Origin of the sequence: Mesorhizobium sp. M0028, from assembly GCF_040323855.1 — a bacterium.
Taxonomy (GTDB): Bacteria; Pseudomonadota; Alphaproteobacteria; order Rhizobiales; family Rhizobiaceae; genus Mesorhizobium.
On record NZ_JAMYVG010000021.1, the window covers coordinates 1 to 55,959 of the forward strand.

At 62.7% G+C, this 55,959-nt stretch carries 55 protein-coding genes, 1 tRNA gene and 2 pseudogenes (1 of these 58 only partly in view); 30 read left to right on the forward strand and 28 right to left on the reverse strand.

Translation table 11 applies throughout. From position 1 onward, the window contains the following. Positions 1-115 precede the first annotated feature (115 nt). From rho to hemE, 3 genes are all read right to left on the reverse strand, one after another. On the reverse strand, positions 116-1,381 hold the full coding sequence (rho, locus tag NKJ93_RS26990; protein ID WP_023718755.1) for a transcription termination factor Rho: 1,266 nt from the start codon (positions 1,379-1,381) through the stop codon (positions 116-118). Between the two features lie 161 nt (positions 1,382-1,542). Continuing rightward, positions 1,543-2,085 (reverse strand): protoporphyrinogen oxidase HemJ, encoded by a 543-nt coding sequence (hemJ, locus tag NKJ93_RS26995; protein ID WP_084642637.1) that lies wholly within the window; start codon positions 2,083-2,085, stop codon positions 1,543-1,545. Positions 2,086-2,090: 5 nt separating this feature from the next. Then, positions 2,091-3,119 (reverse strand): uroporphyrinogen decarboxylase, encoded by a 1,029-nt coding sequence (gene hemE, locus NKJ93_RS27000; RefSeq protein ID WP_352481328.1) that lies wholly within the window; start codon positions 3,117-3,119, stop codon positions 2,091-2,093. 401 nt (positions 3,120-3,520) lie between these two features. On the opposite strand from hemE, the gene NKJ93_RS27005 reads away from it, so the two are divergent. From NKJ93_RS27005 to dnaQ, 5 genes are all read left to right on the forward strand, one after another. Beyond that, positions 3,521-4,339: a pyruvate, water dikinase regulatory protein gene (locus NKJ93_RS27005; protein ID WP_023718758.1), complete on the forward strand. Its 819-nt coding sequence runs from the start codon at positions 3,521-3,523 to the stop codon at positions 4,337-4,339. A 169-nt stretch (positions 4,340-4,508) separates the two neighbouring features. Next, entirely contained in the window at positions 4,509-5,108 is a 600-nt protein-coding gene (locus NKJ93_RS27010) for a Maf-like protein (protein ID WP_352592214.1), read from the forward strand. After that, positions 5,101-5,943 carry a shikimate dehydrogenase gene (locus NKJ93_RS27015; RefSeq protein WP_352481330.1) on the forward strand — a complete coding sequence of 281 codons (843 nt, stop codon included), beginning with the start codon at positions 5,101-5,103 and terminating at the stop codon, positions 5,941-5,943. The genes NKJ93_RS27010 and NKJ93_RS27015 overlap by 8 nt, the downstream gene beginning before the upstream one ends. Further along, positions 5,940-6,542, forward strand: a complete 603-nt coding sequence (coaE, locus tag NKJ93_RS27020; protein ID WP_352592217.1) for a dephospho-CoA kinase — start codon at positions 5,940-5,942, stop codon at positions 6,540-6,542. The genes NKJ93_RS27015 and coaE overlap by 4 nt, the downstream gene beginning before the upstream one ends. A gap of 84 nt (positions 6,543-6,626) precedes the next feature. Beyond that, on the forward strand, positions 6,627-7,346 hold the full coding sequence (gene dnaQ / locus NKJ93_RS27025) for a DNA polymerase III subunit epsilon (RefSeq protein ID WP_023718762.1): 720 nt from the start codon (positions 6,627-6,629) through the stop codon (positions 7,344-7,346). Between the two features lie 271 nt (positions 7,347-7,617). Here the strand turns inward: dnaQ and secB are convergent, their stop codons facing one another. After that, positions 7,618-8,118 (reverse strand): protein-export chaperone SecB, encoded by a 501-nt coding sequence (secB, locus tag NKJ93_RS27030; RefSeq protein ID WP_023718763.1) that lies wholly within the window; start codon positions 8,116-8,118, stop codon positions 7,618-7,620. A 113-nt stretch (positions 8,119-8,231) separates the two neighbouring features. Next, entirely contained in the window at positions 8,232-8,723 is a 492-nt protein-coding gene (locus tag NKJ93_RS27035; RefSeq protein ID WP_023718764.1) for an FxsA family protein, read from the reverse strand. Positions 8,724-8,921: 198 nt separating this feature from the next. Between NKJ93_RS27035 and NKJ93_RS27040 the strand changes: the two genes are divergently transcribed. The 4 genes from NKJ93_RS27040 to NKJ93_RS27055 are packed head-to-tail and all read left to right on the forward strand — an operon-like array spanning position 8,922 to position 11,699. Next, a complete protein-coding gene (locus NKJ93_RS27040) occupies positions 8,922-9,629 on the forward strand; it encodes a Tim44/TimA family putative adaptor protein (RefSeq protein WP_023718765.1) in 708 nt (235 codons plus the stop codon). Positions 9,630-9,652: 23 nt separating this feature from the next. Then, positions 9,653-10,759 (forward strand): murein transglycosylase A, encoded by a 1,107-nt coding sequence (gene mltA / locus NKJ93_RS27045; protein WP_352481332.1) that lies wholly within the window; start codon positions 9,653-9,655, stop codon positions 10,757-10,759. Then, positions 10,756-11,292: a Smr/MutS family protein gene (locus NKJ93_RS27050; RefSeq protein WP_352481333.1), complete on the forward strand. Its 537-nt coding sequence runs from the start codon at positions 10,756-10,758 to the stop codon at positions 11,290-11,292. The genes mltA and NKJ93_RS27050 overlap by 4 nt, the downstream gene beginning before the upstream one ends. Positions 11,293-11,330: 38 nt before the next feature. Continuing rightward, a complete protein-coding gene (locus NKJ93_RS27055; RefSeq protein WP_352481334.1) occupies positions 11,331-11,699 on the forward strand; it encodes a helix-turn-helix domain-containing protein in 369 nt (122 codons plus the stop codon). A 9-nt stretch (positions 11,700-11,708) separates the two neighbouring features. Here the strand turns inward: NKJ93_RS27055 and NKJ93_RS27060 are convergent, their stop codons facing one another. From NKJ93_RS27060 to NKJ93_RS27070, 3 genes are all read right to left on the reverse strand, one after another. Continuing rightward, positions 11,709-12,326, reverse strand: a complete 618-nt coding sequence (locus NKJ93_RS27060; protein ID WP_023718769.1) for a transglutaminase-like cysteine peptidase — start codon at positions 12,324-12,326, stop codon at positions 11,709-11,711. Positions 12,327-12,538: 212 nt separating this feature from the next. Then, complete coding sequence (locus NKJ93_RS27065) at positions 12,539-13,816, reverse strand: polyhydroxyalkanoate depolymerase (protein WP_352481335.1); 1,278 nt, start codon at positions 13,814-13,816, stop codon at positions 12,539-12,541. Positions 13,817-14,069: 253 nt separating this feature from the next. Continuing rightward, positions 14,070-14,429: a septal ring lytic transglycosylase RlpA family protein gene (locus tag NKJ93_RS27070; RefSeq protein WP_352481336.1), complete on the reverse strand. Its 360-nt coding sequence runs from the start codon at positions 14,427-14,429 to the stop codon at positions 14,070-14,072. Positions 14,430-14,733: 304 nt separating this feature from the next. Here NKJ93_RS27070 and NKJ93_RS27075 point away from each other — a divergent pair, with 304 nt between their 5' ends. Next, complete coding sequence (locus tag NKJ93_RS27075; RefSeq protein ID WP_023718772.1) at positions 14,734-14,919, forward strand: hypothetical protein; 186 nt, start codon at positions 14,734-14,736, stop codon at positions 14,917-14,919. Between the two features lie 59 nt (positions 14,920-14,978). Here the strand turns inward: NKJ93_RS27075 and NKJ93_RS27080 are convergent, their stop codons facing one another. From NKJ93_RS27080 to tauA, 4 genes are all read right to left on the reverse strand, one after another. After that, a complete protein-coding gene (locus NKJ93_RS27080) occupies positions 14,979-15,167 on the reverse strand; it encodes a hypothetical protein (protein WP_023718773.1) in 189 nt (62 codons plus the stop codon). 19 nt (positions 15,168-15,186) lie between these two features. Then, positions 15,187-16,053, reverse strand: coding sequence for an ABC transporter permease subunit (locus tag NKJ93_RS27085; protein ID WP_352481337.1), 867 nt, complete (start codon positions 16,051-16,053; stop codon positions 15,187-15,189). Next, on the reverse strand, positions 16,050-16,823 hold the full coding sequence (locus tag NKJ93_RS27090) for a taurine ABC transporter ATP-binding protein (protein ID WP_352481338.1): 774 nt from the start codon (positions 16,821-16,823) through the stop codon (positions 16,050-16,052). Before NKJ93_RS27090 ends, NKJ93_RS27085 begins: the two co-directional genes overlap by 4 nt. A gap of 75 nt (positions 16,824-16,898) precedes the next feature. Further along, positions 16,899-17,912 carry a taurine ABC transporter substrate-binding protein gene (gene tauA, locus NKJ93_RS27095; RefSeq protein WP_352495419.1) on the reverse strand — a complete coding sequence of 338 codons (1,014 nt, stop codon included), beginning with the start codon at positions 17,910-17,912 and terminating at the stop codon, positions 16,899-16,901. Between the two features lie 843 nt (positions 17,913-18,755). Between tauA and NKJ93_RS27100 the strand changes: the two genes are divergently transcribed. The 3 genes from NKJ93_RS27100 (at position 18,756) to NKJ93_RS27110 (ending at position 21,200) form a co-directional block, all read left to right on the forward strand. Next, positions 18,756-19,208: an RrF2 family transcriptional regulator gene (locus NKJ93_RS27100; RefSeq protein WP_352592220.1), complete on the forward strand. Its 453-nt coding sequence runs from the start codon at positions 18,756-18,758 to the stop codon at positions 19,206-19,208. 61 nt (positions 19,209-19,269) lie between these two features. Continuing rightward, the gene (locus NKJ93_RS27105) at positions 19,270-20,619 is read left to right on the forward strand and encodes an FAD/NAD(P)-binding protein (RefSeq protein ID WP_352592223.1); all 1,350 of its coding nucleotides are present in this window, start codon (positions 19,270-19,272) and stop codon (positions 20,617-20,619) included. A 227-nt stretch (positions 20,620-20,846) separates the two neighbouring features. Beyond that, entirely contained in the window at positions 20,847-21,200 is a 354-nt protein-coding gene (locus NKJ93_RS27110) for a winged helix-turn-helix transcriptional regulator (protein WP_352592226.1), read from the forward strand. A gap of 116 nt (positions 21,201-21,316) precedes the next feature. Here NKJ93_RS27110 and NKJ93_RS27115 read toward each other — a convergent pair whose 3' ends face one another. Further along, complete coding sequence (locus tag NKJ93_RS27115; protein WP_352592228.1) at positions 21,317-21,964, reverse strand: cysteine hydrolase family protein; 648 nt, start codon at positions 21,962-21,964, stop codon at positions 21,317-21,319. After that, positions 21,961-22,290 carry a hypothetical protein gene (locus NKJ93_RS27120; protein ID WP_023718782.1) on the reverse strand — a complete coding sequence of 110 codons (330 nt, stop codon included), beginning with the start codon at positions 22,288-22,290 and terminating at the stop codon, positions 21,961-21,963. Before NKJ93_RS27120 ends, NKJ93_RS27115 begins: the two co-directional genes overlap by 4 nt. Positions 22,291-22,462: 172 nt before the next feature. Here NKJ93_RS27120 and NKJ93_RS27125 point away from each other — a divergent pair, with 172 nt between their 5' ends. The 8 genes from NKJ93_RS27125 to NKJ93_RS27160 all read left to right on the forward strand — a co-directional run bounded on the left by NKJ93_RS27125 (position 22,463) and on the right by NKJ93_RS27160 (position 32,051). Continuing rightward, entirely contained in the window at positions 22,463-22,630 is a 168-nt protein-coding gene (locus tag NKJ93_RS27125; RefSeq protein ID WP_352592231.1) for a hypothetical protein, read from the forward strand. Between the two features lie 416 nt (positions 22,631-23,046). Further along, entirely contained in the window at positions 23,047-24,471 is a 1,425-nt protein-coding gene (locus tag NKJ93_RS27130) for a pyridoxal-phosphate dependent enzyme (protein WP_352592234.1), read from the forward strand. Beyond that, entirely contained in the window at positions 24,468-25,649 is a 1,182-nt protein-coding gene (locus NKJ93_RS27135; RefSeq protein ID WP_352481346.1) for a cystathionine gamma-synthase, read from the forward strand. The genes NKJ93_RS27130 and NKJ93_RS27135 overlap by 4 nt, the downstream gene beginning before the upstream one ends. 315 nt (positions 25,650-25,964) lie before the next feature. Next, positions 25,965-26,942, forward strand: coding sequence for a GlxA family transcriptional regulator (locus tag NKJ93_RS27140; RefSeq protein ID WP_352592237.1), 978 nt, complete (start codon positions 25,965-25,967; stop codon positions 26,940-26,942). A 293-nt stretch (positions 26,943-27,235) separates the two neighbouring features. Continuing rightward, entirely contained in the window at positions 27,236-28,540 is a 1,305-nt protein-coding gene (locus NKJ93_RS27145; RefSeq protein WP_023718786.1) for a M24 family metallopeptidase, read from the forward strand. A gap of 20 nt (positions 28,541-28,560) precedes the next feature. Then, positions 28,561-29,238: an isochorismatase family protein gene (locus NKJ93_RS27150; protein ID WP_352481348.1), complete on the forward strand. Its 678-nt coding sequence runs from the start codon at positions 28,561-28,563 to the stop codon at positions 29,236-29,238. A 16-nt stretch (positions 29,239-29,254) separates the two neighbouring features. Continuing rightward, positions 29,255-30,262: an alpha/beta hydrolase gene (locus NKJ93_RS27155; RefSeq protein WP_352592240.1), complete on the forward strand. Its 1,008-nt coding sequence runs from the start codon at positions 29,255-29,257 to the stop codon at positions 30,260-30,262. A gap of 148 nt (positions 30,263-30,410) precedes the next feature. Then, positions 30,411-32,051, forward strand: a complete 1,641-nt coding sequence (locus NKJ93_RS27160; protein WP_352592243.1) for an ABC transporter substrate-binding protein — start codon at positions 30,411-30,413, stop codon at positions 32,049-32,051. Between the two features lie 27 nt (positions 32,052-32,078). Here NKJ93_RS27160 and NKJ93_RS27165 read toward each other — a convergent pair whose 3' ends face one another. Then, positions 32,079-33,566 carry a pyridoxal phosphate-dependent decarboxylase family protein gene (locus NKJ93_RS27165; protein WP_352481350.1) on the reverse strand — a complete coding sequence of 496 codons (1,488 nt, stop codon included), beginning with the start codon at positions 33,564-33,566 and terminating at the stop codon, positions 32,079-32,081. A 25-nt stretch (positions 33,567-33,591) separates the two neighbouring features. Then, positions 33,592-34,677 carry a PLP-dependent cysteine synthase family protein gene (locus NKJ93_RS27170; RefSeq protein WP_352592246.1) on the reverse strand — a complete coding sequence of 362 codons (1,086 nt, stop codon included), beginning with the start codon at positions 34,675-34,677 and terminating at the stop codon, positions 33,592-33,594. 222 nt (positions 34,678-34,899) lie between these two features. Between NKJ93_RS27170 and NKJ93_RS27175 the strand changes: the two genes are divergently transcribed. Continuing rightward, positions 34,900-36,933 carry a transcriptional regulator gene (locus NKJ93_RS27175; protein WP_352592249.1) on the forward strand — a complete coding sequence of 678 codons (2,034 nt, stop codon included), beginning with the start codon at positions 34,900-34,902 and terminating at the stop codon, positions 36,931-36,933. Positions 36,934-37,057: 124 nt separating this feature from the next. On the opposite strand, the gene NKJ93_RS27180 is transcribed toward NKJ93_RS27175, so the two are convergent. The 3 genes and pseudogenes from NKJ93_RS27180 to NKJ93_RS27190 form a co-directional block, all read right to left on the reverse strand. Continuing rightward, positions 37,058-37,276, reverse strand: a complete 219-nt coding sequence (locus NKJ93_RS27180) for a hypothetical protein (protein ID WP_352592252.1) — start codon at positions 37,274-37,276, stop codon at positions 37,058-37,060. A 134-nt stretch (positions 37,277-37,410) separates the two neighbouring features. Continuing rightward, positions 37,411-38,086 (reverse strand): annotated as a pseudogene (locus NKJ93_RS27185) (L,D-transpeptidase). Positions 38,087-38,097: 11 nt separating this feature from the next. Continuing rightward, positions 38,098-39,069: pseudogene (locus tag NKJ93_RS27190) on the reverse strand (ABC transporter substrate-binding protein). Between the two features lie 907 nt (positions 39,070-39,976). Here NKJ93_RS27190 and NKJ93_RS27195 point away from each other — a divergent pair. The 8 genes from NKJ93_RS27195 (at position 39,977) to NKJ93_RS27230 (ending at position 47,669) form a co-directional block, all read left to right on the forward strand. Then, positions 39,977-40,366: a hypothetical protein gene (locus NKJ93_RS27195; RefSeq protein ID WP_031193957.1), complete on the forward strand. Its 390-nt coding sequence runs from the start codon at positions 39,977-39,979 to the stop codon at positions 40,364-40,366. Positions 40,367-40,400: 34 nt separating this feature from the next. Continuing rightward, the gene (locus tag NKJ93_RS27200) at positions 40,401-40,835 is read left to right on the forward strand and encodes a hypothetical protein (protein WP_352481353.1); all 435 of its coding nucleotides are present in this window, start codon (positions 40,401-40,403) and stop codon (positions 40,833-40,835) included. A 117-nt stretch (positions 40,836-40,952) separates the two neighbouring features. Further along, the gene (locus tag NKJ93_RS27205) at positions 40,953-41,933 is read left to right on the forward strand and encodes a PDZ domain-containing protein (protein ID WP_352592255.1); all 981 of its coding nucleotides are present in this window, start codon (positions 40,953-40,955) and stop codon (positions 41,931-41,933) included. Between the two features lie 39 nt (positions 41,934-41,972). Beyond that, a complete protein-coding gene (locus NKJ93_RS27210) occupies positions 41,973-44,297 on the forward strand; it encodes a lysozyme inhibitor LprI family protein (protein ID WP_352592258.1) in 2,325 nt (774 codons plus the stop codon). A gap of 43 nt (positions 44,298-44,340) precedes the next feature. Beyond that, entirely contained in the window at positions 44,341-44,730 is a 390-nt protein-coding gene (locus NKJ93_RS27215) for a lysozyme inhibitor LprI family protein (protein ID WP_352481356.1), read from the forward strand. Positions 44,731-44,745: 15 nt separating this feature from the next. After that, a complete protein-coding gene (locus NKJ93_RS27220) occupies positions 44,746-46,623 on the forward strand; it encodes a M60 family metallopeptidase (RefSeq protein ID WP_352592261.1) in 1,878 nt (625 codons plus the stop codon). A gap of 85 nt (positions 46,624-46,708) precedes the next feature. After that, positions 46,709-47,209, forward strand: coding sequence for a hypothetical protein (locus tag NKJ93_RS27225; RefSeq protein WP_352495428.1), 501 nt, complete (start codon positions 46,709-46,711; stop codon positions 47,207-47,209). Positions 47,210-47,297: 88 nt separating this feature from the next. Beyond that, on the forward strand, positions 47,298-47,669 hold the full coding sequence (locus tag NKJ93_RS27230) for a DUF4087 domain-containing protein (protein ID WP_352592264.1): 372 nt from the start codon (positions 47,298-47,300) through the stop codon (positions 47,667-47,669). A 121-nt stretch (positions 47,670-47,790) separates the two neighbouring features. On the opposite strand, the gene NKJ93_RS27235 is transcribed toward NKJ93_RS27230, so the two are convergent. From NKJ93_RS27235 to NKJ93_RS27275, 9 genes are all read right to left on the reverse strand, one after another. Further along, positions 47,791-47,875 (reverse strand) — tRNA-Leu (locus tag NKJ93_RS27235). A 73-nt stretch (positions 47,876-47,948) separates the two neighbouring features. Beyond that, positions 47,949-48,569 carry a 2,3-bisphosphoglycerate-dependent phosphoglycerate mutase gene (locus NKJ93_RS27240; RefSeq protein ID WP_352495430.1) on the reverse strand — a complete coding sequence of 207 codons (621 nt, stop codon included), beginning with the start codon at positions 48,567-48,569 and terminating at the stop codon, positions 47,949-47,951. 25 nt (positions 48,570-48,594) lie between these two features. Then, positions 48,595-49,419 carry a 4-hydroxy-tetrahydrodipicolinate reductase gene (gene dapB, locus NKJ93_RS27245; RefSeq protein ID WP_036244690.1) on the reverse strand — a complete coding sequence of 275 codons (825 nt, stop codon included), beginning with the start codon at positions 49,417-49,419 and terminating at the stop codon, positions 48,595-48,597. A gap of 5 nt (positions 49,420-49,424) precedes the next feature. Beyond that, positions 49,425-51,284 carry an ABC transporter ATP-binding protein gene (locus NKJ93_RS27250; RefSeq protein WP_352495431.1) on the reverse strand — a complete coding sequence of 620 codons (1,860 nt, stop codon included), beginning with the start codon at positions 51,282-51,284 and terminating at the stop codon, positions 49,425-49,427. 118 nt (positions 51,285-51,402) lie between these two features. After that, positions 51,403-52,428, reverse strand: coding sequence for a glucokinase (locus NKJ93_RS27255; RefSeq protein ID WP_352592267.1), 1,026 nt, complete (start codon positions 52,426-52,428; stop codon positions 51,403-51,405). A 121-nt stretch (positions 52,429-52,549) separates the two neighbouring features. Continuing rightward, complete coding sequence (gene mepA, locus NKJ93_RS27260) at positions 52,550-53,641, reverse strand: penicillin-insensitive murein endopeptidase (RefSeq protein WP_352592269.1); 1,092 nt, start codon at positions 53,639-53,641, stop codon at positions 52,550-52,552. 56 nt (positions 53,642-53,697) lie between these two features. Further along, complete coding sequence (locus NKJ93_RS27265; RefSeq protein ID WP_352495433.1) at positions 53,698-54,606, reverse strand: SDR family oxidoreductase; 909 nt, start codon at positions 54,604-54,606, stop codon at positions 53,698-53,700. Then, a complete protein-coding gene (queG, locus tag NKJ93_RS27270; protein ID WP_352592272.1) occupies positions 54,603-55,763 on the reverse strand; it encodes a tRNA epoxyqueuosine(34) reductase QueG in 1,161 nt (386 codons plus the stop codon). Before queG ends, NKJ93_RS27265 begins: the two co-directional genes overlap by 4 nt. Then, positions 55,744-55,959 carry the 3' end of a glutathione S-transferase family protein gene (locus tag NKJ93_RS27275; protein ID WP_023678968.1) on the reverse strand. It continues 477 nt past the right edge of the window, so only the last 216 of its 693 coding nucleotides appear in the window; the start codon falls outside the window, past its right edge — the gene reads right to left on this strand; it ends in the stop codon at positions 55,744-55,746. The genes queG and NKJ93_RS27275 overlap by 20 nt, the downstream gene beginning before the upstream one ends.

Consider the following 55,959-nt stretch of genomic DNA (forward strand, 5'->3'; position numbering starts at 1 on the left):
AAGACGTCAAATCCCCCGCAAACAAGCGAACAACCGCCGCAACCCCGCCGCCGCAAGCTTTTGCTCATGACTGCGCAACAGGTCCCTCTGTGGGAGAAGGGAAGGGCCCCCAACCCTACGTATTCATCGAATCGAAGAAGTCCGCATTCGTCTTGGTCTGCTTGAGCTTGTCGATCAGGAACTCGATGGCATCGGTAGTTCCCATCGGCGCCAGGATGCGGCGCAGCACGAAGATCTTCTGCAGATCCTGCTTGGAAACCAGCAGGTCTTCCTTGCGGGTGCCGGACTTCAATATGTCCATGGCCGGATAGATGCGCTTGTCGGCCACCTTGCGATCGAGCTGGATTTCGCAGTTGCCGGTGCCCTTGAACTCTTCGAAGATGACTTCGTCCATGCGGCTGCCGGTGTCGATCAGCGCGGTGGCGATGATGGTCAGCGAGCCGCCTTCCTCGATGTTGCGGGCGGCGCCGAAGAAGCGCTTCGGCCGCTGCAGCGCGTTCGCGTCGACACCGCCGGTCAGCACCTTGCCGGATGACGGCACGACGGTGTTGTAGGCGCGACCGAGACGCGTGATCGAATCCAGCAGGATCACCACGTCGCGACCGTGCTCGACCAGGCGCTTGGCCTTTTCGATCACCATCTCGGCAACCTGGACATGGCGTACCGCCGGCTCGTCGAAGGTCGACGAGATCACCTCGCCCTTCACCGAGCGCTGCATGTCGGTAACCTCCTCCGGCCGCTCGTCGATCAGAAGCACGATCAGATAGCATTCCGGATGGTTGGCGGTGATCGAGTGGGCGATGTTCTGCATGAGAACCGTCTTGCCGGTGCGCGGCTGCGCATTGATCAACGCACGCTGCCCCTTGCCGATCGGCGCGACCAGGTCGATCACGCGCGGCGAGATGTCCTTGGTGGTCGGATTGTCGATCTCCATCTTCAGCCGCTTGGTCGGATAGAGCGGCGTCAGGTTGTCAAAGTGGATCTTGTGGCGGATTTTTTCCGGATCGTCGAAATTGATTGTGTTGACCTTGAGCAGCGCGAAATAGCGCTCGCCCTCTTTCGGGCTGCGGATAGGGCCTTCAACCGTATCGCCGGTCTTCAGCGAAAACCGCCGGATCTGCGAGGGTGAAATATAGATGTCGTCGGGACCTGGCAGATAATTTGCGTTGGCCGAGCGCAGAAAGCCAAAGCCGTCCTGCAGCACTTCGACGACGCCGTCGCCGATGATCTCGATATCCTGTGCCGCCAGCTTCTTCAGGATCGCGAACATCAGCTCCTGCTTGCGCATGACGCTGGCGTTCTCGACCTCGAGCGATTCCGCATAGGCGATCAACTCTGGTGGTTTCTTGTTCTTGAACTCGGTGAGTTTCATTTCTTGCATGGACGGACTCTGAATGAGCTTTGGGAAAAATATCGGCGGGATGCGACAAATGCCGGGCGCGGCCGAAAGCGATGACGGGCGGCGCATGACGGGAAGGAAGACCCGTCTTTTATCGTCGGTCGGGTGAAAGAGCAAGCCGCCTTTTGCGGGCACCGAATACGTCAGAATGGTTTCACGATAACCAGGACGACGATGACGACCATCAGCAATGTGGGGATCTCATTGACGATCCGCCAGTGCCTTGCCGGTTTTTCATTGCGGTCTTCGGCAAATTTCCGGACGGCGCCGGCGAAATAGCCATGCACGGCCGACAGACCCACCACCGCAGCGATCTTGGCATGCAGCCAGCCGCCTTGAAAACCAAAGCCTTTCCAGGCGAGCCACAGGCCGAACGCCCAGGTAATCACCATCGCCGGATTGATGATGCCGCGCAGCAGGCGGCGCTCCATTACCTTGAAGGTCTCCGACTGGACGGAGCCTTTTTCGGCATCGGCATGATAGACCAGCAAGCGCGGCAGATAGAGCATGCCCGCCATCCAGGAGATGACGGCAATCACATGGATCGCCTTTGCCCAGGGATAGAAATCATCGGGCCCGAAGAGAAACAGCAGCCCGGCCAGCACGAGGAAAATGGCGATCGCGATTGCCGCGCGGCGCGTCGCCCCGCTACCGCTGTTCGTGCTGTTCGCATTGTCTGCGCCCATCATCGTCACGACGCGCTCCGCACCAGTTTGACCATCTGCTCGACATGCGCGAGCGGCGTCTCCGGCGTGATGCCGTGGCCGAGGTTGAAGATCAGCGGCCGGTCCCCTAACACCTTCAGGATCGCCCCCACGCCGTCGGCAAGCGCCTTGCCGCCGGCCACCAGCCGCAGCGGATCGAGATTGCCTTGCACGGCGCCGTCACGCTGCAATTCCTTCGCAGTCGACAATGGCACGGTCCAGTCGAGGCCCAGCCCGGTCACGCCGGTCGTCTGGCGATAGCTCCGGTAGTGATCTCCGGCGCCTTTGGGAAAGCCGATGATCGGAACGTCGGGATGGACAGCCTTCACCTGCCGGACAATCTCGGCCACCGGCCGGACGCAGAACAACTCGAAAGACGCTTCGTCGAGCACGCCGGACCACGAATCAAAGATCTGCACCACGTCGGCGCCGGCTTCGATCTGCCGGATCAGATAGGCAGCCGAATGATCGGCGAGCACTTTCAGGAGCCGAAGAAAGGCCGCCGGCTCGCGATAGGCGAACAGCCTGGCCGGCGCCTGGTCGGGCGTACCGTGGCCGGCAATCATGTAGGTCGCCACCGTCCAGGGCGCACCGCAGAAGCCGATCAGCGTCGTTTCATCAGGCAGTCTGGCGCGCAATCGCCGCACCGTCTCGTAGACCGGCTCGAGATTCACGTGAAACGTTTCGCCGTCGAGAGCCTCGATCTCCGCAGCCGAGATCGGCGTCAACAGCGGGCCGCGTCCTTCCTCGAAGCGCACGTCGCGGCCGAGCGCATGCGGCACGACAAGGATATCGGAAAACAGGATCGATGCGTCGAAGCCGAAGCGTTCGATCGGCTGCAGCGTCACTTCGACGGCGAGATCCGGGTCGTAGCAAAGATCGAGGAACGATCCGGCCCGTCTCCTCGTCTCCCGGTATTCCGGCAGATAGCGGCCGGCTTGGCGCATAATCCAGAGCGGCGGCGGAAACGCTGCCTTGCCTCTCAACACGTCCAGCACGATCCGGTCTTGAGGCATTGAGCGCTCGCCTTTCCAGGCTTCCCTATAATTAAATATTCTATTTTTAGGAATCTTATGATTCTAAGAGTCTGTTGGTTGTGGTGGTTGTCTCCTGTCCCGCTTTGCCCTGGAAAAGACCAGCCAGCATATTGTCGCGCGCTTCTCCAACGGGATTGCAGGACTTTGTGGAAAGCCGGGAATTTCCGACTGGAGTCAATGCGTTGCCGCCAGGCCAAGGAACTTGCCCTTGTGGATGAAGCGAAGGCAAAAAGCTCCGTCCCCGGACTTGTCCCCAACCGCCCGAAGAAGCCGACAGCACATCGAATTGTGGACAAACCGGCATCTGATACAGTCGCTTGGCGGTGGCCGAGTTTTCCGCCCGGCTTATCCACATCGGCCCACAGCCTGGAATGTATCCTGTGAACAAACCGCAGAGCTTCTTTCACCTTCACCTGATTTCCGACGCCACCGGCGAAACGCTGCTGGCCGCCGGCCGCGCCGCTTCCGCGCAATACAAGGATGCGCGCGCCATCGAACACATCTACCCGCTCATCCGCACCGAAAAACAGGTGACGAAAGTGTTCGAGGACATCGAGGAGGAGCCGGGCATCATCCTCTACACCGTCGTCGACCAGAAGCTTGCCCGTGGCATCGATGAACGCTGCGCGGCGATGGGCCTGCCTTGCGTCTCGGTACTGGAGCCGGTGCTGACGGTGTTCCAGTCCTATCTCGGCACGCCGGCCGGCCGCCGCGTCGGCGCCCAGCATGTGCTGGACGCCGAATATTTTCGCCGCATCGACGCGCTCAATTTCACCATGGAGCATGATGACGGCCAGCTGCCGGCCAATATGGATGATGCCGACATCGTGCTTGTCGGCATCTCACGCACCTCGAAGACGCCGACCAGCATCTATCTCGCCAATCGCGGCATCAAGACCGCCAACATCCCGATCGTGCTCGGCGTGCCGGTGCCGGAAAGCCTGGTCTACGCCAGGAGGCCACTGATCGTCGGCCTGATCGCCACTGCCGAGCGCATCTCCCAGGTCCGGCAGAACCGCGTTCTCGGCAACAGCGCCTACGAGCCGACCGATTACGTCGACCGCGCCGCGATCGCCGAAGAACTCGCCTACGCCCGCCAGATCTGCACACGGCATGGCTGGCCGATGATCGATGTCAGCCGCCGTTCGATCGAGGAGACGGCGGCGGCTATCGTTGCCCTGCGCGGCAAGACGCGCTAGGGCGTGTGATATTCAGGTGATGCCGGCCTACAAACGGCGGCTTCCTGCGCTTCCGGTGCTCACGTACTTTAAGTACACTCCGCTCCGGTTCTCGGAAGCCACCACTCTCGGCGCGGCCTGACCTGAATCTCGACACACCCTAGTGAGCGCCAGAAAACGGGCGAAAAAAATGGCCGAAAAAATCATCCTTGCCTCGGGCAGCCCGTTCCGCAAGGCGCTGCTTGTCAATGCCGGCGTTGTGGTCGAAGCGGTTCCGGCTTCTGTCGACGAACGTGCGCTGGAGGCGCCGCTGCAAAATAGTGGCGTGTCGCCGGAGGACGTCGCCCTGGTGCTTGCCGAGGCCAAGGCCACCGAAGTCAGTGAGCGCAAGCCCGGCGCCCTGGTGCTCGGCTGCGACCAGACGCTGTCGCTCGGCGACGAGCTGTTCCACAAGCCGGCCGACATGGAAGGCGCGCGCCGTCATCTGCTGGCGTTGTCGGGCAAGACGCATCAGCTCAACAGTGCCGTCGTGCTGGCCCGTGACGGCCAGGTTCTGTGGCGGCATGTCGGCATCGCCAGCCTGACCATGCGCAAGCTCGATCCGGCCTTCATCGGCCGCCATCTGGCGCGCGTCGGCGCCAAGGCGTTGTCCAGCGTTGGTGCCTACCAGATCGAAGGCGAGGGCATCCAGCTGTTCGAAAAGATCGAGGGCGACTACTTCACCATTGTTGGCCTGCCGCTTTTGCCGGTGCTGGCCAAGCTGCGTGATCTCGGGGCGATCGATGGCTGAGGCCTCGAAAAAAGCCTTCGTCACCGGCCACCCGATCGGCCATTCCAGGTCACCGAAGATCCACGGCTACTGGCTGGCGAAATACGGCATCGACGGCGTCTACGAGGCCATTGACGTTGCGCCAGAAGCGTTTGCCGAATTCCTGCAAACGCTGCAGGCACAAGGCTATAGCGGCGGCAACGTCACCATCCCGCACAAGGAGGCCGCCTTCGCATTGGCGGCGCGCCGCGACGACGCGGCCGAACAAATCGGTGCGGTCAACACACTGTGGTTTGAGGATGGCGAATTGTGGGGCGGCAATACCGATGCCCATGGCTTTGCCGCCAATCTGGACGAGTATGCATCGGGTTGGGCGGCCGACGGCCCGGCCGTTGTGCTCGGTGCCGGCGGTGCCGCTCGCGCGGTCATCCATGCGCTGAAGCAACGCGGCGTCAACGATATCCGCATCGTAAACCGGACGCTTGCGAGGGCGCAGGAGCTGCGCGACCGCTTCGGTGCCGGCGTCTCCGCCCATGGCATGGCGGCGACCGGCGAGTTGCTCGAAGATGCCGGCCTGCTGGTCAACACGTCAGCGCTCGGCATGCATGGCAATGAAGGCCTGTCCGCCGATCCGGGCAGACTGCCCGACCGCGCCATCGTCACCGACATCGTTTATGTTCCGCTGGAAACGCCGTTGCTCGCCGCAGCCAGCGCGCGCGGCCTCAAGACCGTCGATGGGCTCGGCATGCTGCTGCACCAGGCGGTGCCCGGCTTCGAGCGCTGGTTCGGCACCAGGCCGCAGGTCACCGCCGAACTGCGGCAAATGATCATTGCCGATATCGGCGCGAAGCCATGATCGTGCTCGGCCTCACCGGATCGATCGGCATGGGCAAGTCGACCACGGCAAAGATGTTTGCCGAGGCCGGCGTGCCGGTCCATGATTCCGACGAGGCGGTGCATCGCCTCTATGCCGGCAAGGCCGCCCCCATGGTCGAGGCGGTCTTTCCCGGGACCACCCGATCCGGTGCGGTCGATCGCACAAAGTTGGCCGAACGGGTGCTCGGCGATGCCGCCGCGCTGAAACGGCTGGAAGCGATCATCCATCCGCTGGTCCGTGCCGACGCCGATGCCTTTCTGGCGCAAAATCGTGCCGCCGGCGCGCCACTTGCCGTGCTCGATATACCGCTGCTGTTCGAGACCGGCGGCCGCGATCGCGTCGACAAGGTTGTGGTCGTCACCGCGTCGGCCGAGATCCAGCGCGCCCGCGTGCTGGCGCGCCCGGGCATGAGCGAGGAAAAGTTTGCGTCGATCCTGGCCAGGCAGGTTCCCGACGCCGAAAAGCGCCGGCGCGCCGACTTCGTCGTCGACACCGGCCAGGGCTTTGACGCCGCCCGCGCGGCTGTCAATGCGATCGTCGCCGAACTAGTCGGGGATAAAGCAGCCAGTCCGGGTTAAGAGGCTTGCAGCCCACATTACTTGTTGCCATTTTGTTCCGGGTGTGATTCGGCTAGAATGACGCGGAACCAATGGACTGATTCGATGCGTGAGATCATCTTCGATACGGAAACCACCGGCCTCGACACGCGCGAGGACCGCGTCATCGAGCTTGGCGGCATCGAGCTGGTCAACCGCTTTCCGACCGGCCGCACCTTCCACAAATACATCAACCCACAAGGCCGCCCGATTCATCACGAGGCGCAGGCCGTGCACGGCATCAGCGCCGCCGATCTTCAGGGCAAGCCGACTTTCATGGAGATCGCCGAGGAGTTCCTGGCCTTCATCGACGGCGCCAAGCTGGTCGCCCATAATGCCGGCTTCGACATCGGCTTCCTCAACCTCGAATTCGGCCGGCTTGGTCATCCGGCCATCGATCCGGGACGGATCGTCGACACGCTGGCGCTGGCGCGCCGCAAGCATCCAATGGGTCCCAATTCGCTCGACGCGCTCTGCCGCCGCTATGGCATCGACAATGGCCGTCGCACCAAGCATGGCGCGTTGCTCGATTCTGAATTGCTGGCCGAGGTCTATATCGAGCTTATCGGCGGCAAGCAGGCCAGCCTCATCCTCGACAGCATCATGACGCCGGCGGGCGGACGACAGAATGTCGACGATATCGACATTTCGATCGGCGTCAGGCCCATCGCCTTGCCCTCGCGCCTGACCGATGCCGAGCGCGCAGCACACGCGGGCATGGTTGGCAGCCTCGGCGAAAAGGCGCTTTGGCTGCGCATCGGCCGGGAAGCGAGTTCCGCGGCATAGTGATTTTGAGCGGAGTGATCCGTCGCCCCCTCTGTCCTGCCCTTTTAGCCACCACTTGGCATCTCCCCCTCAGTGGGAAAGATTGGCAGTCCCAGCGCCTCGCTCATTCCTGCGACGATGAAGGATTGGCGAAGGCTGACGTGAAGTTCCGATCTCCCCACTTAAGGGGGAGATGGCCGGAAGGCCAGAGGGGGCACTGTCCCGCCAGCGGCTCATAAAAAAACCCGGCGCAAGGCCGGGTTTCTCAAACGCTATCGAGACACAAACGCCTTCAGCTCACCTTGACCTTGGCGGCGGCCTGGTCCTCGGCCAGCTTCTGCTGGAACATCTGCGCGAAATCGATCGGGTCGAGCATCAGCGGCGGGAAGCCGCCATTGCGCGTTGCCTCGGCAATGATCTGCCTGGCGAACGGGAACAGCAGCCGCGGGCATTCGATGAACAGTATCGGCAGCATGTGCTCCTGCGGGAAGCCGCTGATGGAGAAGACGCCGCCATAGACCAGTTCGACATTGAACAGCACTTCCTGGTCGAACGATGCCTTGGCATTCAGCGTCAAATTGACGTCGAACTGCTTGTCCGAAAGCGGGTTGGCGTTGACGTTGACGTTGATGGCGATGCCGGGGGCCTTGTCGCGGCCGCGCAGCGAGTTTGGCGCGCCGGGGCTTTCGAAGGACAGGTCCTTCACATATTGCGCAAGCACGTTGAGCGAAGGCTGCTCCGCATTTCCATTACCGTTGGCTGCGCCGGTCGGGGCGTCGTCGTTGCTGGCCATAAGCTGTGATCCTTTTGCCTGGGCAGCGTTGCTGACCGGATTGAAATTCGGGCGTTCGCTATCATGGCCGGCACGACAAGACAAGTTTGCAAAAGACGCCGGTTGCCTTGCGGCTACTCGTCCTTGAGGCGGCGCCAGGGAGAGTCAGGCCCGCGCGCATGGTCGTCGGCGCGCGAATAGTCGCCGTCGTCGAGATCGATGGTCTTGCCGCGTTGCCTTGCCCGCAAACCAACGCCGAAATCGGTGGCCAGCACGATGCGGCCTTTCAGCATCCGCCAGGCAAGATCGCGCACCGGTGGCAGGAACAGTAGAATGCCGAAAATATCCGAGATGAAGCCGGGGATGATCAAAAGGATCGCGGCCAGAACGATCATGGCGCCGTGCGCAAGCTGGCGGCTCGGATCGTGGCCGGCATCCATTTCGGCACGGACCCTGGCCATGACGCCAAAACCCTGGTGTCGAAGGAGCAAGGCGCCGGCGACGCTCGAGGCCAGCACCAGCCCGACCGTCGCCAGCGCGCCGATCTGGCGGCCGACAATGACGAAACCGGCTATCTCCAGCAGCGGAAGCGCAAGAACAAACAGGGGAAGCAGCGAGATACGCAAATCTTGACCGATCGTTTCGATGTTTTGCCGGCCGGCGAGCAATCGCCGCTGGCACCAGAGCTGTTAGATAGGTATGGCTGCCTTTGATTTGAATGATTGCGCCATGCGTTCTATATGCTTTGGATACTGAACGCTATGTGATCGCGGCCCTTGCTTGGCCGCTGGTCCGGCCAAAGCAGGGATTGATTGGCGCAAGATATGGGCTTCTTCGACTTCGGCACAATTTTCTTTCTGATTGCGGCGGTGGTGATCTTCTTCCAGCTGCGCAACGTGCTTGGCCGACGCACGGGCAACGAACGCCCGCCCTTCGATCCATATACGGCAGGGCGCAAGAACGACAAGGATGCCGCCCAGAAACCCGAGAACGTGGTTTCGCTGCCGCGCAAGCGGCTGGCGGGAGAGCCGGCGGCCGATGCCTATACGGCGATCGACGCCTTTGCCAAGCCCGACACAGATCTCAACCGGGGCCTGCGGGCGATCAAGGACAATGATCCGACCTTCGACCCGAAGACCTTCGTCGACGGCGCCAAGATGGCCTATGAGATGATCGTCATGGCCTACGCCGATGGCGACCGCAAAACCTTGAAGAACCTTTTGTCGCGCGAGGTCTATGACGGCTTTGTCGCGGCCATCGGCGACCGCGAGGCAAAAGCCGAAAAAATCCAGTCCTCCTTCGTCGGCATCGACAAGGCCGACATCGTTTCGGCCGAGATGAAGGGCAGCGAGGCGCACATCACGCTGCGCATTGTCAGCGAACTGATTTCAGCGACCCGCGACAAGGCCGGCGCCGTCATTGACGGCGATCCCGAGACCGTCGCCGAGGTCAAGGACGTCTGGACCTTCGCTCGTGACGCGCGCTCGCGCGATCCGAACTGGAAGCTCGTCGCCACCGAAGAAGAAGACTGAACTGGACGGCGGCGGGGGCTGTCGTGTCGCTTTCTCGAGTCTTCAGCGAAAAGTCCTTTGGCGAATTGCCGGGCTGGGACGAGGACGACCAACTCCCTGCCTTTGACGCCTTTCGCCGCTCGGCCTTTCATGTCCTGACGAAACCCTACCGCTCCGGCGCGCTCGGCGTCGATTTCGGCGCCTTTGCCGAAGCCTATGCCGCAGCGCGCACCGTTTCGCCGGCGAATCGGTTGGAGGCCCGAAGCTTCTTCGAGCGCTACTTTGTGCCGGCCCATATAGGGGCGGAAAACGGCGGCCCAGGCCTCGTCACCGGCTTCTACGAGCCGGAGGTCGACGCCTCGCCGGTGCGCACGCGACGATTTTCGGTGCCGTTGCTAACCCGCCCGGCCGACCTTGTCGACATCGACGATGGCAATCGTCCTTCCGGCATGGATCCTTATCTTGCCTTCGCTCGTGCGGCGCCGAACGACCCGGTCGAATATTTCGACCGCGGCGAGATCGAACGCGGCGCGCTCGCTGGACAAGGCCTGGAAATCGCCTGGCTCGCCGACAAGGTCGATGCCTTCTTCATCCACGTGCAGGGCGCGGCGCGGCTCAACATGACCGACGGGGAGCTTTGCCGCGTCACCTATGCCGCCAAATCCGGCCAGCGCTTTACCGGACCGGGCAAGATCCTGAGCGACGAAGGCGAGATCCCGCTGGAAAAAGTGACGATGCAGTCGATCCGTGCCTGGCTCAAGGCGCGTCCGGAGCGCGTCGACGAGATCCTTTGGCGCAACCGCTCCTACATCTTCTTCCGCGAGATGGGCGTCGACGACCCGGAGCTCGGCCCGGTCGCTGCCGCCAAGGTGCCGCTGACACCCTGCCGCTCGATCGCCGTCGACCGGCTGCTGCACACGTTCGGCACGCCCTTCCATATCGATGCGCCGTCGCTGACCGCCTTCGACGAAAAACCGTTCCGGCGGCTGATGATCGCACAGGACACCGGCTCAGCGATCATCGGGCCGGCCCGCGGCGATCTGTTCGCTGGGTCGGGCGATGCGGCCGGCGAGATCGCCGGCGTTATCCGCAACGCCGCCGATTTTTATGCGCTGATCCCCCGGCCGCTGGTTTCAGGAGCAGACCGATGACCCGGCGCATCGACAGGCTGAGCGAGGACGACCGGGTCCTGTGGAACCTGGTGGCGCGCACGGCAAAGCCGCTGAAGGGCAAGATCGCCGTCGATATTCCCAAGCTTGGGCCGGAGATCGACGAAACCAGGCAGGTGCCGCCGCCGGCACAGGTCGCGGGCAATGCTGCCGCGGTCGCGAAACCGAAGGCGCAGCATGTTTCCCACGCACTCGACGAACCGACGCTGGACAAGCTGTCGAAGGGCCGGCTGCCGATCGAGGGCCGCGTCGACCTGCATGGCCTGACCCAGGACGAAGCCTATTCGCTGCTGTTTTCCTTCCTGCACCGGGCGCATGCCGGCGGCATCCGCTATGTCCTGGTAATCACCGGCAAGGGCTCTTCGTCGGGCGGCGACGGCGTCTTGCGACGCGCCGTGCCGTCATGGCTGTCGACGCCCGCCTTCCGGCCCCTTGTCTCCAGCCACGACCATGCCGCCCGCAATCATGGCGGCTCGGGCGCGCTTTACGTCCGTCTGCGGCGGGCGCGCTCTTGAGGATGCGCCCATGAGGATGCGCCAATGAGGATGTGCTCGTGACCCCGTTCGGCGAAAAGCTTCGCGTGCTGCGAAACGAGCGCGGCGTCACCCAGAAGGACATGGCCAAGGCGATCGGCGTCAGCGCAGCCTATCTCTCGGCGCTCGAACACGGCCGCCGCGGTGCGCCGAGCTGGACGCTGATCCAGAAGATCATCGGCTATTTCAACATCATTTGGGACGACGCCGAGGAACTGGCGCGGTTGGCCGAAACCTCGCATCCGCGCGTCAGGCTCGACACGTCCGGCCTTAGCCCGGCGGCGACCGAGCTTGCCAATCTCCTGGCCGACAACATCGAAAAGCTCGACGAAGCCGAGCTTCGCCGCATCATTGCGTCGCTCCGCGCCGCGCTGAACCGGCCGAAATGAGTTGCTTTGTTACTGGACCGAGCCGACCAGAACCTGCTGGCCGCCGCGGATCGAGACCCAACGGCCGGTATTGTCGATCGCCTGCCGCTTGAGGAAACGATAGCCGGTCTGGTCCCAGGAACGGACCTGGTCGGTCAGATTGTCGAGGATGTAGTCGCCCTTGTCGGTGCGCACCGTCAGCACGGCGTGGCCTTCGCCATCCGGCTTGCGCACGACGGTCATCAGCAGATCGGCAAACGAGACGCCCAGCCGGTTCAGCTCACGGCGCTTTTCCAGGACATAGTCCTCGCAGTCGCCGACACCCTTGTCGGGATAGGCCCAGACCTCGTCCTTGCCGTAGATGTCGAAGTCGCTCTCAGGCTTGACGGCGGCGTTGACCTTTACCGTGACGCTGAGCAGCTTGCGCCACAGCGAGCCGGTCATGCTGGCGGGCGACAGATCCTTCGGGCGGATCGAGCATTCCGACGGGTAGGTCTTGCAGAAATCATAATGGCCGATCGGCTGCGACGTCGGACCACCTGTTATCATCGGGCTGGCTGCCGAGGCCGAACTGGCCCAACCTGCCGCCACAGTAAGTCCAGCCAGCGCGCACAGGCGTAGCGTTCTCGCCATTGGTGAGGAAATCATTGTCCCCGCTTGTCCCTTGTTGTTAACGAAACGTTAAGGGGTATTTACAGTCGGTGTCAATTATGAGGATGGATTGATTTTTGCGGCATGGTTACCTGCGTGGCGCCAACGCGACTATTGTGCAACAGGTCGACCGGCCGCACGGCCCCGCCAACCGATGATTTTGGCATTGACCGACCTGATGCGGATTGACGGGCATCATCGCTGGTCGCCTATTTCTTGCCGGTCCTGACCAGCTTGGGCTTCACCGCAACACGGTTCTGGCGGCCGTAGCTGGTAATGAAATCGACGATGCGCGGCACGATTTCGGAGCGGAAGCGCGAGCCGTTGAACACACCGTAATGGCCGACCGCCGGCTGCATGTAATGGGCGTGCCTGTCGGCCGGAATGTTGATGCAGAGGTCGTGCGCCGCCTTGGTCTGGCCAAGGCCGGAGATGTCGTCGTTCTCGCCCTCGACGGTGAACAGGGCGACATTGCGGATCGCCGAAGGGTCGACCGCCACACCGCGATGCGTCATTTCGCCCTTGGGCAAGGCCTGGCGGACGAAGACGGTATCGACGGTCTGCAGGTAGAATTCCGCCGTCAGATCCATCACCGCCAGGTATTCGTCATAGAATTCGCGGTGCTTCTCGGCATTGTCGCCGTCATGCTTCACCAGGTGCATGAAGAAGTCTTTGTGGGCGATGATGTGGCGATCCAGGTTCATGCTCATGAAACCCGAAAGCTGCAGGAAACCGGGATAGACCTCGCGGCCGAAGCCCGGCACCGGCCAGGGCGCGCGCATGATGACGTTGTCGCGGAACCAGTCGATGCCCTTTTCCTGGGCCAGCAAATTGACCGCCGTCGGGTTGCGGCGCGTGTCGATCGGGCCGCCCATCAGCGTCATCGTCGAGGGCACGAAAGGATCGCCCTTGGCTTCCATCAGCGCCACCGCCGCCAGCACCGGCACCGACGGCTGGCACACCGCCATCACGTGGGTGTCGGGTCCCAGCGCATGCAGCATGTCGACAATGTAGTCGACATAGTCGTCGAGGTCGAAGCTGCCGTCGGCAAGCGGCACCATCCGGGCGTCGACCCAGTCGGTGATATGCACGTCCGCATAGGGCAGCATCGCCTCGGCCGTGCCGCGCAACAGCGTCGCATAGTGGCCCGACATCGGTGCGACGATTAACAGCTTCGGATCCGGCCGGCGCCCGGCCGGGACAGCCCGCTCGAAACGGACCAGATTGCAGAACGGCCGCGACCAGACGGTGCGTTCGCTGACCTCGACGGTTTTCCAGTCGACCACGGTCTTGGTCAGGCCGAATTGCGGCTTGCCGTAGCGGCGTGTCGTGCGTTCGAACAATTCGGCCGTTGCCGCGACCGAGCGGCCCCAGGACGTGTGTGAAACCGGATTGAGCGGATTGGAGTAGAACAGGCGCACCGCATCGGCATAGAGGCGGGCCGGCTGCAAGGCGGCATGGTTCAGTTCGTAAAGCTGGTAGAACATCGAGAACCCCGCTGCCGACTGCGATCGAAGGGCCGACGAGCAGCGCCGAGCCTTGTCTTGCGGGAGGTTAGCAACAATTTGCTGCGATGCAATACGTCAACTTGCGTGATTTATGCTCATTCTTTCGTCCAAGATGTTGGGAATCCGCCTTCAACGGCAACAGCCGGCTCAATGTGCACCTGCGAAGGCGTAGCCAAGGGTACGCCTATCGGTGCGATCGTCGGAGGAGGTGTCCGGCCTGGCGCTCTGACTGTTAGACGCGTGCCATGCAGACGGCGGTATGGCCCGAGCTGATGAAGCCGAGCTGGCTGGCGGCGCCCTTCGACAGATCGAGCACGCGGCCCCTGATAAACGGGCCGCGATCGTTGATCCGCACGACGACGCTGCGGCCATTGTTGCGGTTGGTCACCTTCAGCTTGGTGCCGAACGGCAGGCTGCGATGCGCTGCGGTCAGCGCCGACGGGTTCATGCGTTCGCCGGAAGCGGTTCTGGAATGCAGTGAGTACCAGGAGGCACGGCCGCACTGAGCGGCGGCGCTGGCAGTGGATGCGCCGACCATCAGGCCAGCCGCGATCATGGCCGCGGCAAGCGCGGTCTGGTTGCTTTTGTTCATGTGTTGGGGACTGGCTCCGTTGACAGACCCGCAGCGGTTAGAGGCGAATGAGGCAGCAAATGCGGCAATGATCTGTCGGTTCCATGACAATGTTACACGTTTGGAGTCGGTGCGAAACAATTTGTCAGAGAGTTTCCGCAGCAAGGCACAGCTTCTTTGATGATCTTCGCATCGACCTCAGCACGTCTTGCACAAGATCAGAGATTTGCATCTAAGTAGAAGTTGGCCTGACCGGGCCGCTTCTTTCGCTGTTCCATTCCGGCAGGAGCGCGGCCGCTGATCGACTTGGAAAGGAGTTTTAGCAATGAGATTGATCAAAAATCTGCTGGCGTTGATTGTGCTCGCCATCGGCGTGCTGTGGTCATTGCAAGGCATCGGCCTTATCGGCGGCAGCTTCATGACCGGCCAGTCGCAATGGCTCTATGTCGGCATCGTCACCGCGCTGGTTGGCTTGGCCGGCCTGGCCTGGGCGAACCGTTCGCGCGTTTGAGCAGGCGTCGATCCTCAGGCTCCCGCCAGAGCAGCGCACAGCGGACCTGTGGCGGCCGGTCACCGCGACCAGTATTGCCAGCCCCAGTAGAAACTTTCGTCGCGCGGCGGTAAGCGGTTGCGCTCCGCGTCCAGATGCACCGGCGTCGGCGCTTTGCGTTCGTCCTCAGGCGGCTGTTTGTCTCCGGCCTTGATCAGGCGGAGCCAATGGCCGAAACGCGCAAGCAGCACAGCGGTGGAATGGGGCATCGTCACGTCTCCGATCCGGTCACTCCCGCCCCGCCCACGGGACGAGCACCCGCTCGATCCTGCGGATGATGAATTCGAGCACGAAGGCAATGGCCGCGATCACCAGTATGCCCATCACCACCACGTCGGTGACGAGGAACTGGGCGGCGGACTGGATCATGAAGCCGAGCCCGCGCGTCGCCGCCACCAGCTCGGCGGCAACCAGCGTCGACCAGCCGGCGCCAAGCGCGATGCGCAGGCCGGTCAGGATCGAGGGCAGTGCGCTGGGTAGGATCACGTGCCGGACAAGCTGCGTGCGGGTCGCGCCAAGCGCGCGTGCCGCATTGATGCGTTCCTGCGAGACGCCGCGAACACCCGATGCCGTCGACAGCGCGACCGGCGCCAGCATGGCGATGGCAATCACCAGGATCTTGGACGGCTCGCCAATGCCGAACCAGATAATGATTAGTGGCAGATAGGCCAGCGGCGGGATCGGCCGCAGCAATTCGAGCAGCGGATCGAAGATGCCGCGCCCTATGATGCTGATGCCGATAGCCAGCCCGATGGGAACGCCGACGAAAACGGCCGCGATCAGCGCTGCAAATACCCGCCACAGACTGGCGGCGATATGCTGGAGCAGCGTCGCGTCGACAAAGCCGTCACGGGCGACGACGACAAATTTGTTCCAGACTGCCACGGGCGACGGCAGGAAAACCGGCGACACCAATTGCAGGCGGGCCGACAGTGCCCACGCCGCCAGCACCACCAGAACAGTGATCGCGCTGACCATGCGGGCCGAAACGCGGCTGCGTCTCGGCCGCGACCGCGACCATGGCACGGACAGCGCGTCGGCTCCGTCGTCGGCCTTGGAGCGCTGCGGCCGCTCGGTATAGGAGGTAACGGTCATGCTGCCTCTCCTTCGAAGATCGCATCGGTCAGCTCGCCGCGCGCCGCGGCGAAGGCGGGATCGGCCTTGATGCTGCGAATGGCCTCGCCGGCTGCATAGCGCCGGCTGAAGCCGGTTTCGAAACTCCGCACCACCCGCCCAGGGTCGGGAGCCAGCACAATGATGCGGGTTGCGAGCACCAGCGCTTCCTCGATGCCGTGCGTCACCATCAGCACGCCGACATTGCTTGCCGTCCACAGATCGAGCAGCGTTGTCTGCATGCGTTCCCGTGTCAGCGCATCGAGCGCGCCCAGCGGCTCGTCGAGCAGCAGGAATTGCGGCTCGGCCGCCAGCGCCCGGGCCAGGCCGACGCGCTGGCGCATGCCCCCGGAAAGCTCCCAGATGCGCTTGTCGCCGGCACCGTCGAGCTTCACCAGCGCCAGCAGCGCATCGGCGCGCCGCGCCCGTTCACTTGGCCCGACGCCGCGCAGCCTGAGCGCAAAGGCGACATTTTCCCGCGCGGTCAGCCACGGAAACAGCGCGTCGTTCTGGAACACGACGGCGCGGTCCGAGCCTGGCGCCGTGATCGGCCTGCCGCCTACCGTGGCGCTGCCGCGCACAGGCTCGACCAGGCCCGCAGCGACATTGAGCAGCGAGGTCTTACCGCAGCCGGAGCGGCCGACCAGGACAACGAAGTCATCCTTGGCGACGTCAATCGACACGCGTTCGACGGCCGGCGCCGGCTGGCCTTCATAATGAATCGAGACTTTGTCGAGCAGGAGATGCGTCATGTGGCGTCGCCGATATTCTGAATCTGCAGGCAACGCGCGCGTCAGGGAAGGGAGGACGCGCGCATTGAGCGGTCGCTAATTCGAGGCAAGCGCCTCGCCGACATATTTCGACGACACGTATTTCGAATAATCCGGCAGCACGGCGTCGATCTTGCCCTGCTCCTTGAGGAAGGCCGACGTCGCCTCGACTGCCTTGACCGTGCCGCCACCGAGGAACTTGTCCGAGGCCTGCTCCTCGAGCGTCGGGAAGACATAGCCCCTCAGCAGTTGCGGCACGTCTTCGAGCTTGGCCCCGGTGATCCTGGCGATCTTGGCCGCTTGCGGCGAGGACACCGACCATTGATCCGGCTTGGCCAGGAATTCGGCATAGGCAGCGCCCGTCATTTTGACGAAGTCGCGCACCGCCTCCGGGTTCCTTTCGGCGAAGTCGGTGCGCACGATCCAGGCGTCGAAAGTCGGCGCGCCCCAGGCGGCGACCTGCGAGGAATCCAGCACGACCTTGCCCGACGTCTTGATCTGGCCGAGTGCCGGATCCCAGACATAGGCGGCGTCGATGTCGCCGCGCGCCCATGCCGCCGCGATCTCCGGTGGCCGCAGATTGAGAATATCGACCGACTTCGGCTCGACACCCTCATGCTTCAGCGCCGCAAGCAGGCTGTAATGCGTCGTCGAGACGAAGGGTACCGCCACCTTCTTGCCGGCAAGGTCGGCGACCTTCTCGATGCCGGCGCCGTTGCGGGCGACAAGGGCCTCGGATTCGCCGATCAGCCCGACAATGAAGATGGTCTGGATGGGAAGCTCGCGGCTCGCCGCCGCCGCCAGCGGGCTCGAGCCGACATAACCGATGTCGACCGAACCGGAAGCGACGGCGGCGATCACGTCGGCGCCGGAATCAAATTTCCGCCAGTCGATTGCCGCCTTGGTCGCGCTCTCATAGGCGCCGTCGGCCTGCGGCACCTTCGAGGGTTCGACGACCGTCTGGTAGCCGATAGTGATCTTGAGGTCCTTCGCGTGGGCTGGGCCGAGAAAGCCGGCACCAGCCAGAGCCGCCGAGGACAGGAGAACGACGCGTCGCGAAATGGTGGACATGAAAGGCTCCTTGAAAAGAGAAAAATCGGATCGCTCCCTCATAGTCAGCTAAGTCTATAAGGCTTGTAGAGTTAAATCCTTCCAACCATTGCCGTCTTGTTGGAAAAAAGCCATCAGTGGCCCGGCGCGAAGGCGGATATGGCGGCTGCAGCGGGCCTCGGCCTAAGGTCTGTTGACGGTCAGGTCAGCCGAAACAGAGACGGAATGGCGCGCACTATTGGATCTGCATTCGTTGGTCAGTATAGCGGCATCGATCCTCGGGGTCTCCGCTGCGTCGCTGCTTTGAACAATGGCGCAGCACCTCAATTGCCTTCTTGGCTCCACCTCGCCTCTGGCTTCGCTGTCCGTTGGAGCGACCGGTCATTGCGCCATCAGCCGCAAACAAGAATTTTCCGTTTTGGCCCGGTCACCGGCAAATCCATGCTGCGAACGGCCGAACAATTGAAAGTGAATTTCCTGTGCTCGGGGTTAAGTCTAGTATTCTTATGGACATTGAAGGATTGGAGAGGACGATGAGCGACGCCACCCTCCTTGTTGCCGCGCGCGGCATGCTTTGGCCTTCAAATTCAGGGACAGAAGCTGCTATCGGCCGGTCGGGACATTCCTGTCGCCGGCCAGTTTGCCGGTGTCCCATTGGCGGCGGCTCCTGTGCTCGTAGGGGCACAAGCCCCGGCCAAAATGGCCATTGCGGCTTGAAAACGAAACAAAATCAACGTTTCTTGGCTTGTATATCATGTCACTAGAATTTATCTGTAGTGACAGCTTGGACGCGGCGGGGAGGCACGCCAGGCGTTTCGCAACCGATGGCCTTGGGTCATCGCATGACAGAGAAACGTTCGGGTTATGCTCACGAAAAAAGGTAAGTACGGCCTCAAGGCGCTCGTTCATCTGGCGCGCCTGCCGGTTGGACAGCTCGCCTTCGTCAACGACATCGCCCGCGCAAACAATATTCCGAAAAAGTTCCTCGATGCCATCCTTGGCGAATTGCGCAATGCCGGTTTCGTCCAGAGCCGCAAGGGCAAGGAGGGTGGTTATCGCCTGGCGCGCCCAGCGGACGAGATCAAGGTCGGGCACGTCGTGCGCGTGCTCGACGGGCCACTTGCCCCCATTCCTTGCGCCAGCCGCACCCAGTATCAGCGCTGCGAAGATTGCAACGAGGCGACATGCCAAGTCCGACATCTGATGCTGGAGGTCCGGCAGGCCATCGCGGAGGTGCTGGACCAGCGCAGCCTCGCCGAGATGCGCGACATCGCCGGCGACGAAGACCTTTCGGTGCCGTTGAAAATCCAGGCCTGAATCAACAAAGCCTGACCCGAGAATTCCGGAACCAATGGCTCCCAAGACAATTGGTGCGCGCATGACCGGACGCGCAAATTCGATCATTCCAACTTCGATCATCATTGTCGGTGGCGGCGCCAGCGGCGTCGTGCTTGCCGCGCATCTGCTGAAGTCGCCCAATCCCGATCTCCGCGTCAGCCTGGTCGAAAAACGTCCGCATTTTGGGCAAGGCATGGCCTATTCAACGCTGCTCTCAGCCCATGTGCTGAATGTCAGCGCGTTGGGCATGAGCGCCTATGCCGACGATCCCGGCAATTTCTCGCGCTGGCTACTTGAACGCGGCCTGGCAACGCCGGAACAGGCACCGGTCTATGCGCCGCGCAGCGTCTACGCCCGCTATCTCAAGGAGCTGCTCGACGAGCTCGAGGCGCGTGAGCAGCAGACGGGCCGGCTGCGCCTGATCCGCGAGGAGAGCCTGTCGATCTCGCCGACCGCGTCCGGCGTCGAGGTGGCGCTGGCCAACGGCACCAGCGTGGTTGCGCATCTTGCCGTGCTGGCGACCGGCCATGACGAGGAGCCGGGGGCGGGGCAGGGCCACGCGATCAGGATGGGATCCGAGGCCGACAGCGCGCTCGACCCCGAAGCCCGAGTCCTGGTGCTGGGCACGGGGTTGAGCATGGTCGATGCCTTTCTGTCGCTCGAGCAGCGCGGTCATCGCGGCGCCATCGTCGCGGTGTCGCGGCGCGGCCTGCTGCCTTCGCCGCATCGCAAGGGCAATCCCATCAAGCTCGACGTTGCCGATATCCCGCTCGGCACCCAGCTTTCCTATTTCGTCGGCTGGTTCCGCGACCTGATCCGGGAAAACCAGAAGGCCGGCATCGACTGGCGCGACGTCGTCGACGGTCTGAGGCCCTTCAACCAGAAGATCTGGCAGAACTGGCCGTCCTCGGCCAAGCGCCGCTTTGTCGAGCACACCAAGGCGTGGTGGGACATCCACCGCCATCGCATGGCGCCGCAAGTCTACGCCCGCGTTACGGAGGCGGTGCAGGCCGGCCGCATCCGGCTTGTCGCCGGCCGCATCGTCGACATCGCCGCAGGCTACACCGTAGAGGTCCAGCCCCGCCACACGCAGCGCCTCGAAAGGTTCGATGTCGCCCGCATCTATGATTGCACCGGCATCGCCAGGGATATCTCGACCACCTCGAACAGCGTGGTGCGGTCGCTGGTCGACCGTGGGCTGGCACGGCCGGATCCGCTGCGGCTCGGCCTCGATGTGACCGCGGACTGCGAGGTCATCGCCGGCGATGGCACAGTATCGGCCAAGATTTTGGCGGTCGGGCCGCTGACGCGCGGCACCTTCTTCGAGATCGACGCCATTCCCGATATTCGCGTGCAGTGTGCGCGGCTAAGCAAGCGATTGCTCGGATAAGGCGCCCTTTGTCTTGACGCAATTTCGGATGCAAGACCGCCGCCGTTGGGTGAAAAGATCTCGACCGCATAACCTCGCGGTGAAGGCGAACCAGGGGTGCGGGAGCTAGCTCCGCCAGAAGCCGACCGGCCAGCCCGTGGTGGTCGAGACAGCAGGGTTGGCGATGACGATCTCCACACCGGGCAAATTCTGCTTCCGTCGTCACCATGCCTTGCCTACCATGGCGCATGACCCAACGCGGAAGACTCTACGGCTGCCCGGTCGAGTTCGCGCTCGACGCGCTCGGCGGCAAATGGAAGACGGTGATCCTGGCGCACGTCAAGGAACAGCCGATGCGCTATTCGGACCTGCGCCGGCTGATCCCCTCGCTCTCGGACAAGATGCTGACGCAGCGCCTGGCCGAGCTTGTCGAGATCGGCTTCGTCACGCTCGAGATGTCGCCCGACGGCAAGGGGCGCTACGCCTTGACCGGGCGCGGTGAAGATCTCGCCGCCGCGCTTCAGGCGCTCTACGACTGGGGAAGCGTGCATGGCCGCGCCGAGGGCGTGCGTTTTCGCACCGATAGCGCAGCCACCACTTAGATCCATTCCGGGCATAGTGCTGCGCGGTTTTCCGTCCGCAATTGCTTGAAAACAAAGGCATAGAGCGGTTCGGCGTTTCCGTGAAACGGTGGGTCGCGCCGGCAAGCCGACCACCCTCAACCCGCACCGGCAAGTGCGCTGCAGAAGCTTGCGACATCGGTGACGAGGGCTTCGCCGACGAAGCGTAGCGTCGCCATCGAGCGGTCGCGCGCCTCGCGGTTGCCGAAGCCACAGGCATCCTCGATGACCACGGCGACAAAGCCATTGTCGGTCGCCTGGCGAACGGTTGGCTCGATGCCGATCTCCATGGCGATGCCTGCGAGCGCTATCGTGCGCACGCCGCAATCGCGCAAGGCAAAGCCGAGCGCGGTTGAATCGAAGGCCGACATCGTGAGCTTGTCGAACACCGCCTCGTCATCGCGGGGTTCCAGCTCGGGCACGATCCGCGTCGCTTCGGCGTCGCGCGGGAACCACGGCTCAACTGTGTCGGGGCTGTCGCGCCGCTGCCAGGCCATGGCGGTGCGCAGCTGCGTCGCGCCCATCCATTTGCGCGGCAGCGACAGATGGCGCGTGAACGCCACCCGCATTCCGGCCACGCGCGCCGCTTCCAGCACCGTGCCGGTGCGCTCGACGATGGTGGCGGCGCCGGCCACCTGGCGGCAGATGCCGACCTGCATGTCGTAGACCACCAGCGCCGTGCGGCGCGGATCGCACCACTCAGCCAGGCTGGCCGGGATTTCGATCCCGTCGCGCGACCGGATCATGCCGCCGTCCGGTCCCACGGCTTGGCGATGTCGACGGTCGGGTCGAACAGGAATTCCAGCGGCAATGGCGCGTCGAAGGCGATGAAGTGCCATTCCAGCAGCCCGGCCTTGGACAGCGGGAAGTCCTCGGTGTAGCGCCGCGCTTCCGCGACGCTGTCGAGCTCGAACACGATGATGACGCCGCCAATATCGCCGCGCGCATAATTCTCGCGCACGATCCCCGCCTTCCAGAGCCGCCAGACGTTCGACACTTCGTCGCGCAAATAAGGCCGCAGGTCGTCGAGCGTGACGCCGGGCTTGAAATTGTCATAGGCAAGAATCTTCATCGGCCATTCCTTGCATTGCTGTTCGACCAGCGCCGGGTAGCATGGCGGAATCAGCGGCGGCAACGAACGAGATGGTGCGTTGAAACGGGCGCACGATTGCCGTTCTGTGCCGTGCGACCCTACGGACGGCCAGGCGGCCGCGGTATAGTTTTCGCTGAGGAGGAAAAGCGCAGTGACCATCGAAAGGCTGAACCCCGAGGGCATGCACAGCAACTCGGCCTATTCGCAAGGCGTGTCGCTGCCGCCATCCGCGCGCATCGTGCTGGTCGGCGGCCAGAATGGGGTCGACGCGCAAGGCCGGATCGTCGCCAGGGACGATCTCGCTGCGCAGACCGCTTAGGCGCTCTCCAACCTGGCAAAGGTGCTCGAAGCCGGTGGGGCAAAGCCTGAAGACCTCGTCAGCCTCTCGGTCTATATCGCCGGCGACCTGGACATAGGGCCGGCCTTCGGCGCCTGGATGGCCTTCCGGGCAAACCGCGGCGTGCCCCGATCATCAAAGTGCTGCGCGTCGCCGGCCTCGGTAATCCGGATTTTCTGATCGAGATCGAAGCCCAGGCCGCGATCGCCTGAACCCTAAGCAGGTTCTGCAAATCTTTTGCCCAGCCTCGAGGCTGGCGAAGCTTTCGCGAAATTCCATTCCCCTGCTGGCGGCCGGATTGGCACGATCTATCTTCTTTACAACTGCAAACGGCTGGAAAAGACGGTAGGTTGCCGTCTTCCAGGGCGGTTGCTCATTCTGGCAACGGAGCATCTGACATGAGCAAGCACAAGATCGTGGCACCGGACGACGCATCGTCCCGCTTGCGCCCGCCCTATGCCTCGGTTCTCGATCTGATCGGGCAGACGCCGGTCGTCGAGCTGACCAAATTCGACATCGGCAAGTGCCGGCTGTTCATCAAGCTCGAAAGCCAGAATCCCGGCGGCTCGATCAAGGACCGCATCGCGCTGTCGATGATTGCCGCCGCCGAAAAACAGGGCAAACTGAAACGCGGCGGCACCATCGTCGAGGCGACTGCCGGCAATACCGGTCTTGGTCTCGCCCAGGTCGGCATCCCCAAGGGCTACCGCATCATCCTGGTCGTGCCCGACAAGATGTCGCGCGAAAAAATCCAGCATTTGCGCGCGCTCGGCGCCGAAGTGCGCATGACGCGCTCCGATGTCGGCAAGGGCCATGCCGAATATTACCAGGACATGGCCGAAAAGATCGCCGTCGAGCTGCCCGGCGCCTTCTATGCCAACCAGTTCGCCAACCCGGCCAATCCGCTGGCTCATGAAACCACGACCGGACCGGAAATCTTCCAACAACTCGAAGGCGACGTCGACGCGGTTGTCGTCGGTGTCGGCTCCGGCGGCACGCTGACCGGGCTCGGCCGCTATTTCGCGAAAGTCTCGCCGAAGACCGAGATGATTTTGGCCGATCCGGTCGGCTCGGTGCTGGCGCCTTTGATCAAGACCGGCAAGATGGTAGAGGCCGGAAGCTGGACCGTCGAAGGCATCGGCGAGGATTTCGTCCCGCCCAATGCCGATCTGTCGCTGGTCAGGAAGGCCTATTCCATCCCCGACAAGCAGAGCATGCTGGCGGTGCGCGACCTGCTTTCGAAGGAAGGCATCCTCGCCGGCTCGTCTTCCGGCACGCTGCTTTCGACGGCGCTCCGCTATTGCCGCGAGCAGACCGTGCCGAAGCGCGTCGTCACCTTCGTCTGCGACAGCGGCAACAAGTATCTGTCGAAAGTGTTCGACGACTTCTGGTTGGCCGAACAGGGCCTTGCCGAGCAGGAGCAGCATGGCGATTTGCGCGATCTGGTGATGCGCTCGCATCGCACCGGCGACACCGTGTATGTCGGCCCCGACGAAAGCCTGCTCAACGCCTATGGCCGCATGCGCCGCTCGGATGTTTCGCAGCTGCCGGTGCTGGACGAGGGCAAGCTCGTCGGCATCATCGACGAAAGCGATATCCTGGCCAAGGTCGAAGGCCCCTATGATAGCCGCTGGGACCGCTTCAAGGCCCCGGTCAGTACGGCCATGACCTCTACCCTGCACACGCTGCAGGCCAGCCAGACGCTGGATGCGCTGCTGCCGGTGTTCGACCGCAACGAGGTCGCTATCGTCTTCGATGGCCACGAATTCATTGGCCTGATAACCCGTATCGACCTGATCAACCATCTGAGGCGCGCCCGATGACCGTCAAAGCCACCGTATCGGGCAGGAACCGCCTCGCCTTCTCGACGCGCACCATCCATGGCGGCCAGAGCCACGACCCGACGACGGGCGCGGTGATGGTGCCGATCTACGCGACCTCGACCTACGGCCAGCAGAGCCCGGGCGTGCACAAGGGTTTTGAATATGCCCGCAGCCAGAACCCGACCCGCTTTGCCTTCGAGCGCGCTGTGGCCGACCTCGAAAGCGGCACAGCCGCCTTCGCCTTCGCTTCGGGGCTGGCGGCGATCGCCACTATTTTCGAACTGCTCGATTCCGGCGCCCACATCGTCGCCACCGACGACATCTATGGCGGCACGTTTCGGCTGCTTGAGCGGGTGCGCAAGCGCTCGGCCAACCTCCAGGTCGACTTCGTTGACTTCACTGATCTTGCCGCGGTCGAAGCGGCGATCCGCCCGGAAACCAAGCTGCTCTGGGTCGAGACGCCGACCAATCCACTGCTGCGTGTCGTCGATCTCGAAGGCGTCGCGGCATTGGCCAGGCGCAAAGGCGTGCTGTCGGTCGCCGACAACACTTTCTGCAGCCCCTATCTGCAGCGGCCGCTGGAGCTCGGCATCGATATCGTTGTTCACTCGACGACGAAATACCTCAACGGCCATTCCGACATGGTCGGCGGCGTCGCCGTGGTCGGCGACAACAAGGATCTCGCCGATCGGCTGAAGTTCCTGCAGAACGCCATCGGCGCCATTTCCGGGCCATTCGACAGTTTCCTGGCGCTGCGCGGCCTGAAGACGCTGGCGCTGAGGATGGAGCGTCATTCGTCGAACGGCCAGAAGATCGCGCACTGGCTGGAAAGCCGCCCCGACATCCGCCGTGTTATCTATCCCGGCCTGCCCAGCCATCCGCAGCACGCCATCGCCAGGCGGCAGATGCACGCCTTCGGCGGCATGATCACCATCGAGCTCGACCGCGACCTCGCCGGCACCAAGCGCTTCCTCGAGCACACGCAACTGTTCACGCTGGCCGAAAGCCTCGGCGGCGTCGAAAGCCTGATCGAGCACCCCGCACTGATGACGCACGGCTCGATCCCGGCGAAAAAACGCGCGGAGATCGGGATATCCGATTCGCTGGTGCGCTTGTCGGCCGGGATAGAGGATGGTGATGATCTGATTGCGGATCTGGATCAGGCGCTGGCGAGTTGAGCCCGGTAACAAGAAACCTTGCGAGATGTCGGCGGGACAGCGCCCCCCTCTGCCCTGCCGGGCATCTCCCCCACGAGGGGGGAGATTAGCAGCTTCAGCGCTCCGCACACATTTACAATGTTGGAAGATTGACGAAAACGGCGGTGACGGCCGATCTCCCCCCTTGTGGGGGAGATGTCCGGCAGGACAGAGGGGGGCGTGAAGGATCACCGACAAGCGACAATTGTTCTGTGTCGCGCCCCCGCACGCTATTCCGTTGACCCAGGCCAATTCTGCCTGAATTGTAGCGACCCGATCCTCCCGGCTCCGGAAGCTATGAACAACCGACAACGCAACCAACCGACGGCAAGCGAAGCCCCCCTCACCTTCGCCATCCTGGTCTTCCCCGGTTTTCCGATGATGGCGTTCAGCTCCGTCATCGAGCCGTTGCGCGCGGCGAACGTGCTGGCCAAGCGGGACTGCTATCGCTGGATCATCGTCGGCGCCGCCGAAGGCCCGGTCGAGGCCTCGAACGGCGTCGTCATCCAGCCCGGCTTTGCCGCCCATGACGCGCCGAAGGTCGATCGCATCGTCGTCTGCTCGGGCGGCGATGCCGATCATCTCGTCGCGCACGATGCCGTGAGCTGGATCCGCAAGAGCCTGCGCGGCGGCGCTCATATCGGTGCGGTGGCGGATGCGGCGTTCTTCCTCGCCCGCGCGGGCCTGCTCGACGGCCATGCCTGCACCTTGCACTGGACCAGCCAGGCAGCCTTCACCGAAGCGTTTCCGGATATCGAGCTGAGGCGCGATCTCTATGTCATCGACCGCAAGCGCTTCACTTCGGCCGGTGGCGTCGGCAGCCTCGACATGATCCTGGAGATCATCACCAACGATTATGGCGCCGAGCTGGCGGCCGGCGTCGCCGAATGGTTCGTGCACAGCCCGCTGCGCTCCAGCGTCGACCGCAAGCTGATGCCGCTGCGCTTACGCACCGGCGTCCAGAACGAACTGGTGCTGTCGGCCATCGCCATCATGGAGGATGCGGTGGAGGAGCGGCTCGGCATGGCGGAGCTGGCGGGGCGGCTCGGCGTCTCCTCCGACAAGCTTGAACGCAATTTCCGCTCCGAGCTCAGCATCTCGCCCAACGGCTACTACCGCCGCCTGCGGCTGAAGCGCGCCGCTGATCTCCTGGCACATTCGACGCTGATGGTGCGTGACGTGGCGCTGGCCTGCGGCTTTGCGTCGATGTCGAGCTTTGCCCGCGCGTTCCGGGAGGAGCATGGCCACGCGCCGAAGGTGTTGCGGCGGCATTAGGGTGCATTAGTCACTCCACGCCGAGTTCCCGCCCACCCCCCTCTGGCCTGCCGGCCATCTCCCCCGCAAGGGGGGAGATCAGCAGCTTTGGTCCCGCCGCATATCCTGCTGCGTTGGTCATAGGCGAAGGCTGACGCGACATCCAATCTCCCCCCTTGCGGGGGAGATGGCCGGCAGGCCAGAGGGGGGTGCTGTCCGGCCAGCCTGTCTACGGCATCCAGCACAACATTTGCGGTTTTCCGCACAACGCCCGCACGTCCTTTGCTCCATGGTCTCGCTTCCAGGAGGCACCCATGAGCATCGTCGTTTTCGACCCCGACAGCACCGAGGACGTTGACTTCAAGGACCGCATGCGGCATCCGGCTGCGGCCGATCCGGCCGGCGGCATGTGGTTGTCGGATACCGAGCCGTCCTTCATCAATGCCGACGCGCTGCGCAAGGGGCGACTGGTCAAGCTGCGCGCGTGGATGCGCGAGGCCGGCTATGGCGGCGTCGTGCTGTTCGACCCCTACAACCAGCGCTACGCCACCGGCTCGCGCAACATGTTCGGCTATTTCCTGCGCAACTCGACGCGCTACTTCTTCATCCCGACCGAAGGGCCGATCGTGTTGTTCGAATATCCGCAGAGCTACCATGTCTCGATGGTGCTCGACACGATCGACGAGGCGCGGCCGTCGAAGCTGGTCTGGTCTTCGGTGTCGGGCCGTGACGACGAAACAGCCGGCCCGTTCGCCGATGAGATCGCCGAATTGCTCAAGGCGCATGGCGGCGGCTCGATGAAGCTCGGGCTCGACCGCTGCAGCCATCTGCAGGCACTGGCGTTGGAAAAGCGCGGCTGCGACGTCCGGGATTGCCAGGGCGAGATTTTGGCGGTGCGCGCGGTCAAGACGCCAGAGGAAGTAAAATGCCTGCAGGTGTCGATGGCTGGCGCCGAGGCTGCGGTCTATGCGGTGCGCGAGGCGATCAAGCCCGGCGTATCCGAAAACGAGTTGTTCGCCATCATGTATGGCGAGGTGATCCGCCAGGGCGGCGAATTCATCGAAACCCGTTTGCTGACCTCGGGCCAGCGCACCAACCCATGGTTCAATGAGGCGAGCGGCCGCAAGATCAGGCCGGGCGAACTTCTGGCGCTCGATACCGACACGATCGGCTGCTACGGCTATTATTCGGACTTTTCGCGCACCTTCCGCTGCGGCCCGGGCAAGCCGACCGATTATCAGAGATCGCTCTACCGCATGGCGCACGATCAGGTTCAGCACAACATTGGGGTCGTCAAGCCGGGCATGGCGTTTCGCGAGATTGCCGAAAAGGCCTGGAAGATCCCGGACCGCTTCGTCGACCAGCGCTACACCTCGGTCATGCACGGCGTCGGCATGCATGGCGAGACGCCGTTCATCGCGCATGCCATGGATTACGAGACCTATGGCCGCGACGGTGTCATCGTGCCCGGCATGGTGGTCAGCGTCGAAAGCTATATCGGCGAAAAGGGCGGCCGCGAGGGCGTCAAGCTGGAGGACGAGATCCTGATCACCGAGACCGGCACCGAACTCCTGTCGCGCTTTCCCTATGAGGACGATTTCCTTGACAGGCACGTTTGAGTGCTGACAGGCAGTTTTGCATGAAAAGCCCGATCTCGATCAAGCGCGGCAAGGCGGCGGCGGTGTTCATCGATCTCCAGGAGGAGCATCGGCGGGACAAGCGCTATCTGGTCGAAGGCTATGGCGACATTCTCGCCAACGTCCAGCGGCTGCAGCAGGCGGCTCGGGCCAACAATGTGCCCCTGTACCACTGGGCCTATATCGTCGATCTCGCCACGGCACGGCCGTTCCACCCGGTCGAGGCCAACGGCAAGTCGGCGTTTTCCGACAAGGACGATCCACTGACGGCGATCTGTCCGGAAGTGGGCCCGGCGACAGGCGAGACGATGCTGGTCAAGACCGATGCCAGCGCCTTCCGCGCGGGGCCTGCCGCCGAGCGGCTGAAGGCCGATGGCGTCGAGTGGCTGGTCGTTGCCGGCGTCTGGACCGAGGCCTGCATCGATGCCACCGTAAAGGACGCGGTGGCGCTCGGGTTTCGCGTGCTGCTGGTCAAGGATGCCTGCGGCAGCGGCAGCACGGCGATGCATCAGACGGCCATTCTCAATCTCGCCAACCGGCTCTATGGCGGCGCCGTCACCACCACCGACGGCGCCTGTCGGCTGCTGGCCGGCGAGACGGTCGAAGCCTGGCAGGTCGAGGGCTCGGTGCCATTGCGCTTCAGCTACGAAAACGCCGCCCGCCTCTACGCCGAGCTCTGAGCGGGACCGCGCCGCGATGATCACCGAGGCCGATCGACCAGAAACGACAGAGCGCGGAAAATACCAAACGCTGCTCGATCCGGAGCTGTGGGCCTATATCGACCGGGTCAATGAGTCGTATCCGCCCGAGATCGTCTACATGCCGATCGACAGGCAGCGGGCGGTCTATGACGCCATGTGCCGGGCGTTCCGCGAGCCCTATCCGTCCGGTGTCAAGGCCAGCGACAGCGCGGTTCCTGCCATTGACCATGCGATCCCGGTCCGGCGTTACCAGATGGCGGGCACGGCGCCACAAGCGATGGTCGTCTATTATCACGGCGGCGGCTTCGTCCTTGGCGGGCTCGACAGCCATGACGACATCTGCGCCGAGATTTGCGCCGGCACTGGCTTTCCCGTTCTGTCCGCAGACTACCGGCTGGCGCCCGAGCATCTGCATCCGGCGGCCTTCGAGGATGCGCTGGCCGTATTCGAATGGGCTGCGGCGACGACCGGCCTGCCGATCGTGCTCTGCGGCGAAAGCGCCGGAGGCAACCTGGCTGCCGCAGTGGCGCAGGCGACACGCCGCCATCCTCGCCATGCGATCGGCCAGGTGCTGATTTATCCCGAGCTCGGCGGTGACGAGCTAGACGGCCCCGAGCTGGACAGCAAAGCGCGCGCCGGCTCCTATGTCGAGCACGCAGAGGCGCCACTGCTGACATTGCGCGACGTCGAATTCTATCGGCATATCCGGGCAGGGAAGGGGCAGTCGCCGGAAGACCCGACATTTTCGCCGCTCGGCGATACGGACTTCTCTGGCCTGCCGCCGACCGTCGTCATCACTGCCGAATGCGACCCGCTGTCGGCTGACGGCAAGGCCTATCGCGATCGCATCCTTGCCGCCGGCGGCAAGGCATGGTGGCGCGAAGAGCCGCGGCTGGTGCACAGCTTCCTGCGCGCCCGCAAAACCGTACCGCGCGCCGGCCAGGCGTTTGAGCGCATAATCGCGGCAATAGCCGCGCTGGGCGGAGGTGATTGGCCTGAGTGACGCGGACCGTCCTCCAATCTCCACTGTCGCGGAACAGCGCACAACAACTGCGGAAACCCGAACACTGCTTCGGTCAGGCCAGCCCTATCATCACGCCACGTAAGGAGCCCGCATCCGCGATGCGCCGGCCCGACAGGGAGGATTTACGATGAAGTTCATGCTGACCGACCGGAAATTGCATCCGCAGGCGGAGCCCGTCGCCGATGGCTTCAAGAAAGGCCAGATGAACCGGCGCGAATATCTCGCCACCATGGCTGCGCTCGGCGTCAGCGCTGCCGGCGCGCTGGCGCTGGGCGGGCTTGCGCCGTCACCGGCCAGGGCCGAGGAACCGAAGCGCGGCGGCATCTTGCGTGTCGCCATGAACGTCAAGGGCTGGAAGGATCCGCGCACTTTCGACGGCGTCGAGATGTCCAACGTCGCCCGCCAGTGCAACGAATATCTGGTGCGCTGGAAGCGCGACTTCACCTTCGAGCCACGGCTGCTCGAGAGCTGGGAAACCAGCGACGACGCCCGCGTGCTGACGCTGCATGTCCGCAAGGGCATCACCTGGTCGAACGGCGACACCTTCAACGCCGACGACGTGATCCACAATCTGACGCGCTGGTGCGATGCGTCCGTCGCCGGCAATTCGGTCGCCGCGCGCATGGGCGCACTGGTCAACGCCGATACCAAGAAGGCCGTCGACGGCGGCATCGAGCGCGTCGACGATTTCATCGTCCGGCTCAATCTGCCCAAGCCCGACATTTCGCTGATCGCCGGCATGGCCGACTATCCGGCGCTGATCATGCACCGCAGCTATGAAGGCGACGGCGATCCGCTGAAGGCATTGGCGATCACTACCGGGCCTTGCGAACTCGTCGCATGGGACGCCGAGGTCGGCGCCGAAGTCCGCCGTAAGGACAAGCCATGGTGGAAGGGCGACTTCTACCTCGACGGCATCAAATGGGTCGACTACGGCTCCGATCCCAACGCCATGCTGTCGGCCTTCGAATCGGGCGAGATCGACACCGACCATGAAACCGCCTCCGACACGGTTGCGCAGACCGACTCCATGGGCCTGAGCAATTCGGAAATCGCCACCGGCTCGACCATCGTCGCGCGTTTCAACATCGGCAATCCGCCCTATGACGACATCAAGGTGCGCCGCGCCGCCCAGCTCGCGGTCGACAACGCCGCCGTGCTGAAGATCGGCATGGACAATCGCGGCAAGCCTGCCGAGAACCATCACGTCGGGCCGATGCATCCCGAATATGCCGATATCGGCCCGGCCGTCCGCAACACCGATCAAGCCAAGGCCCTGCTCGCCGAGGCCGGCAAGGCCGACCACGAATACGAACTCATCTCGGTCGACGTCGACTGGCAGAAGAGCACCGGCGACGCCATCGCCGCGCAGATGCGCGAGGCCGGGCTGAAGATCAAGCGCACTGTGCTGCCGGCCGCGACGTTCTGGAACGATTGGAGCAAATATCCCTTCTCCTGCACGGAATGGCTCGGCCGGCCGCTCGGCGTCCAGGTGCTGGCGCTCGCTTATAAGTCTGGCGCCGCGTGGAACGAGAGCGCCTATGCCAATCCGGAATTCGACAGTCTACTCGACAAGGCGCTGGCGATGCCTGATCCCGGCGCCCGCAAGGAGCTCATGGCCAAGATCGAACAGAATCTGCGCGATTCCGGCGTTATCATCCAGCCCTACTGGCGCTCGGTTTACCGCACCTACCGCAAGGGCGTCCATGGCTGCGAGCAGCACCAGTCGCTCGAGCAGCATTTCGAGAAGGTCTGGCTCGATGCCTAGTCTCGCCGCTCGAAAGAAAGGCCGGCGTTAGCCCGTCGCGCCCGTCGCTGAAATCTCCTGCCCGAGCCGCACCGTTTCCCGGATCAGCAGGTCAAGATCGTCGCGACGGGTGCGGTGGTTGTTGATCGCCACCCTGAGGCAATGCTGGCCATGCACTGTCGTGTCGGAAATGGCGGCGATGCCTTCTTCCTGCAGCCTCAGCATGATCTCGGTGTTGAGCGCCTTCTGCCTCTCTCCCGTCTGCCCGTCGCCGCGGTGGCGAAAACAAACGATGTTAATGTTCACCGGTGCCACCAGTTCGAGAGCCGGTTCCGCCTCGATCAGCGCGCTGAGATGATGTCCCTGCGCAATGTTCTGATCGATCAGCCGGCCGAACTTTTCGATGCCGTGCTCTCTCAGCGCCATCCACACCTTCAGCGCGCGGAAACCGCGTGACGTCTGCAAGCCGAAATCGTGCAGCCAGTGGCCGGAGGCGAGTCCGCGCGGGGTCGATTCCAGATATTCCGGCGTCACCGCGAACGTGCCGCGATGCGCGGAGGCATCCCTGATCAGCGCGCAGCCGACCTCGAATGGCGCGTGCAGCCATTTGTGCGGATCGAGCGCGATTGAGTGGGCGCGTTCAATGCCGGCAACGCGATGCGAATTGTCCGGCGCAATCGCAAGCAGGGCGCCGATGCACCCGTCGACATGGAACCACAGATCCTCTTGTGACGCCAGGTCTGCCAGCGCTTGCAGATCGTCGATCGCGCCGGTGTTCACCGTGCCGGCCGTGCCGATCACGCAGGCCGGCTTGAAGCCCGCGTTACGGTCCTCGACAATCGCCGCCCGCAACGCAGCGATGTCGATGCGCAGCCCCGCATCGCTCGGGATGCGACGCAGTGCCCGGTTGCCGAGGCCGAGCGCCTCCATCGCCTTGCGATGGCAGGAGTGAAGCTGGTCGGAGCCATAGAAACGCAGTGGCTTGTCGATGCCGGCAACCCCGTGCTCGCGTATGTCGATGCCCGCCTTGGCGTTGCGCGCCACGGTCAGCCCGATGATGTTGGCCATCGAGCCGCCGCTGACCAGCGTGCCGCTGGCCGATTGCGGAAAGCCCATCATTTCCTTGCACCAGTCGACGACCTGGTTGTCCATCAACGCGGCGGCATGGTTGCCGCCGCCGAGATTGGAGCCCTGGATCGCCGCCAGGAAATCGCCGAGCGCGCCGGTGAAATTGCTAGAGCCCATATACCAGGACCAGAAGCGCGGATGGATGTTGCCCATCGGATAGGGCATCAGCTTCCCTGTGACGTCGCCGTAGATTTCGGCCAGCGGAGCCGGCGAACGCGGCAGCGGCGCCGTGAAGAAAGTCCTCACATCAACCGGCATCTCCTGCCACACCGGACGCTCTCTGACATCGCGCAGGTAAGCGACGGCATCGTCGACGATCCGATGCGACAGGACCTGCACGTCGGCCCAGTTCGAGGGGTCAAGCGTTTCCTCGGTGGCCGTGATGGCCAATCCAGGCCTCGTGTCCATACAGGCCGCTCCCGATGTGCCGCCGTCACGCCGGAAACTGGCAGCCGGGCGTCGACTGCGAAAGCGCAGTCTCCTCGGCGTCCATCTCGGCTTCGATGCCGTCGAACAGCGGTGTCGTCATGTAGCGTTCGCCAGTATCGGGCAGCATGCACAGGATCACCGAGCCGGGCGCCGCCTTTTCCGCGATCTGCCGCGCCACAGCGAAGGTCGCTCCGCCGGAGATGCCGGTGAAAATCCCTTCCTTCTGCGCCAGCGCCTTGGCCCATTTCATGCCCTCGGGCCCGGCAATCGGCACCACCTCGTCATAGAGGCTGGCGTCGATCGCCTCTTGCAGCACGTCCGGAATGAAGTCGGGCGTCCAGCCCTGGATCGGATGCGGCTCGAAGGCCGGATGGCTGGCGGCAGGCGCGCCACCGGCGCCGCGCTGCTGCGGCTTGCCGCTGCCGATCAGCTGCGCGTTGGCCGGTTCGGCGAGCACGATCCGGGTCTCCGGACGCTCCTGCCGCAGCATGCGCCCGACGCCGACGACGGTGCCGCCCGTGCCATAGCCGGTGACGAAGCAGTCGAGCCGCGAGCCGGCGAAATCGTTGATGATCTCGCGCGCCGTCGTCGCCTCGTGAATGGCGGCGTTGGCCTTGGTTTCGAACTGGCGGGCCAAAAACCAGCCATTGGCTTCGGCCAGCTCCACCGCCTTCTTGTACATGCCAAAACCCTTCTGGGCGCGTGGCGTCAGCACCACCTTGGCGCCCAGCATGCGCATCAGCTTGCGGCGTTCGATGGAAAAACTGTCGGCCATCGTCACCACCAGCGGATAGCCCTTTTGGGCGCAGACCATGGCAAGGCCGATTCCGGTGTTGCCGCTGGTCGCCTCGACCACGGTCTGGCCCGGCGTCAAGGCGCCGCTGCGCTCGCCTTCCTCGATGATGTTGAGCGCCAGCCGGTCCTTCACCGAGGCGGCGGGATTGAAGAACTCGGCCTTCACGTAGATCGTCGCATGATCCGGTCCGAGATTGTTGATGCGGATCACCGGCGTATCGCCGACCGTGTCGAGAATGCTGTCGAACAGGCGGCCGCGCCCGGCGGTGGTTCTGATTTTCTGTTGATGCAACATGTCGATCTCCTCGCTTCGTCGTTGTCTCTTGTCGTCACGGGCCGGTTACAGACCGGTGGCTTGGGCGGCGAGGTTTCGAGACCTTGCCGCACTACATTTGCCTCCCGGCAATGTGGCCATGGCGGCATCCGGCGCGGAAATTCGCCGCCGGATGCACCGTGTCGCGTTTGGTGATAAAACAAAGGCCGACTGGCCAGCGTGGGAGCAGGCGTGGAAACGCACGTGGAATCCACCCGATCGAGCCTCGACGGCGAGGTGACCGGCCTTTCCGTGCGCCTGCTCGGCCCGCTGACGATCGCACGCAACGGCATCATCATCCAGCTCCCAAAATCGCGCAAGCTGCGTGCGCTGCTCGCCTATTTGGCGCTGGCGCCGCATCCGGTCGGCCGCAGCCGGCTCTGCGAGCTTTTGTGGGACGTGCCGAACGACCCGCGCGGCGAACTCCGCTGGTGCCTCAGCAAGCTTCGAGGCGTTCTCGACGAATCCGATCGGAGCAGGATCGAGGCACAGGGCGACACGGTCGCGCTCGACCTGAACGGTGTATCCGTGGATGCCGTGGAGATTGCCTCCGCCGCGACGAAGGGAATAGAGACGCTCGAGCTCGAACGCCTGCTGGCGCTTTCCCGGCTGTTCGCCGGCGATTTCCTCGACGGGCTGGAGATCGACCGCAGCCCGCATTTCAACAGCTGGTTGACCGCTCAGCGCCGCCGCTTCAGCTCATGCCACGCGGCGGTGCTGCAACAGCTTGTCGAGCGTCTCCCCAGCGATTCCGATGACGTGTCCGCGCACCTCGAAAAATGGCTGGAGCTCGCTCCGTTCGACGGCCGTGTGCATCTGGCCTTGCTGACGAGGCTCGCCCAGCGCGGCCAGTTCGGCGCGGCCGAGGAGCATATTGCGGCCGCCGCACGGCACTTCCAGTCCGAAGATCTGGATTTCGGACCCGTTCGCGACGCATGGCGGACAATCCGCTGTCAGCACGGCGCGTCATCATGGGTGCAGCCGGCCGTTCCGCTCTCGGTACCTCCTATCATGCTTGCCGATCCCAACGCCGCAACGTCGCGCAAGGCTTCGCTTGCGGTGATGCCGTTTATTGAACAGGCCGGCATCGGCGGCGTTTCTGGTGGCCCTCGCGGAGGGATTGCCGACGGCCTGACCCACGACATCATCACCCGCCTGGCCAAGCTCAGGGATTTCTTCGTCATCGCGCGCGGCTCGGTGTTTGCCTTGGCGGAGAAAAACATCGCGCCCGAAGATGCCGGGCGGCGGCTCAACGTCGACTATGTCGCCACGGGCATGATGCGCTGCCAGGCGGGCCGCGTCACCGTTGCTGTCGAGCTGGTCGAAGTGCGCACCGCCAGGATAGTCTGGGCCGAGACGTTCGAGCGCAAGCCGGACGACATCTTTGCCGTGCTCGATGATATCGGCAACAGCATCGTCTCGTCGATCTCGGCCGAGATCGAGACGGTCGAGCGCAACCGCGCCATGCTGAAGGCGCCCAATTCGCTGAACGCCTGGGAGGCCTATCACCGCGGCCTGTGGCACATGTACCGCTTCACCCGCGCGGAAAACGAGCAGGCCCGGCATTTCTTCGACCTGGCCTTGAAGCTCGATCCTACCTTCGCCCGCGCTTATGCCGGGCTCTCCTTCACTCATTGGCAAAATGCCTTCCAGCGCTGGGGCGACCGCGATCAGGAGAGCGCCATGGCCTTCGAGGCAGCCGGCCAGAGCCTTCTCGTCGACGATCACAATCCGGCCGCGCATTGGGCCATGGGGCGGGCGCTGTGGCTGCGCGGCGAGCAGGACGGCTCCCTCATCGAGCTGGAACGCGCCGTCGACCTCAGCCCTCATTTCGCGCTTGGCCACTATGCCCTGTCTTTCGTCCACTCGCAGTCCGGCGACCCGAAGGCCGCGATCGGCTCATCCGACCATTCCAGGCATCTGAGCCCCTTCGATCCGCTGCTGTTCGGCATGCTGGGCGCCAGGGCGATGTCGCATGTCCGGCTCGGCCAGTTTGACGAAGCCGCCGAATGGGCGCTGAAAGCAGCCGCGCGTCCCAACGCCCATGCCATCATCCTGGCAATCGCCGCGCATTGCCTTGCGCTGGCGGGACGGCTGGACGAGGCTCAAGGTTTCGCCGCCGCGTTGCGCAAGACGCTGCCGAACTACTGCGCCGATGATTTCATCGGCACCTTCCGCTTCGAGCCGGACGCCGAGGCGCTGTTCCGGCAAGGCGCCAAGCGGATCGGGCTGGGGTGAAGCAGGCGCGGTTAGCCGGTTTCTCTAAACCGCTCATCGCGGCTGGCCGCCCCAAATATCGTCATGTCCGCAGCCAAGGCGGCAATGGTCAGATTCGGTCGCAAAATTCGTCGACCGGAGCGGATCAGACGGGCTCAACGGATTTGACATTGCCGTCGGTATCCACGAGGCAGCTTGTCTTCTTGCCGCCGGCATCGAGTTCGACCTGATAGGTCTTGGAATCGAGCTTGCTCGATGAAACCGGAAGTATCTTCGTGCTGTCGACGCCGCTGGCCTTGGCGACCGCATTGGCGCAAAGCAGCTGAAGGTCCGCCGGCGCCGTTTCGACCTTGGTCCTGGACATCTGGTCCTGCGGCGGCGGCGATGGCGCGCTGACGCAAGCGCCAAGGGCTCTAGCCAGGAATCCAATTGCTGTCGCCCGAATCGAAGTTCTCACTGCATTTTTTGCCGACATTGCTTGTCCCTCTCCGAATGCCCTCACACGCCTTTGTAAAGTGCCGCCCCCTGCATGAGGACGATGACCTTGGCCCCGACCTTGACGCGGGATGCGAGATCGACGATGTCGTCGTTCCTCATCCGGATACATCCCGACGACACGTCGAGCCCGATCGTCCAGGGCTCCGGGGTGCCGTGTATCCGGTAGATCGTGTCCTGGTCGCGCTCATAGAGGTAGAGCGCCCTTGCGCCGAGCGGGTTGTCCGGCCCCCCTTCATGCCTCCGGCATATTTCACCGCCTTTGGATCGCGAGCGACCATTTCGGCCGGAGGTGTCCAGGTCGGCCACTCCGCCATACGGCCGACGCGCACGATGCCGGCCCAGCCAAACCCCTCCCGGCCCACGCCGATACCATAGCGCATGGCCTGCTGACCCGGCTGCACAAGGTAGAGAAAGTGCTGGTTGCCATCGATGATGATCGTGCCCGGCACTTCCGCGGTGCGGAACTTGACCACTGCGGACGAAATGCCTCGGGCACTTCATTATGCGCGGCATAGTATTTGCGCGCCTTGGTGCGATCGTAGTCCACCCATTTGTGGGTTTTCGGGCCGAAAACCTGTGTTCCCGCAGCCAGCGCCGCCACCGCGACAAGACCGAACACTGCCGCGACAATTGTTGCAAGGGAGCTCCGCTGGAGAGTGGCGCGCCCCACGGTCATCAGATTTCGGGTCATGGATTTGCCCACCCGTGCACCCGGGCGCCTTGTGCGGCAACCCATTGTTTGGCGTATTCATAAGGATCCTGACGCTCTACCTGGAGCGCATAACTCATCTTGGTGATTTCCTCGGGCTTCAGCTCGACCCGTTCCAGGAACGCCACCACCTTCGGATATTTTTTGCGCAGCGAGGTGGCGTAGGCGATATGGAAATTGGCGGTATCCCATGACACCGGCGCGCTGGAGTTCGAGACCCAGAGCGGGTCCTCTGACGGCAGTACGATCTTCCACTTTGCCGGGTCGAAGGGCGGCTCGGTAAGCCGGACAATGTCGCGCAGCTCAAACACGTAATGCGGCGCGTAGCAGGCAAACACCATCGGGTGATCCGTGGCGACCGCGGCATCGACAGCCGCCATTCCGGCATCCTCGGGCGTCTCCAGCAACGTCATTGTCTTGGCATAGCCATAGCTGTTGGCGCGGACGCGCTCGATAGCGGTTGAGGACCAACCCTCAGCGCCTATCCAGAGTTCGCCACGTCCGTCGCCATCGGTATCCAGCGCGGCGGTTTTCTTCGGGTCGCTGAGATCCGAAACGTCGTGAATTCCAAATTTGTCGGCTGCTTCACGCGTCGCGCATATGCCTTACCATGCCGGCACGCCAATAGGGCTGATGGCCACCGTGCCGGCACCGTCCACATATTTCTTCACCAGATTGTCGAGGTTGGGCAGCCAGATTTCGGGATGAATATCCACCTCACCCGAATTGAGGCCGGCAAAGGCGATAAGCGTCCCCATCTCGCGCACGTGGGCATCAAGCCCGAACTTTTCCTTCAGGCTGACCTTGAGGATGTTTGCCGTGGCCTGGCCGGACGGCCAGTTCGGCATCGCAATGACGAGATCAGCCGCGTGGACCGGGATGTTTAGCGCCAGCATCGTCAACGCTGCCAGCGACATTTGCCGCAGGCACTGCCGAAATCGGTTGTGCATCTCTTCCCCCCTCGCTTCGGTGCTGAAATGAACCGGGACGGGAACAAACTGTCGCGGCAAGCACCGGGTTGTGACACCAGCCCCATCTTCCGACGGGCAACTGCTGAAGGTGTGGCAGTGCGTTAGCCAAAGAGAGCGCCTTCACGTGCCTCCCCTGCACGCTACCCGATGACAATCCGACTGGGAAGATGCTCACAACGCGGCCGCGGCGCCCCCACTGCGCCTCTATGCGGCACGCCGCAGCGTTGAAAAAGTCGAATGATTGAGCGGCGTTTCTTTCGGCCTGCGCAACGGCTTGGCTGGATTCGAAAAAAATACCACAATAGATTCGGATTATAGCGATCATATAAGAAGCGATGCCGTCGCGCTATTTTACAAGGCTGTGCGAAAATTCGCAATAACATATGAAACTACTTTCAATAACACGAGATAAAGAGGAATGAAGCTAAGAGCGTATTCCGCACACTTGCTTCCGATCATATTTCAGAATCTGCTAAGATAGCCGGCGCTGGTTCCGAAGTATTAAGCATTTACAAAATTCATCCCCGCAATATTGGGTTTTTCCTTGCCGCAGGCCGAATCGGATGCAACTTTTTAGAAGCACAGCCGCGTCAGCGGATTGTTGAAGCATGCTTGGGCGGACGGGGCACTAAGCATGGAGAGGAATATTGACATTCGCTAATGCGGCGGCCCCCGCTGGGAGCGTTCCCTCCCACGTAAGAGATTACGGCAACCGTCGACTAAGTCGTCGAATGCATCGCCCACAGCCTGGCTCTCGTTCGATGGCCGGCGAAGCTTTGCCCTCCTCCGATTGGCGCCAGCCTTCGCGGCAAAAGCGGCGATCGCCGCCTGCAATGGCCTTCCGATATGGACGATGTCCGCCGCCAGCCAGTCGGAGGAATGAATCATGAAACTCGTAATCTGTGCGGCCTTGGCCACTGCTTTGATGGCAATCTTCGGTTGTACCACCGACGACTACGATGGTTGTCGCGGAAAGGGCTGCCTGGTTGATCGGTCCCATAAAGGGAGCCGGAAGATAGACGACCGGCCGCAGTTCGACAGGAACGGCAATCCCAACTTCGATACCAGGGGCCGTTACATCGGCTGCCATGGGCTCGGATGTAAAGTCGACGATCCTGATGACGGGGATCAAAGCATCGACGACAGGCCGCAGTACGACAAGGAAGGCAATCCGAACTTCGATACGCAAGGCAACTACCAAGGCTGCCGCGGCATCGGCTGCGAGGTCGATACACCGGACGATGACAACTCATCGGACGACGACGATTCCGATTAGTGGACCCTCCAATACGAACGAAGAGGATGCCCTCATGTTTGAATCCAACGGTCTTATCCCGCGATGTGCCAAAATCGTGATGATCGGCCTCATGGGGTTGGGAATGACGCTGACCTTCGCTTTCGCCGCGAATGGTGCCTGCGACGGCGTAAAGGTCGATGTGACGAAGGCGCGCAAGCAGGAATATGCCCCCCTCGTTGCCTCGGCGTTGGACAACAAGGTCAAGCCAGCTCGGGTGAAGTTCATCACGATCATGGAGAACGGCAACTGGAGCGCCGCCTACGTCTCCACGCCGGTGAGCGACGACGGCGTGATGTTCTTCCAGACAGTCGACGGAAAAAAGCAATTTCGCGACGTGTGGGGCGGCTATGCCGACCCGTCGGAAAAACCTGAACTGGTATCCTGGGCGAAGAAGCTCGGAGCGCCGCAAGATCTGGCAAGGTGTTTTGCCGAGGAAGTTACGGAATGACGGTGATGATCGCTGGAATTGCCGCTGACCGTGGTGCAGGGGGAGAATGATTGGTGAGCGCTCCGGGGCGCCGGGCCTCTGAGGTCGATTCCAATCATCAGCTGCAGGATGTGCAAAATGCAAACTGTTCGAAAGTCCAGACTGATAATGCAGTTCGCCCGTGCATTGGCAACTTCAGTGAAAATGACGGCTGTTGTGAGTGTAGCCGTCCCGCACACGATCAATGTTGCGCATGCCAGCAAATATGATCTGCCGAAACCCTATGTTTCCCGGGCTCTTAACGCGGTTTTGATACCCATCAACCACGCCTCTCGGCACCGCTACCAGATCCCGCCCAAGCTTCGCGGGGTGTATGTCTTGGCCGTTGCACCCCATGGCGTTGCCGCGCGGCAAGGCATCCGGCCGGGTGACGTGCTTGCCACAGTGCGGCATCAACCGATTTCGACGCCGACCGATGTCGACCGACTCGTATGGGCCGCTCTTGCCGTGAGCGCTACCAGTTTTCTGTTTGGCGTGAACCGCGGAACAGAAGTCGCAGATGTCGTCGAGGTCAATACCAACATCACCGTCAACAACTTCAATACCAACATCTCGGTCAACAATATCTCGCAATGGACGAGCGTCGATAACCATGAGGAGTGGACGCAGATCGTCGATCAGTACGACGACGAGATGGAGACAAGCCTCGAAGACACAAGCTATCGCGAAGACGACTCGCTGCCCGGCGACACCAGTCCAGACGTAACTCCTCCCGATGCTGATGACGATTCCGACGATAACAACGCGGACACCGATGGCGATAGCTCGGACGACAGCACCGACGGCGACAGTTCCAATGATCAGGACGATTCGAGCGATCAGAATGACGATGATGGTGATGACGACAACAACACCGACAACGATAGCTCGGATGACAATACCGACGACAATAATTCCGGTGATCAGGACGATTCGACCGATCAGAACGAAGATGAAGACTCAACGGCCGGTGATGATGACCAGGACAGCACCGACACCGACGACGATAGCACGAATGACGATGCGTCGGATGACAGTACCGGCGACGCTGACGGATCGGACGATGACGATGCCAACTAGCAGCCGACCGTGCCGGCTGTTCTAAACAGAGGGCAATCGATGAAAACCGCGATACTGACAGTTGCCGTGGTTCTGGCCATGCCAGCTTTCGCCTTTACTCAGGACATGAACAAGTGCGCCGATGCCGAGGATCTGGCCGCCCCGAACGAGTGCGCCGATGCCGCGTTCAAGCAATCCGACAAGAAGCTCAACGAGCTTTACAAGCAGATCGAAGCCCGCCTGAACGACGATGCGGATACCAAGACGCTTCTTGTTCAAGCACAGCGGGGTTGGGTCAAATTTCGCGACGCGGAGTGCAGTTTCCAGACCGCAGGATCGGTCGAAGGAAGCATGACGCCAATGCTCATCGCGCAGTGCATGGACAGCCTGACGCAATCCCGGGTCAAGGACTTCGAGGGTTACCTGAAGTGCCAGGAAGGCGATCCGAGCTGCCGCGTTCCGGCAGCGAACACATCACCTGCCGTATCCCCTGTGGCCGATGAGAACGGCCGGACCGGCCTTGCCCAGGCTACCGGCCCGATATCCATTCCATTGCAACATGTCAGGGAATACGGACTCGACAGTGATGAAGTCATCTATCACAAACTCGGGATCGTGGTGGGCATCAATGGTGCCACGCCTCGTTTGTACGAATTCGACACCGGGTCGGATGAGTTCAACGCGGAGATCGATTCGAGTGTCCCCGGCATAAAGCCGGTGCCCGGCAGCAAGCCTGAAATGTACCCGTATGGAGACGGCACCTATGGAGATTGGGTACAACAGGTCCGTTTCGACAGCCTGTCCTATTACGATCCGGATGATCGCTCAAAGCCTGTCGTAACCCTCGATGGCGACTTCGCCGCTGGTCGGGTGGTGGATTACGTCTACACAAAGGGTTTCGGCGACCTCGAGGATGTGAAATTGACGCAAAAGCCCGTGGGCCACCACGGCGATACGCCGGTCTATGCGGATCTTAATGCGCGCAAGAGCATGCAGAACGGCGAACCCGGTGATTCGACGACGTTTTACGGCGTCTTTGGAGCCGCCGATTTTATCTTTGCGGGAGATCAGACCACTGCCCCCGGCAGTCAAACCCAAAGCGGCTATGTGGTCTCTGCCAATGCAAATCTTGGAAAAAAGAAGACCACACCGGGTTGCGTTCCCTGCCTGGCGCTGAATTTGTCCCCCAGTTTGAGATCCCAGTTTACGGCCCTGATGCCTTGGGGCGAACTGGGTTCTCAGCTTTACGAACATTACCAGAAGAGATTCCCGCAAACAGGCGCGAACGCATCCAATGTGAACGAAGGCTCTTACCGTTATACAATTTCTTTTGACTATATGGGAAAGAAACGTTCGGTTGATTTCAATGGGCCCGTGTTGTTGGATACAGGAACGGCGCCTTTTGTCTCCATAACCTCAGAGGGTGTTTTAAATAAGCTTCGATCGAGAGGATTTCAAATCAAGGAATATAGTTCTGATATAATGGACTTAAAGTTCTTTGGATTTGACGATAGCTTTAACAACAAGGAATACAGCGATGTCGTTATCGATCGCCAAAGTGATGAGGTTAACGGCAATGGAATTACTATCGGCTTACCCTTCTTTCAGTCCAATTCCGTAATGTATGATCTGGAAAACAAGACGACCGCATATTCACCCTATTTTGTCAGCGCTGGCAACTTTACGACAGACGCGGGTGCCAAGGATCAAGTTCAGCTGAATCGCGCGACCAGCGATGCTGGAAGCAAGGGATGGCTCGGACTGGCCGGCATCGTCTCCGGCGCCGGCGACTTCACGATCGAGAAGGACGCGGACGTGCGCATGACCGGGGGCAATACCTACACCGGCACAACCCATATCGCGGCCGATGGGTGTCTTACCCTGGCCGGGCCGGGCAGCATCGAGCATTCCTCGCGCGTCACGGTCGACGGTGTGCTCAACCTCAATCAAAAAGGAAACCACCTGAAGTCCTGGGGAGTGGCGCACTCCCTCAACGATACGGCCATTCGCAACCTGAACGGCAAAGGCGAGGTCTATCTGGGTGCGGGCAGACTGATCCTGACAGAAGCCAACGGGCAATTTGATGGAACCATAGCGGACTTTGATGACGCCGGCATGAGCGGCGGCCTCGTTGTCGCCGGCGGCAAGCTGACGCTGAGCGGCAAGAACAACTATTCCGGCGTGACGGAAGTCGCGTCAGGGGCGCAGTTGCGCGTGACCGGCTCTTTGGCCGGTGACATTTCAGTCTCGGGATTGCTTGTCGTTGACGGGGAGGTCTCCGGCAAAGTCACGGTCAAGGAAGGCGGCAGGCTGACCGGCTTAGGAAAGCTCGGCAGCGTCACGCTCGCCGATGGTGGCAAAGCCGATCCAATGAAAACCAGATAATAGGAAAGGACAATCGATGAAAACCGCAATACTGACTGCCGCCGTGGTTCTGGCCGTGCCGAATTTCGTACTCGCCCAGGACAAGTGCTACGATGCCGCCAAGGATCAGGCCTCGCTGAATGCGTGCGCCGATGCGGCGTTCAAGAAATCCGACAAGAAGCTCAACGAGCTTTACCAACAGATCGAAGCCCGCCTGAAGGGCGACGCGGATACCAAGAAGCTTCTCGTTCAGGCGCAGCGGGATTGGGACAAATTTCGCGACGCGGAGTGCCGTTTCCAGACCGCGGGAGCGGCCGGAGGAAGCGCAATGCCAATGCTCGCCGCGCAGTGCATGGATAGCCTGGCGCAATCCCGTGTCAAAGCCTTCGAGGGTTACCTGAAATGCGGCAAGCAGGGCGATCCGATGAGTTGTCCCGTTCCGGCCGCGAATTGACACGTCGGTGCCGGGATGAAGACCTTCATCGTATCTGCAGTGCACTTGATAGCTGGGCTGTTGCTGGCGGCAATTGTTCCGGTCGCAAGTGCCGCTGAGATCCCCGAAGGGGATTATTACATCGTCGCGAAGCATTCCTACAAAGCGCTCACCGCCTTTGAAGACAGGCATGGCGAGATCGTGCTTGGTCAGTCCGCTCGCAAACCCAAGGATGGTCCCGCGCAGCTATGGACCATCACCAGGGCGACCGGGGAAACGAACGGCGCAACCTATCAGATCCGGTCTCGACGATACGGAACGTATCTTGCTGGGGGCGACGAAGACGAAAACGGGAATACGAGTGTCGTCCTCAAGGACGAGCAGTCCGCTGAGGGGCAGGCATGGCGCTTCAAGCCGCATCTGAACAGCTATGGCATCGAGCTGGATGACAGCGGCACGACGCTCAACGTCAGGGCCAATGAACGTGCGGACGACGCTCAGATCATCGTCTATGACGCCAGCTTGGACGATAACGCCCAGTGGTTGCTTTATCCGGCCGGCAATGGCGACCGACCGGCAGCGGCGTCGGCAGCGGTGTCGGAATTCGACAATCTGAACAAGCGCTATCGCCTCGCTCCGATGCCTGCAGCCACACCCGAGGCCAATAGGCTGAGACGCACGACGCTGATGGACGATCAGCCAAGCGGTGTGTTCGTGAGAAAGGGAGAGGCAGTATCGGTTACGGCCGAAGGCCTGCAGCCTTCCCCCGACGGCTTGATGATCATGATCGGCCCGATGAACAGCTTCTATGACGAAAGACCCCAGGATGACCCGCAATTGGTCATTGCCAAGGAAGGGCGCACCGACTTCACGGCGAAGCGCGACGGGCTGATCCATTTCCGCTACGCCTACAGCGGCTTCAGTGCGGCTCTGCCTCCGATCGACGTGGGCATCGTGCGCGGCGGCAGTTCGATCCCCCTCTACGTCAAGGGAAAAACAAGCTTCGAAGACTGGCGTAAAATGCTCACCGACCTGCCCGGTGCGCCATTCGTCGAGATGATAAGCGAGCGTGTTGCCATTACCGCGACCCGCAAAGTCTATATGAGGGCGCCTCAGGGCGACCCTGCGGAAATTCTCGACACCCTCGAGCAAATTCTAGGCTGGTACGATGCACTATCCGGTCTCGACGGTTCCTCCAAACTTCATCGGGCATCCCGTTTGCGCATGCACTATCAGCAGGACACGGTGACACCGGCGAAGGTCTTCGACGACGGCATATACATGTACGCAGGCAACTATTTTCTGGGTGCCCCCGGCAGCAACATGGGTGATTTGCTGGACGTGAATAAGCTGCGGCAAGCGTGGTCGATCTGGCATGAAACCGGCCATATGTACCAGCAGGAGGATTGGACCTGGGGCGAGATCGTAGAAACTACGGTCAATATCTATTCCCTCAATGCCCAGGCACATTTTGGCCATCCGTCCCGCTTGAAAGAGCGCGATGAGTCTACCGGCAAGACGCCGCTGGATCTGGCGGCGCGATATCTGGCGCGGAAGACGCGCGATTTCGACAATGAAAAACAAATGCGTGCCAGCGCGGATGACGACGATGAGCTTTGGGTGCGGCTGGTCATGTTCGATCAATTGCGCCGGGGTCTCGGCGAGGACTTCTATCCGAAGCTTCACCGATATTACCGCGAGCATCCACTGGACGATGCCAATAAGCAGGATGCGGTCAAGGTACAAACCTTCATCCTGCGTGCCAGTACGGTCGCAAATCAGGACCTGACCCGGTTCTTTTCCGATTGGGGGCTGCACATAGAGCAGGAAACCGCCGACAGATTGAAGCGTTTGAATCCGCCTCCAGCAGATCCTCAACTGTCGCGCGTTGGTCTGAATGTTGTTTCACGGTGAAGCCGGCGGCGAGCGTGATGCGGGAGCCAGACACGAAAGGATGCGGGGGTATCGGCATTGCGTGAGGGGCTAAAGGAGGTGGATTGTGAAACGCTATAGATCACTGCCCGCAGTAACGATTGCAGCATCTGCGCTGTTAGCATGTGCTGTGCCGGCGACAGCCCAGGGCGACCTCGGCTTCGACGTCAACGTCACGCTGTCCAAAAAAGCAGCCGCCAAGCTCGCGACTGAAAAGGAAGGGATCGTTGTCCTCGCCTCCTATTACGGTGACCCGAAGCGGAGTGCCGAGAAGCACGCCAACGAAGTCGGCCAGATCGATCTCACGCCGCAGGACGAAGAGGTCGAGATAGCGGGCACAGCGGGCCACGCCCACATCGGCGGCACAAAGGTCGACACGAAGCGTCTCGACTGGCTTGCCGGCCCTCCCGAGGTCAACGTCAACGTTGCATCCGCACGCAAGAGCAGTCCGGACAATCTGCTCAGCTGCGATTTCATCGACGGTCCACTAAGCGATGTCCAAAGGAAGCCTGTGACGCTTCATTGCGGATTGATCGAAGAAAATGTGGACACGAAGTTGAGGCCATAAGGCCTACAAAATCATGCCGCCTCGTTACCTGCGTCAACGCAGATTATCGGCGGCATGACCTGCTTTACTTAAGGAGGTAAAGGTTCTCATGCGCCCATTATTCGCTACCTGTTTCTGCCTGGCCATCATGTCCTTGCCTGCCGCCGCCTACGCCGAGCGCCGTTGTGGCTGGTACTCCAGCCCGACACCCGGCAACCTCGTCCTGACCGACAGTGACGGGGATTGGTGGATCCAGATGCAGGGGCGACCGGATCCCAAAGGCATCGACAATGTGCCGGCCTTTGACGAGCGGCAATTCGTCGAGACCAATGTGCCTCGTTCCGGCCACGGCTACGGATGCGCGTGCATGACCGTCGTAACCAACGCCAAGCAGCAAAAGATCACCAGAATAATCTCGGGCGAAATCCTTCCGCTCGTGCGCTGTCGCAACGACAGATCGCTGCCTAACCCGGACGGATAATTATTGGATACTTATGGGGTACCATGGGCGACAGCGGACATCGGCTCAAGAAAAAGGCCCGGCAAAACCGGGGCTTTTTCTTGGGGTTTCTGAACCTTATCAAAAGTTCGAAACGGGAATTTGGTGCCCAGAAGAGGACTCGAACCTCCACTCCTTGCGGAACACGGACCTGAACCGTGCGCGTCTACCAATTCCGCCATCTGGGCTGGTGCGCGCTCATTAAGCGGGCAAAGGATGAGTGTCAACGCGCTTTTTTGAAAGCCGCGTTCCTTCTCCGGCTCAGTGCTCCAGCACTTCCTTCGACGCTACCGTGGAATCGGCGTTGAGCGTGTAGATGATCGGCACACCGGTGCCGAGCTCGAGCTTGACGATCTCCTCGCCCGACTTGCCGTCCAGCGCCATGATCAGCGCGCGCAGCGAATTGCCGTGCGCCGCCACCAGCACGGTACCGCCGCGCAGCACATGCGGCTGCAGATCGTGCAGGTAATAGGGCCAGACGCGTGCGCCGGTGTCTTTCAGGCTTTCACCGCCGGGCGGCGGCACGTCGTAGGAGCGGCGCCAGATATGCACCTGGTCCTCGCCCCATTTTTTGCGCGCATCATCCTTGTTGAGGCCGGAGAGATCGCCATAGTCGCGCTCGTTCAGCGCCTGGTCGCGGATGGTCTCGAGCCCGCTCTGGCCGACAGCGTCTAGAATGTGCTGACAGGTCTTCTGCGCCCGGATCAGCGACGACGTGAAGGCGATGTCGAATTTCATGCCGCGCGCCCTGAGCTTGGCGCCGGCCGCCTTGGCTTCGGTATGGCCTAGTTCGGTCAGGTCGACGTCGCGCCAGCCGGTAAAAAGGTTCTTCAGGTTCCACTCGCTCTGGCCGTGGCGCACGAGCACGAGAGTTCTCGACATATTTGCTCCTTCAAATTTTTATGGATCAACTGGTCAGGCCGAGCACGTCCCGCATCGAATAGAGGCCCGGCTTGCGGCCGCGCGCCCACAGGGCTGCCTTGACTGCGCCGCGGGCAAAGATCGCCCGGTCCTCGGCATGGTGGGCGAGCGTGATGCGCTCGCCGGTACCGGCCAGCACCACACTGTGGTCGCCGACGACCGAGCCGCCGCGCAAGCTGGCGAAACCGATCGAGCCTGCCTTGCGCACGCCGGTATGACCGTCGCGCGACCGCACGCTGTTCCCGTCAAGGTCGATGCCGCGCCCATTAGCGGCGGCTTCGCCGAGCAGCAGCGCCGTTCCCGACGGCGCGTCGACCTTGTGCCGGTGATGCATTTCCAGGATCTCGATGTCGAAATCGTCGGCATCGAGCGCGCGCGCCGCCTGCTCCACCAGCACCGCCAGCAGATTGACGCCGAGGCTCATATTGCCTGACTTGACGATCGTCGCGTGCCGCGCGGCGGCCGCGATCCTGGCGTTGTCTTCGGCCGAACAGCCGGTGGTGCCGATGATGTGGGCGATGCGCGCCTGCGCCGCGTAGCCGGCGAATTCGACGGTCGCTTCCGGGGTGGTGAAATCGAGTACGCCGTCGGCCTTGGCGAAGACCGGCAGCGGATCGTCCCCGATCGCCACGCCGAGCCGGCCGACGCCGGCCAGCTCGCCGGCATCCTTGCCGATATGGGGCGATCCGGCCGGCGCGATGGCGCCGGCGACACGCGCGCCCGGTATGGTGTGGATGGCGCGGATCAGCGCCTGGCCCATGCGGCCGGCAGCGCCGACCACCACCAGGCCCATTTCACTCGCGGTCGGCATGTCACTCATGAATGTCTCCCGACCACCTTTTTCGCGCGGGCATTTTGCGCCGCACTCTGGATTGGCTTGCCGTCATCGACAAGCCCCAGCCCTTTCCTGCCTTGCACCCGGTGAAACCGCGCATAGACGCTGTGCGGGTCGGCCATCAGCGAGGCGTGCGTGCCCTGTTCGACCAGCCGGCCCTGCTCCAGCACGATGATATGGTCGGCATTGACCACCGTCGACAGCCGGTGCGCGATGACAATGGTGGTGCGCCCTTCCATGACATGGGTCAGCGCTTCCTGGACGCGGGCCTCGGCCTCGTTGTCGAGCGCCGAGGTGGCTTCGTCGAGCAGCAGGATCGGCGCCTGCCGAACGATGGCGCGGGCAATCGATACGCGCTGGCGCTGGCCGCCCGACAGCGTCACGCCGTTCTCGCCGACGGGCGTGTCGTAGCCTTGCGGCTGCTGGCGAATGAAATCGTCGGCCGCGGCCTGTTGGGCGGCGCGTTCAATCTCGGCGGCGGTGGCGCTCAGCCTGCCGTAGCGGATGTTGTCGCGGATGGTGCCTTCGAACAGATAAGGCTGCTGCGAAACATAGGCGATCGAGCCGCGCAGCGAATGCTTGGTGACCTTTGAAATGTCCTGGCCATCGATATCGATGCTGCCCGACTCGACGTCGTAGAAGCGCTGCAGCAGCGCAACCAGCGTCGTCTTGCCGGCGCCCGAAGCTCCGACGATGGCAGTCACCTTGCCGGCAGCGGCGACAAAGCTCAGATCCTGCAGGACCGGCGCCTCTTCGACATAGCGGAAGGACACATTGTTGAAGCGCACTTCGCCAGAGGTGAATTTCGCCTCGGCGGCTCCCGGCACGTCACCCTGCTGCGGCTCGAGGTCGAGAAGCTCGTAGATCATGCGCGCATTGACCAGCGACTTTTCCATGCCGACCTGCATACGCGCCAGCCGCCTGGCGGGGTCATAGGCAAGCAGCAGGGCGGTGATGAAGGCAAACACCGCGCCCGGCGGTTGGCCGCCGACAGTCGCCCGGTAGCCGGAATAGGCGATGACGCCGGCGACGGCGAAGCCGGCCAGCATTTCGGAGATCGGCGTCAGCCGTTCCGAGACGCGGGCGATCTTGTTTGCCCGCTGCTCGGCGCCCGCGACGAGGCCGCCGATGCGGCGCGACAGCTCGTCTTCCAGAGTGAAGGCCTTGACGATAGCGATGCCTTGCGTCGCTTCCTGCATCGCGCCGATCAGCCGCGAGTTGATCTGCACCGATTCACGGGTGATGCGACGCACCCGGCGCATCAGATAGGTGACACTGTAGATCAAAGGCGGGCCGATCAGCAGCGACATCGCCGAGAGCATCGGGTCCTGCCAGATCATGACGCCGACCAGCGCGACAAGCGACACGGCATCGCGCGCCAGCGATGTCAGCGTCATCGACAGGAGATCGCGGATGCCGTTGACGTTCTCGTTGATCTGCGCGGCGAGCCGGCCCGAGCGGGTGTCGTTGAAGAAGCTGACGCCGAGCTTCATCAGATGGTCGAAGATGCGGCGCTGATAACGCGCCACCAGATTGTTGCCGATTTTGGCCAGCGTCACTGCCTGGCCGTAGCTGGCCAGCCCGCGCAGCATGAAGGCGGCCAGGATCGACACGCTGATCAGCGCGATAAGATCGCCGCGCTGTTGGTAGAAGATCTGATCGATGACATCCTTCATGATCCAGGCTGTGAAGGCGGTCGTCGCCGCGATCGTCACCAGGCACAGCACGGCAAGAGCATAGTACCAGCGATAGTCGCGGCTGTTCTCGGCGATGATGCGGCGGATCACCGCCACGATCTCGCTGGGACGGACTTTCCCTTTGGTTGGTGCTGGAAGTGTCAAGTTGGAGCGCTTTGTGTTTCGGTTCGGCCGGGCTGCAATTCGGCAACCTCTTAACGCCCCAATGGCGGCTTGCCTATGGCCGGGGACGGCGAAACTTCGTCGCGGCGCAGCTTGTGTCCTAGACCCGCCAGCGCCGCCCCGCCGTCTGCACGCCGAACAGCGACGGATTTCTGGCATAGGCGGCCAGCCCTAAAAGCGCCGCTAGCGGATGGGTGATGACATAGACCGGCATGCTGCGCATCAGGGCGCTATGCGGCGCCTTGTCCTCGAAGGCGGCGCGGAAATTGCCGGTGCGCAGTGCCGGCAGGATTTTTTGCGCGATGCCGCCGGTGAGAAACACGCCGCCGCGGCTCATGAACACCAGAGCGAGATCGCCGGCGGTGCGCCCCAGGCAGGTGACGAAGATCGACAGCGCCTCTTCGGCTACCGGATCGTTCTTTGCCAGCGCCGCGGCGGTGATCTCGGCGGGCGTGGTAAAGGGCGACGGCTTGCCGTCCGCCTTGGCCACCGCCCGGTAGGCATTGACCAGGCCGCGCCCGGACAGGATCTGTTCGCCGGAGATGCGGCCCTCGAGCTTCTCGATATGCGGAAACACCTGGAAATCGCGCGGCGAGCGCGGGCCGATATCCATATGGCCGCCCTCGCCGGGCACCGGTATCCAGTGATGCAGCGCATAGACCAGCCCGGCGACGCCGAGCCCGGTTCCCGGGCCGAGCACTACCCGCCCGGAATTCGGTTCCGGCGCGTCACCGCCGATCTTTTCCATATGCTCTTCGCCGAGCGCGACGACGGCCAGCGCCTGCGCCTCGAAGTCGTTGAGCACCACGACGTCGCTGAGACCGAGACTGGCGAACATCTGTCTCGGCTTGACGATCCATGGGCAATTGGTAAGCGGGATCTCGTCGCTTTCGACAGGACCGGCTACCGCCAGCACAGCTGAATTCGGCCGGGCCGACGAGCGGTCGAGCACGGCCGACTGGATCGCCTCGTCGATCGTATTGAAGTTGGCGGTCTGGACGATCGTCGGCTCGCCGGCTTCGGAATTCGCGTCAAGCACGATCGAGAAGCGCGCATTGGTGCCGCCTATGTCGCCGATCAGAATCGGAAACCGCAACAGAGTGTCGTCGTCGCTTACGCCTGGCATGCTCTCGTCCGTTCCCGACGCGTATCGCCGTTCTCTCGTTGACTAGCGCATGACCGCAAAAAGGGAAATCGGTTTTCGAAGTGGAGATGCACGGATGCAGACAGCGAACACGCTGCCCGCATCAGTGCCCCGGTCGTGGCCGCGGCAGCGGAATGCGGATCTCGGGGGTCGCCACAAAGGCGTTCGCCGAGGCCGGAAGCGCTGCCGCGCCGGCTGCGACCGTCGGCGGCGGCGAAGGCTCTGCCGCGGGAGCGGGTACGGCCGCGATCGGCACGCCGTCGCCATAATAGGTGACTGCTTCCGCCGAGGCCGGAGCCGGCGCGTCGAGCACGAACTGGCATTGCCTGGGCAGGTTCGCCATCGTCATCACGTCGCGTGCCTTCGGCTTGTCCGGATTCTTGTTGGGGCGCCACGGCTCCTCGGTGAACCACCAGGCCAGCGCCTGGTCGCAGCCATCGCCTGGCGCCGTCGCTTCCTGCGCCTTGCAGTCGGGTGACCCAGGCTGGCAGCCGATACGAATGTGGAAGTGGTAATCGTGGCCCCAGAACGGCCTGACCTTGCGCAACCAGCTGCGGTCGCCTTTGACCGTGTCGCAGAGCTTCTTCTTGATCCCTGGATTGACCAGGATGCGCTCGACTTCGGGATAGCTCGCGGCGCGCCTCAACAGCCGCGTGTGCATCGGCGTCCACAGGCCATCCTTTACCAGATGGGTCTTTTCATCGACCATCAAGGTAGCGCTGATGTTTTCGCGCTCTTCGGTCGAAAGCTTGCGGTCGGGCATCGGCGTCAGCCAGATGTCGGCGTCGAGGCCGATCTGGTGCGAGGCATGGCCGGTAAGCATCGGTCCGCCGCGCGGTTGCGAGATGTCGCCGATCAGCAGGCCCGGCCAGCCGTCGGCTGCAGCATCGCGTGATAGTTTCTCGATTAGCGCGATCATTGCCGGATGGCCCCAACGGCGGTTGCGCGACGGTCGCATCACCTCCCAGTGCCGGCCGTCCATGGGCAGCGCGACGCCGCCGGAAAAACAGCCTTTGGAATAAAAGCCGATCGATTGCGCTGCTGCGAGTGCCGGCAGCTTTTTGGCGCCGAACAGCTCTTTTGCCCGTTGCTCGGCGCTCGCCGTTTGCGCGGCAAGCGTTAGGCCGGCGACGGCCAGTGCTGCCGTCAGCAGCAGTGTTTTTCCCGGCAAGGCTCGCTTTAACGTCTTCCCCAAGCTGGACCCCTCCGCGATTTGAACCGCATCATACCACGCCCCGCGCAACGTATCGATCACGACCGTTTCATCGGACTGCGCGCCTCGCCGTCGCGCCAGTCGCCGCTCGCCCACATGGCGTCGAGAGCCGAGCGGTAGTCGGGGAAGCGAAAGCCATAGCCGGCCGCCTTGATCGCCGCGTTGGCGACACGCTTGTTCTCGCCATAGAAGGACCGCGCCATGGGCGAAAGTTGGGCGGTCTCGAACGGAATTTCGGGCGGCGGCTCGATGCCCATCAACCTGGCGGCATAGGCGACGACGTCCTGCGGCGGCGCCGGCAGGTCGTCGGTGACGTTGAAGATGCCGCCGCGATCGCCTTCGGCTAGATGCCAGAGAGCGCCGGCAATATCGTCGCAATGGATGCGGTTGAACACCTGGCCCGGCTTGACCAGTCGCCGGGCGGTGCCGTTTTCGAGATTGACCAGGGCGTTGCGGCCCGGCCCATAAATGCCGGAAAGCCGCAGGATCGCCACAGGCCGGTGGATGTCGTGGCCCAGTTGCAGCCAATCCTGCTCGGCTGCGACACGCATCACCGACCGCTTCGACAACGGCCGGCATTCGGCGGCCTCGTCCACCCAGTTGCCGCCATGGTCGCCATAGACGCCGACGGTGGAGAGATAGGCGATCCATTCGAGCTCCGGCATGTTGGCCACGATCACCTCGCGTGCCGCGCCCAGCACCGGGTCGCCGGCCTCGTCCGGCGCGACCGAGACGACGAGATGGGTTGTCTTCCCAAGCGCATCGCCGATTTCGGAAGTCAGCGTGCCATCGAAACGCAGCGGCACGATACCGGCTTGCCGCAGCGCCGCGAATTTTTCCAGCGACCGTGTTGTACCGAAGATCGTTGTGTCGGCATCCCTGTTGGCGCCGGCGAAGGCCCTGCCCGAATAACCGGCGCCGAAGATGAAAATCTGCTTTTTTGTCATGTATGGGCCTCGATCGGCTTTGGCAGGGCCAGAAGCCATTCGCCTCTTACCGCCTCGTCACCTTCTAGTTGCAAAGCGGCTGCGGCACGTTCGGCAAATTCCTGACCCGGCACTAGCCGCGACAGCGCCCATACCGCGGCGCCGCGAACCAGCGGCGAGGCATCGTCGAGCAGCGCGCGGACGGCGCCGGCCAGCGACAAGTCCTGGGAATTGCTGGCCGCGATCAGCACGTTGCGGATAAAACGGTCGCGGCCGATGCGCTGGACCGGCGAGCCCGAAAAAAGCGCGCGGAAGGCAGCGTCGTTCAGGCAAAGCAGCTCGGCGAGCGGCGGTTCGCGCAAGTCCGCGCGGGCGGCAAGCTTAGCCTCGGAGGCAGCTTGGGCGAACTTGTTCCACGGACAGGCGGCCAGGCAGTCGTCGCAGCCATAGATGCGATTGCCGATCTTTTCCCGGAACTCATGTGGGATCGGTCCTTTGTTCTCGATGGTGAGGTATGAAATGCAGCGCCGCGCATCGAGCCGGTAAGGCGCCGGAAAGGCGTCCGTCGGGCAGGCGTCGAGACAGGCGCGGCAGGAGCCGCAATGATCGTCCTCAGGCGCGTCCGGCACCAGCTCGGCCGTCGTGAAGATGGTGCCGAGGAACAGCCAGGAACCATGGGCGCGGCTGACCAGGTTGGTGTGCTTGCCTTGCCAACCGAGGCCGGCCGCCTCGGCCAGCGGCTTTTCCATCACCGGCGCGGTGTCGACAAACACTTTGACGTCGCCGCCGGCGCGCGCAACAAGCTTGCCGGCGATCGCCTTCAGCCGGCCTTTCATGACGTCATGATAATCGCGGTTCTGCGCATAGGCGGAGATCGCGCCGCGATCGCGTTTTGCCAGGATGTCGCGCGGGTCGCGGTCGGGGCCGTAATTCATCGCCAGCACGATGATCGAGCGGACCTCTGGCCAGAGCGCCGCTGGTTTGCCTCGCCGCTCGAGCGTTTCGGCAATCCAGCCCATCGAGCCGTGAAAGCCGTCGGCAACGAATTCGGCCAGCCGTTCCGGCGCCCGCGGAATCGCATCGGGCGTTGTGACGGCGACGGCGTCAAAGCCGGCGTTCCGCGCCTCGCGGTCGATCAGCGCGCGCAGCTTTGCCGTATCAGAAATCGAGGTCCGCATAATGTGACACCGGCGACAGGCCACGCACCCGGTCGGACAGAAGCGGCCGGAACGAAGGCCGTGATTTCACCCTTGTATACCATTCGCGCGCGGCGCTGTGTTCGCGCCAGTCGATCTCGCCGAGATAGTCGAGCACCGACAGTGCCGCCGCCGCCGCGAGATCGGCATAGGTGACCTTGTTGCCGGCCAGCCAATG

Excerpts from the sequence above, each read along its gene's own strand:
- rho (WP_023718755.1), bottom strand. The coding sequence starts at position 1,381 with ATGCAAGAAATGAAACTCACCGAGTTCAAGAACAAGAAACCACCAGAG.
- hemJ (WP_084642637.1), bottom strand. The coding sequence starts at position 2,085 with ATGGGCGCAGACAATGCGAACAGCACGAACAGCGGTAGCGGGGCGACG.
- hemE (WP_352481328.1), bottom strand. The coding sequence starts at position 3,119 with ATGCCTCAAGACCGGATCGTGCTGGACGTGTTGAGAGGCAAGGCAGCG.
- NKJ93_RS27010 (WP_352592214.1), top strand. The coding sequence starts at position 4,509 with ATGGCCGAAAAAATCATCCTTGCCTCGGGCAGCCCGTTCCGCAAGGCG.
- NKJ93_RS27015 (WP_352481330.1), top strand. The coding sequence starts at position 5,101 with ATGGCTGAGGCCTCGAAAAAAGCCTTCGTCACCGGCCACCCGATCGGC.
- coaE (WP_352592217.1), top strand. The coding sequence starts at position 5,940 with ATGATCGTGCTCGGCCTCACCGGATCGATCGGCATGGGCAAGTCGACC.
- dnaQ (WP_023718762.1), top strand. The coding sequence starts at position 6,627 with ATGCGTGAGATCATCTTCGATACGGAAACCACCGGCCTCGACACGCGC.
- secB (WP_023718763.1), bottom strand. The coding sequence starts at position 8,118 with ATGGCCAGCAACGACGACGCCCCGACCGGCGCAGCCAACGGTAATGGA.
- NKJ93_RS27040 (WP_023718765.1), top strand. The coding sequence starts at position 8,922 with ATGGGCTTCTTCGACTTCGGCACAATTTTCTTTCTGATTGCGGCGGTG.
- NKJ93_RS27050 (WP_352481333.1), top strand. The coding sequence starts at position 10,756 with ATGACCCGGCGCATCGACAGGCTGAGCGAGGACGACCGGGTCCTGTGG.
- NKJ93_RS27060 (WP_023718769.1), bottom strand. The coding sequence starts at position 12,326 with ATGATTTCCTCACCAATGGCGAGAACGCTACGCCTGTGCGCGCTGGCT.
- NKJ93_RS27065 (WP_352481335.1), bottom strand. The coding sequence starts at position 13,816 with ATGTTCTACCAGCTTTACGAACTGAACCATGCCGCCTTGCAGCCGGCC.
- NKJ93_RS27070 (WP_352481336.1), bottom strand. The coding sequence starts at position 14,429 with ATGAACAAAAGCAACCAGACCGCGCTTGCCGCGGCCATGATCGCGGCT.
- NKJ93_RS27075 (WP_023718772.1), top strand. The coding sequence starts at position 14,734 with ATGAGATTGATCAAAAATCTGCTGGCGTTGATTGTGCTCGCCATCGGC.
- NKJ93_RS27080 (WP_023718773.1), bottom strand. The coding sequence starts at position 15,167 with ATGCCCCATTCCACCGCTGTGCTGCTTGCGCGTTTCGGCCATTGGCTC.
- NKJ93_RS27085 (WP_352481337.1), bottom strand. The coding sequence starts at position 16,053 with ATGACCGTTACCTCCTATACCGAGCGGCCGCAGCGCTCCAAGGCCGAC.
- NKJ93_RS27090 (WP_352481338.1), bottom strand. The coding sequence starts at position 16,823 with ATGACGCATCTCCTGCTCGACAAAGTCTCGATTCATTATGAAGGCCAG.
- tauA (WP_352495419.1), bottom strand. The coding sequence starts at position 17,912 with ATGTCCACCATTTCGCGACGCGTCGTTCTCCTGTCCTCGGCGGCTCTG.
- NKJ93_RS27100 (WP_352592220.1), top strand. The coding sequence starts at position 18,756 with ATGCTCACGAAAAAAGGTAAGTACGGCCTCAAGGCGCTCGTTCATCTG.
- NKJ93_RS27105 (WP_352592223.1), top strand. The coding sequence starts at position 19,270 with ATGACCGGACGCGCAAATTCGATCATTCCAACTTCGATCATCATTGTC.
- NKJ93_RS27110 (WP_352592226.1), top strand. The coding sequence starts at position 20,847 with ATGACCCAACGCGGAAGACTCTACGGCTGCCCGGTCGAGTTCGCGCTC.
- NKJ93_RS27115 (WP_352592228.1), bottom strand. The coding sequence starts at position 21,964 with ATGATCCGGTCGCGCGACGGGATCGAAATCCCGGCCAGCCTGGCTGAG.
- NKJ93_RS27120 (WP_023718782.1), bottom strand. The coding sequence starts at position 22,290 with ATGAAGATTCTTGCCTATGACAATTTCAAGCCCGGCGTCACGCTCGAC.
- NKJ93_RS27130 (WP_352592234.1), top strand. The coding sequence starts at position 23,047 with ATGAGCAAGCACAAGATCGTGGCACCGGACGACGCATCGTCCCGCTTG.
- NKJ93_RS27135 (WP_352481346.1), top strand. The coding sequence starts at position 24,468 with ATGACCGTCAAAGCCACCGTATCGGGCAGGAACCGCCTCGCCTTCTCG.
- NKJ93_RS27140 (WP_352592237.1), top strand. The coding sequence starts at position 25,965 with ATGAACAACCGACAACGCAACCAACCGACGGCAAGCGAAGCCCCCCTC.
- NKJ93_RS27145 (WP_023718786.1), top strand. The coding sequence starts at position 27,236 with ATGAGCATCGTCGTTTTCGACCCCGACAGCACCGAGGACGTTGACTTC.
- NKJ93_RS27150 (WP_352481348.1), top strand. The coding sequence starts at position 28,561 with ATGAAAAGCCCGATCTCGATCAAGCGCGGCAAGGCGGCGGCGGTGTTC.
- NKJ93_RS27155 (WP_352592240.1), top strand. The coding sequence starts at position 29,255 with ATGATCACCGAGGCCGATCGACCAGAAACGACAGAGCGCGGAAAATAC.
- NKJ93_RS27160 (WP_352592243.1), top strand. The coding sequence starts at position 30,411 with ATGAAGTTCATGCTGACCGACCGGAAATTGCATCCGCAGGCGGAGCCC.
- NKJ93_RS27165 (WP_352481350.1), bottom strand. The coding sequence starts at position 33,566 with ATGGACACGAGGCCTGGATTGGCCATCACGGCCACCGAGGAAACGCTT.
- NKJ93_RS27170 (WP_352592246.1), bottom strand. The coding sequence starts at position 34,677 with ATGTTGCATCAACAGAAAATCAGAACCACCGCCGGGCGCGGCCGCCTG.
- NKJ93_RS27180 (WP_352592252.1), bottom strand. The coding sequence starts at position 37,276 with ATGTCCAGGACCAAGGTCGAAACGGCGCCGGCGGACCTTCAGCTGCTT.
- NKJ93_RS27195 (WP_031193957.1), top strand. The coding sequence starts at position 39,977 with ATGAAACTCGTAATCTGTGCGGCCTTGGCCACTGCTTTGATGGCAATC.
- NKJ93_RS27200 (WP_352481353.1), top strand. The coding sequence starts at position 40,401 with ATGTTTGAATCCAACGGTCTTATCCCGCGATGTGCCAAAATCGTGATG.
- NKJ93_RS27205 (WP_352592255.1), top strand. The coding sequence starts at position 40,953 with ATGCAAACTGTTCGAAAGTCCAGACTGATAATGCAGTTCGCCCGTGCA.
- NKJ93_RS27210 (WP_352592258.1), top strand. The coding sequence starts at position 41,973 with ATGAAAACCGCGATACTGACAGTTGCCGTGGTTCTGGCCATGCCAGCT.
- NKJ93_RS27220 (WP_352592261.1), top strand. The coding sequence starts at position 44,746 with ATGAAGACCTTCATCGTATCTGCAGTGCACTTGATAGCTGGGCTGTTG.
- NKJ93_RS27230 (WP_352592264.1), top strand. The coding sequence starts at position 47,298 with ATGCGCCCATTATTCGCTACCTGTTTCTGCCTGGCCATCATGTCCTTG.
- NKJ93_RS27240 (WP_352495430.1), bottom strand. The coding sequence starts at position 48,569 with ATGTCGAGAACTCTCGTGCTCGTGCGCCACGGCCAGAGCGAGTGGAAC.
- dapB (WP_036244690.1), bottom strand. The coding sequence starts at position 49,419 with ATGCCGACCGCGAGTGAAATGGGCCTGGTGGTGGTCGGCGCTGCCGGC.
- NKJ93_RS27255 (WP_352592267.1), bottom strand. The coding sequence starts at position 52,428 with ATGCCAGGCGTAAGCGACGACGACACTCTGTTGCGGTTTCCGATTCTG.
- NKJ93_RS27265 (WP_352495433.1), bottom strand. The coding sequence starts at position 54,606 with ATGACAAAAAAGCAGATTTTCATCTTCGGCGCCGGTTATTCGGGCAGG.
- queG (WP_352592272.1), bottom strand. The coding sequence starts at position 55,763 with ATGCGGACCTCGATTTCTGATACGGCAAAGCTGCGCGCGCTGATCGAC.